The sequence below is a fragment of the Candidatus Poriferisodalis sp. genome (genome assembly GCF_965215815.1).
In the GTDB taxonomy this organism is placed as follows: Bacteria; Actinomycetota; Acidimicrobiia; order Acidimicrobiales; family Poriferisodalaceae; genus Poriferisodalis.
In genome coordinates this window covers 633,832-688,314 of sequence record NZ_CBDCEO010000013.1, presented here as the reverse complement: position 1 = coordinate 688,314, position 54,483 = coordinate 633,832, and the positions used below count along the sequence as shown (strand labels likewise).

Sequence of the window (54,483 nt, the reverse complement as noted above, 5' to 3'; positions counted from 1 at the left end):
CCGCATCACGATCCGTCGTAGCTCTCTTTCGGCTGTTCGACGCGAAACGCCCACGGGGCCACGACGATGAACAGGATCCCGAAGCCGACCTGCATCCCCACGGCCCCTGGCCGAACCCCGGCTCGCCGACGAGCACGCTGCGGTAGGCGTCGATCGTCCAGTACGCGGGGCCGGCTCGAAATCAAACGTCAGCGATCTCCGCCAATCTCGGTTCTAGCCTCGGCGCTGCGACGCGGACTCGGAGGAGCGCATGGCTGGCCGTGATCTCAAGGAGCTCTTCCGCGCGTTCCGCAACGCCGACGAACTTGCGTTTCGTCGGGCAGCGAACACGATCATCGAAGAAGAAGAGGCGCGACATCATGTGGCGCTCGCGCGTGATCTTCGGAAGCTTCTCGCCAGCGGCGAGTCCATCGACATCGGTCAGGGCGATGTGCGGCTCGTGCCTCCGCCGACCGACCCCGATCAGGGCTGGGACCTTGCGACAGTGCGACGCCCGGAGCGCTACCTCGCCAACCTCGTCCTCAGGCCTGCGGTTGTGACGGCGCTGACCGATCTCGCCAAGGAAGTCCCCGATTGGAACCGGCTCGAGGCGCTCGGTGTGCCTCGGCGTAACCGGGTCATCTTCTATGGCCCGCCTGGGTGTGGGAAGACGTCCGCGGCTGAGGCTCTCGCGGCCGAGCTTGGCGTGCCGCTTGTCGTCGTTCGCCTTGACGCGATCGTGTCGTCGTACCTCGGCCAGACCGCAGGCAACCTCAGACGGATCTTCGACTACACAAGCTCTGCGCAGTGGGTTGTGCTCTTTGACGAGTTCGACGCGCTCGGTCGTGAACGAAATGACCCAAGCGAACACGGCGAGATCAAGCGAGTGGTCAATTCGTTCCTACAGCTGCTCGATGGCTACACGGGTCCCGCCATGCTGATCGCCGCAACAAACCACGAAGAGATCCTCGACCGAGCGCTTTGGCGGCGCTTCGACGAGGTCGTCGAGTTCCCCCTTCCGACCGTGAGGGAAATCCGGATGCTCCTGGGACGCGGGCTGAAGCACGTGAAGTCGGGACCGCTGCCCATCGACGAGATGGGGACGCAGCTCCGTGGCCTGCCCCATGCGGCCGTCGAAGCAACTGCGTGGACAGCGATTCGAATCGCAATGAGAGACAACCGAACTGCAGTGTCAGTCGATGATCTCACCGAGGCCGTCGCGGCGACGAAACGGCGCCGCTGGTAGTGCGTTTGAGGTCAGTTGGCGGCGATGAGGTGCTTGAAGGGAGCCATCATCGACTCGATCGAGTCAGAGCTGTGATAGCCGTCATAGAAGTAGCGAGGGTGGGTGACGCGGATGGCGTCCTCGGAGGCTGCGCCCAACAGCACCACCTCGACCCTGGGCTGGTCGAGGTAGCTGTCCTCGATCTCGTCGTAGCGGCGGATGGCCTCGTGCGGGTCGTCGATGGCGTTGAGCGAGATGCGTCGGCCGGTGTCGTTGTCGAATACGACGAGGAAATATGTGGTGTGGGGCTTGGGTGACATGTCGGTCCTAGCTGCGACTGGGACGGGCGGAGCGTGCCTCTGGGCCGGTTGGTTTCGGCTGGGTCCTGAAGAAGTACCGGCGCAGAGCACGACCGGCCTTGTTGATCTGGTTGTTGCTGAGCTGCTGCTTGTTGCAGAGCTGCGGCGAATCAGCCGACACGGCACCCAGACTATGAGGCCGCCGACGCCGTGTGCCCTCCGGCCAGCACGGCGGCATCGGACTCGAACGGCGGGCGCAGCGGCTGGGCCGGTTCGCAGGCGAGCTCGACTGGCCGTCGAACCTGTGGATAGGCGTGAGCGTCGAGACTCGCCGGTACGCCTTCCGCATCGATCACCTGCGCAAGGTGCCCGCAGCGGTGAGGTTCGGGGGAGGCAGGACGCCCAAGGCCGGCGGCCGGGAACTCGAGCGCGAGTTGTGGGACGAGCTGCCGGTTGAGGCGGCTCGGTCGAGCGGCCGACGTGAGGAGCTGCTGACGAGCGTCTAGGGCAAGCATTCGCTGGCCCTCCCGGAATTGGCCCTGAACGGCGCGTCATTCCGGATCAACCTCGGAAATTCGAGAGTTTGTATCAGGTGAGCTAATATAAGTTCGGCTGATGCAAACCTGGAACGTCGAGTACACCGACCAGTTTCATCAGTGGTTCCAAACACTCGACGAGCTGAGAGACGAAGGACTCCTCTGATGCCCAGCACGAAGAATTTCAGAGAACTGCGGGATGAGGCACGGCTCGATCCTGAGCGTGCTCGACGAATCGACGAGGCCAAGCTGCGCGCAGTTTCCGAGATCACGACGTACGCGCTGGGCGATCTCCGTCATGCGCTCGGAGTGACGCAGGCCGAGCTAGCGGCGATGATCGGCAAATCGCAATCGGCGATTTCCCAGATTGAGAGCGGTGAGATCGGCCTGTCGCTCGGACTGCTCAAGTCGATTGTCGGAGAGCTGGGCGGCGAACTGGAGATTGCTGCTGTGTTCAAGGATGGTCGCGTTCTGATCGACGCCTGAGTCGGGTTTCTCGGGGCCTCAGGGTTTGTACGCCCGGGTGCCATGGTCGAAATGGGCTCGTGCGGGGTTCAGGGAGCGCAGGCGCGCGACGGATTCCAGGCCGACGGAATGCCAGGCGGGGTTGTGCATGTCGTCGGCGATTGTGGCACCGCGATTCGGCACGGCTGACGTCAAGTTGCTGGACTCCACATTTCCCTTTAACGTATAGTTCTATACATTTTATGAAAGTTCCGGCACCATCGCTCGCACCGATTCTGCGCTCGGATGCGCAGGGGCGGATCTTGGCGCGCGTGCTTGTCGACCCGGAAGCGAGCTACAGCCTCACCGATCTGGTCGCATGGTCGGGAACGAGCATGCCGACGGTCACCCGGGAGATCCGGCGAGCCGAGCAAGCCGGGATCGTGACCACCACGAAGCTGGGCCCTGTCAGGTTGGTTCGTGCCAGGGTGGACCATCCTCTCCACGACGCGGTGAGGCACATCGTCCTCGCCACCTTTGGCGTGCCGGTGGTGGTAGCGGATGAGTTCGGTGACGTAGGCGGTGCTGACGCGGTGCTGCTCTTCGGTTCGTGGGCTGCGCGCTATCTCGGTGAGGATGGCCGGGCGCCCAACGACATCGACGTACTCGTGATCGGCAACGCAGACCGGGATCGGGCGGATGATGCCGCTGAGCGAGTCGAGCGGCGGATCGGCATGCCGGTCAATGCGACGGTCCGCTCCCGCTCGCAATGGGAATCTGCGGCCGAGAGCTTCATCGAAGAAGTCAAGTCGCGGCCGTTGCTGGTGGTGCTTAATAGTGACGATGAGCAGCTTGCGGTCGAGCTCGCAGAACTCACCGCAGACCGAGGCATCCGGGGATGACCTGGGAACGGGGTCGCTCGACAGTTGAGCGCTTGCTTGTCGGCGGCGAGCTCCAACATGTAACGCCTTCGTCCAATATGGCGGACCGTCTGCTGGCTGATGCCACGGCGCATATCGGACTCGCAAGCAAGGGCGTCACTGAAGATCCTGCGGGCGCACTTCAGCTCTCCTACGACGCTGTCCGGAAGGCAGCTGCCGCGCTGCTGATCGTGCAAGGGCTGCGGGCCACGACTCGGGGTGGACACATCGCCGTGATCGATGCCGTTCGGGCACAGTTCAATGACAGCGGCGGGATGGAAATCTTCAGCCGCCTGAACGCGTTGCGAAGACGTCGCAACCGGACCGAGTATCCGAACGCAGATTCGCCTGGCGTCAACCCCGGCGACGCCCAACAGGCCCTCGAGACCGCCGAAGGTGTTCTCGATGCTGCGCGCCGCCTGCTGACGAGCGATCGCTTGGAAGTGTTTGAGTAGCGCTCCGAATCGATAGTGACCGAATCTGACAACCGTCAGCGGTAGTCATGGGGCGAGAGCGATCAGTCGGGGGTCGAATTCGTTCATGTCAGGACGTGAGGCCCTCCGCGAGCGCGAGCAGCAGATCGATCACGCGTTGGTACTCACCAGCGGACGACGAGCCGGGGCCAGCGCACATGCCCCTGGAGAACCACCGGGTCACCGGGCTTCTTGACCCCTGTCAGCACCGCCTGTCAGGGAACTGCCCGGTGTTCGTGGCTCGTCATCGGATTCGTCAACTGGTTCCTCACCCTTGGCCTGCGATGGCGGCACCGGGGCCAGATAACCAACGATCAGCAGCAGGAATCCGACGCCGATGAACGAAGCGGCTTTCGGCAGCGTTGCCAGGTTCGCCAGATCGATCAAGAACAGCTTGACCACCACGACGCCCATCCACGACGCGCCGACGATCCAGATGCGCCGGTCGGCGGTTCTCATACCGACGACCATCGCAGCCAACGCGGTCGCAGCCCAAAGGATCGACACCGCAACCTGCAGCTCAGTGGAGTACACGAGCGATCTCAGCTCGAACGGCACGTCCGCCCAATGATGGACAGACCGTGCGGCGGTCATCGTGAGAGCAGCCACGCCCGTTGCGCTCAGCGCCGGCAGCCATGGTGCCGCAGCCACGCGCAGCAAACTCTCCACTGCCGGCGTCAGGCCGTCCGAATCGGCGGACAGCTCCGCGACCATCTCTCGTTTCCACCGCAGCATCACGAGCACCGCAGCTGCCGCAAAGATGTCGATCGGGTTCAGAATTGGCACGAACGGCAGCGGGTCGACGCTTCCGTGGTGGAGCGCCACAGCAATGCCAGCGCCTGCAGCAGCAGTCCACGCAACCGGCGTGATGCCATACAGCAGGCAGCAACGCCAGCCGTCACCCACGAACCATGACGCGTGCGGGCGCGCACGCAAGGAGGCGCTCAGCCACAGCAGGACCGCGGCCGCAGCCCCGTACAGCGGCCATTCCCCATCGGCGACCTGTGCCAATTGGCCGTAGACCTCAGCGGCCAAGAACACGCTCACGACGCAGTACAAGCCGCCGTAGAGGCCGGCGGCCTTGAGTTTGTCCCCACCGGTGCGCAGGAACACTGCGTACGCCAAGATCATGAACGGCCATGCTGTCCAGCCCCAATCAGCAGACGGATAGTCCTTGCTGATCACAGCGATCGCCAAGGCCACCACGAGAGTCGGCAGCATCAGCACTCCGGCCCACTCGAGCTCAGCCCACTTCAGCGCCCGACCAGCGACCACCACCGCTGAGGTCGTGCCGATCACCAGCAGCGAAAGCGCCCACAGCCGGTAGTCGTCGGTCAACACCCACAGCTGCGCCGCAGCGGCGAACAGCCACCAGCCGACGCCCCAGAGCAACGACAGCCACATCATCGGGACTCGGGCATTTTCGAGCGCTGACGCTGACCTGTAGATGATCACGGCACTCGCGATGCCGCACGCGGCCAGCAGAACAGCTACGCCGAAGTACTGGTTCGCAAACGGGGTCGAATCTGCCCAGAACTCGAACGAGCCAGGGGACAGGTTGGCAGCATCGTCGGCCATCTTGAGTGCTGCCGCGATGGAAGCTGCGACCTGCATGGCGATGCCGGCAACAGCAACCGGCATCGAACGGCGCTTCGACGCCACCCACATCAGCGCAGCACCCTGCACTGCCCACAACCCGACAGCGGGCATCAGCCCAAGTCGCAGCCAGACAGCGGCAGTCTCGGCGAACAGGAACCAGCCGGCGCCCCACACCAACGCCATGTTCTGCGGCCATGGGTGCCAATCTTCGAGATGCGACGAGCGGCGCAGAAACTCCGCGCTGGCGAGCCCGGAGGCAGCGAGCATGAACGCACCGAGCGAGTACGGGTTGAGGACAGGCGTGGCCTCGGCCCAGAACCCGAAGACCGCGGGAGAGTCCCAGTCGGTCGAAGCGGCCGCAATTCGCACCACATACGCGACAGCAGCGGCCGCCTGCAGGACAGCGCCGCCCACCAGCGCCAGCCGTGAGCCCCATCGTGCGCTGGCCCACACGAGCATCGCGCCCTGCACAGCCCAGATGGCTGACGTGGCGGACGCGCCCAAGAACAGCGGAACAGCGGTAGCGCTGAACGCCACGGCGAGTGCGGTATAGGCGACCACGAGTTGCTTGTCTGCGGGTCTCAGATTGCGGGCCAGCTCGCGCAATGCAACGTGCGCCAAGGCGAGCACGGCACTGCTGATTGCCACGCCGTAGCGCAAATGGCCGACCAGCAGCGCTTGCATTGCCAGCCCTGCGAACGGCGTGCAGAACACCAGCGGCGCGTTCCATGCGTCCTTGAAGCCGATGGGTTCGGGGCGTGAGGACGCAACCGGCGGCCAGACCAACGGGACGAGTGCGTACAACAGCACGAAGAACGCGACGAATGGCTGCAGTTGCACCCAGTCGCTGTGGTCCTGTCTCGCAAGCAGCCACAGCCCGGCCACGACGAACGTGAAGGCGTAACCCGACAGCACCAGTGTCGGCCACGCCTTCAGCCTGCTCACGGCGACCACGGCCACGCCGAGAACCGCGTAGAAGCCGAACACCTCGAAGTGGTCTTGGGGCCACGCAAAGGCCAGCAGAGGAGCGGAGAAGCCGCCGATGAGTCCCAGCATCGCCAGTGTCAGCGAGTTCTGGACCATGGCGAGCGCGCCGGCAGCAACGGTGATCAGCACGACAGCAGCGAGAGCCACCGGCGCGCCCAGCAGGTCGTACAAGGCGTACGAGGCGAGCGTCACCAAGTACAGGACAGCGATCCCGCCGCCCTGCAGGCTGAGGCCGTAGATGGGACGTTTCGTTCGTTGGTGCCAGCCGAATGCCAGCAAGGCGAACCCGAACACGGCTGCCGCTGCGAGGCGCATCTCGATGGTGAGGTCCACCCAGCCTCGGACTGCTGCTTCCCGCAGCAGGAATCCCAGCCCGATCAGCGAGAGAATGATCCCGATCTTCACGGGGGAGTTGCCGGTCAGCAGCCAAGTGCGTGCACGGGCAACAGCAACGGTGACCCAGCTGGGCTCTGGCGGCTTCGCCGGTCGACGAGGCGCCTGCGGTGGCCTTGGTGTGGGCACCGCAGGCCGGGGCACGGTGGCGGGCGATGGAGCGGGCCGTGAAGCAGGTCGCGGAGCGGGGCTTGGCGCCGGCCGATGCGTGGGGCGTGGAGCAGGTCTTGGCTTCGGTGGTTCTGGTTCGGGCTCGGGCAGTGCCGGATCGGGCTGGGACACGCCGGGCGGCGGTTCCGGCTCATCCGTGGTCTTTGGAGGAGCAGGAGAGTGACGCAGGACCTCGACAGTCCGCTCGAGCGATTCGATGCGAGAGCGCAGCCCACGAGACTGAACATCTCGTCCGATCAGATAGCCGATGGCGGCTCCTATCGGGAGGCCTGCTGGACCAGCAGCAAGGCCGAGCAGAGCGCCAACGAGTGCAAGTACAGCAGGAACCATGGGGTGAGCCTTTACGGATTCGAGAGATTGAGGGTTCCCGAGACGTAACTGGAGAAATCACGCTCAGCTCTGTTTTCGATGCCGCTGCGGGAGTCGCATGAGTCGTCGACATCAACCCAACGGACAGCCATCAATCAACCCTAGATGCCGCCTGCGTTGGCATTCATGACGGCGCAACGAGTTCGTCGACGGATGGAGTGAGCAACGCTACGAGCGGCGGCACCGCCAGTTGCCGTCTTCGCATTCACTCGCCGAGGTAGCTCTCCTTTGCCTTCTCGGCTCGGAACATCCACAGGGTGACGGCGGTGAACAGGACGCCGAACCCGATCAGCATTGCGATGGCGCGGCCGAAGCCCTGCTCGCCGGTGAGGACGCTGCGGTGGGCGTCGATCACCCAGTACACGGGGCTGGCTGGGGCGATGGCCTGCACCCAGCCCGGTAGCGCCGCCAGCTGTGCGATGGCTCCGCCGGCGCCCGCGACCGCCATGGTGCCCAGCATCGAGGCGGCGTTGAGCTGGGACATGGTGCGGCACAGCGACGTCAACGCGATCGCCAGGGTCACGTACATCACCGAGCAGGCCAGTGCGGCTGCGACGACCTGGGCTGGGCCGCCTGGCACGTCGAGGTTGAACACGGCAATACCGATGGCGACCAGGATGAGCTGCTGGCATACGGTCACCGCCAGCATCGGGATGGCCTTGCCTCCCACGATGTGGATCGAGCGGATCGGGGCGATGCGCAGCCGGTCCCAGGTGCCCCACCCGTGCTCGCGGAAGAACGAGAACCCCATCGACGCGGTCCCCATGAGCGCGAACAGCGACGCCAGAGCGGGGACTGAGTGAGCCGGCCCGCCGATGCTGAGATGGATGACCGTTGCCGTGTCACCGTTGGCCGCGAGCAAGTCTTCAAGCGGGCCGGCCGCGACCTGCCGGCCGTGGTCGAGGATCACGAGCGTGTCGCACGCTTCGGATGCTTCCTCCAGGTAATGGGTGCTGAAGATGACAGCGGTGCCTTGGGCTGCGAGTCTGCGGATGCTGTCGATGACTGGCCGGCGGGCCGACACGTCCAGACCCGCCGTCGGCTCGTCGACCAGCAACAGCGGGGGTTCATGGATCACGGCCGTTGCGAGGTGGACCAGCTTCGCCTGGCCGACGCTCAAGTCCTTGACGGCGCGGCGCAACAGCGGGTCGAGATCGAACAGGTCGACGATCTTCGCCACCGCCTCTGCCAGCGACCTGCCCCGCAGGCCGTAGAGGCCGCCGAAGAAGGCCAGGTTCTCCGACACCCGAAGCGACAGGTACAGCGCCGTCCGCTGGGCCGCGCGGTATCTCGGCGAGCCGGGCCGGGCACCCGAGACGTCAAGTCGCGTCCCACGCTGGTCGTGCTCGCAAACGAGGAACAGCTCATCGCGTCCGAACTTGGAGGTCTTCGGACGTCTGCACGCTTTGCGCAGACGTCGAAACCGCACCGAGTACCCCGACGCTGACTTCTCCGTGCGGTCGTGGCCGCGGCAACCAACGCGCTGGGGATGTGTGCAGTTGGCAGGATGGCCCGGTGACAGAAACGGCCCGCAATCGATTCGAGACGTCATCGCTCTGTGAGCAGGATGTCAGTGACGCGATCGCTCGCATCGCGGCGCGTGATCCCGAAGTGGCTCGCGAGGCCGGCGATGTGTACGAGTCGTTGACCTGGGGCGAGGGGCCCGGCGTGTTGAGTCAGGCCGGGTTGCAGCATTGGCTGTGGTACGTCGTGCCCACGAAGTACATCACCGATGAGGTCGGCTACATGGGCCAGTTGGCGGGGGCGGCCGCGGCGTTGCTCGACGAATTGGGGCTGCACGCATATGCGGCGATCTGCCGGTCGCCGGAGACCGCAGCCGTCCATGCCGCCTTCGACCGCAGCGACAGCGAGGGAATTTCGGCGCTGCGTAAGGCGATGCAGCGCTCGGGGATCGATCCGCCCGACCTGGCCGATTTTGAGTGGAGCTCGGTGATGGGGCCCGAGGAAGCCTCTGCACGCTCGGCGGCGCAGGATGCGCTCGAACGGGCTATTGCGGCCGGGGAATTCGCCGTGGGCGGCCGCGGCTGGCGGTCAGCCCAAGGCGCCGTCGCTACGGCAGCCCTGGACGGCGACCACCCGATCCTGCCGGGCCAGTCCTGGCGAACAGCGGTGATCACCGAACGGCTCGAGCGGTGGATCGCCGCCGTGGAGGGGCGCAGCGAGCAGTTGTCCGCGGCGCGGGCGAGGGTGGCGAATCGACTGCTGCATCGGGTCGAGCCGCCGGCGGGTGCACAGGAATCGCTTGGCCCGGTGCTGTGGCTGCTCGAACGGTTCGGTGACGAGCAGACCTTGACTCAGGCTGGCTATCTCAAGCGGGCGTTCGTGCAGTCCGTGCAGCGCGACCGGCCTTGGACGTACCGCTACGAGCTCGACCGGCCGCCTCGCACAGAGACCGACGACGTGGTGCTGTATCACCTTCGACGGTGGCTGCAGCGTGCCGGTGCGTTGCAGAAGCGCAAGACGTTGCTGCGACGGACCGCTGCCGGAACCGAGATGACCGCGGACTGGCACAAGGCGTGGGACAGGCTCACCCGGCATCTCGCGCCGTCGGGCTGGGATGGCTTCGTCGCTGAGACGGCGGTACTGCACTTGATCGACCGCGGCCGCGAGTTGTCTCACGATGAGCTGACCACCTCGGTGGCCGCGGTGGCGGTGGACATGAGTTGGGCATCCACCGTCGGCGGAGTGCAAGAGATGCCGTCGGCGATGGAGGTGTCGTGGGCGTTGAGCGAGTCGCTCAGCGCGTGGACGGCGTGTGACCTGGTCGTCGAGAGCGGAGATTGGCAGGACCGGCGCCTTGCGCTGACCGAGGTAGGCGTCGCCGCGGCGCTGACCTACCTGCGCCATGTCGGGGCGGGCCCGCGCGACACGCCGTGGTAGGCGGAGCAGGCGGAGCCGCTCAGCAGTCGGCCATGGCGGTCAGTGTGGCGCACATCTCAGATCGTCCCGGACGGCGTTCCTGTTCGCTCTCGGCCCATCAGATGTCGCATTGGGATGGCGTCACCACGTCTCCCCGGGCCCCTCGGCGATCATGAAGAGCGCAAGCGCCATCGTCCGCGATCGCCTTGACGACCGCCTCTCGCGCCTCAGGCTGCTGGCTGAAGTGGCGCGGCCTCGAGCGCAATGAGCGCCTGGATATTCCCCACGCGACTTAGGGTGCCTCAGGCGCAGGGGAGGGGACGCGGTGGCCGGTGACGACACCGTCTATGACGACTTCTATGACGACGACTTCTGCCTGACGAATGGTTTGGTCGGCGAGGCGCTGGCGATCCCGTCGGCGAGTCCCAAGAGCTTCTTTCAGGCGATATCCGACACCGCGGCGATGCCCCGCCAGAACCTGTGGGGGAAGCTCTTTCTGCCTGACGGGGCCGGTCGGTCCGTTGGGGCCGATCAGCGGGGTCAGCCCGGTCAGCCCGGTCAGCCCGACGAGCCCGGTCCATACCCGGTCGTGATCATTGCCCCGGGCAGCCTCGGGCTCCAAGAGCACCACCTGTCATACGCAGCCGAGCTCACCGACGCCGCAATCGCAGCGTGCGCCATCGACCCCTTCGGCAACCGCGGCGTCGTCAGCACCGTCGAGAATCAGGCTCAGTATTCGTTTGCGGCCAGCGCCTGGGACGTGCTTGCGGCGGCTGAGCTGCTGACGGCCCGGCCCGAAATCGACGCTGCCCGCATCGGCGCGCAAGGCCACAGCCGGGGCGGCTCGGCGGTGCTGAACGCCGCTTCGGTGCACCTTGCGGCAGCGTCCGATGCTCCGAAGCTCGCTGGGGTCTACGCCGCCTATCCCTGGTCGGGACACCAGTTTGTCGATCCCGCTGTCGGCGGCACTCGGGTGCGGGCGATCATCGGGGATCTCGACGACTGGTGCTCGCCGACCCAGGTCCAAGCCCACGTCCACGCCATGCGGGTCGGGGGCGGCGATGCGACGGTGCGGATCGTGGGTGGTGCCCGCCACAGCTTCGACCGCACGACGCCTCTTGAGCACATTCCCGACGCGGCCGTGGCACCCGCGGCGCCCACGCTTTACATCAGTGATGACGGCGCCTTCATCCTTCCGACCTCCGACGAGCCGGATCCGGAACTGGTCGATCTCGACGGGTTCCTGTATGCGTTCGAGGCGGGATACGCCGTGCGTGGCGCCCACATCGGCGGGAGCCCCGAGCTGGCGCCGTTGTTCGTCGAGGACATGATGACGTTCTGGACCGATGTGATGGGAGCGGGCTGGCGCTGAACGACCAGCAATGTGCCGACGAAGGTGCGAGCGGGCTGAACGTGCTCGAGGACCGGCGCCGGGTGATTGACATCGGTAGAGAGGGGCGCCACCGCCAAGACCGCCACCACCATCGACGGGCCTCGGCTGAGCAGCTGGGGGACGCTTGCTGGGGAGGTCCAGTGATGCTCCTATTGATGTCACACCTCCCTTCTACGGTGACAGCCATGGCCTCAAGCACCCACGAGATCATTGGCGGCAGCCAGCGACCGTCGCGCCGGCCGGTCGAGAGCGTGTGCCTGCCGGAGCTGCGTGGTCGGTTGGCGCAGCGGTGCGGGGCGGGCGAGGTGCGTGACGCGGTTGGCGCAGTGGTGGGGCCGTTATTGCAGGGTCCGCTGGTCGGCGGCGAAGCGGTGCGCGCTGCGGGCGACGGAGATCTGGTGTGGTCCACGCAGCAGGTCCAGCGTGCGCTCAATGCGCTCGAAGGCGCCCGCATCGCCCTCGCGGCCGAGGCAGCACGGCGCGAGTTGCACGTGCGCCGAGGGGACGCATCAGTGGCCGAGACGCTGGCCAGCGCGACGGCGTTGAGCGGCGCAGCGGCGCGCCGTGTCGAACGCGACGCTGTGTCGCTGCAAAACCGACCGCAGGTGGCTGATGCATTGGCGTCCGGGGCGATCAACGCTGATCAGGCCGCCGTGGTCGCCACAGCCGAGGTGCCCGACGAAGTGCGCAGCGAGCTGTGCACCGGCGCCAAGTCCCAGACAGCAGACCAGACACGTCGCGCTGTGCGCGCTGCGGAGGCCGCCTGGCGCAGCGAATCAGAGACTCAGCGGCGGGTTCGGCTGCGGGCCGCCCGGTACGCGTCGATGTGGATCGATCCCCGAGACGGCATGTGGCACCTGCGGGCCAAGTTCGAACCGCTCACCGGCGATCGGATCAATCGCCGCTTGATGCAGCTGATCCAGCGGAACTGGCGCAGTGACAAACACCTGCCCGAGTCCCAGCGACGCAGCGTCGCCCATCGAGCTGCCGACGCGCTCGCCCAACTGCTCACCGCAGAAGGGCCACAAGGTGCAGGCTCCCAATTGGGCGATGATTTGACAGACGCAGATCCAATAGGCACAGCCGCCCCAGGCGAAGGCTCGAGAAACGGATCAGTGACCGGCAGCGACGGCGACGCCGCTTCCAGCGACGGTTCGATGGGCGGATCGGCGACTGGCAGCGACGGCGACGCCGCCTTCAGCGACGGTTCGATGGGCGGATCGGCGATCGGCGGCGCGACTGCTGACACAGGCATAGCCGACGGGCCCAAGACGAACCCGAACGCCGACATCGAGAGCTGGGTTGTGCCCAGTTCGACGCAGATGATCGTGCTTACCAGCCTCGACAATCTCCGAAACAACACACCCAGTGCAGTGCCGCCGCTGCTGGCAGCACCTGGTGTCTGCGCGGTCACCGAGACCGGTACGGAGTTGAGCAGCGCCGAGCTGCGCAAGCTGGCGTGCGACGCCCGGGTCGTGCCCGTGGTCATGGGCGGCGCTAGCGAAGTGCTCGACGTCGGTCGAGCCACGCGCACCATTCCACCGGCGATTCGGCGGGCGCTGATTGCACGCGATCAAGGCTGCGTGTGGCCCGGCTGCGAGCGAGCCCCTATCCATTGCGATGGCCACCACATCCAGCACTGGATCGACGACGGGCCCACCTGCCCGACCAACCTCGCGCTGCTCTGCCACAGCCACCACCACCGACTCCACGAGCACAATCTGGTGTTGCACCCGCCGACCGGACCAGTGCCGCCCGGCACTGGGTGGACAGTCACACCAGCGCCACCCCCCACACCCGCCCGCCCCAGCACGAAACAGATCTGCTGAACCCAGTGGTCGGGATACCGTCAGGCACTTGTCGAACGGTCACGAAGCTGGGCCGCAAGGCGGGGAAGCGCTAGCGGGGAAGCATCAGCGGGAAGCAAGACTCGGAATCCGAGCGGGCAAACGGAGCAGGCAAGAGGGAGCGGGCAAGTAATGGACAATCGAGTCACCGACACCACAGCACTGCGGGAGATCTATCGCCAGCCGAGCAAGCTGGTGGCCAGCAAGAACGTCCCCGCTATCGATGCCGAATCGGCTCGCTTTCTGGCGAGGTCGCCGCTGTGCGTGCTGGCGACACACGGTCCGGGCGGGACCGACGCATCGCCCCGAGGCGGGCCGGCTGGGTTCGCCCGGGTGCTCGATGACGGGGCACGCCTGGCCTTCGGCGACCTCAGCGGCAACAACCGTCTCGACTCCTACACCAACTTCCTGGACGACCCCCAGATCGGCCTGATCTTCTTCGTGCCCGGGAGCGACCACACCGTCAGGGTGAACGGCACTGCATCGCTCACGACTGATCCCGACATCTGCGCGGCGGCAACAGTGGGGGATCGGGTGCCCAAGACGGCCGTGGTAGTCGACGTCGACGAGTGCTTTCTCCACTGTGGGAAGGCATTGCTGCGGGCCAACATCTGGGACACCTCGACGTGGCCGGAGGGAGAAGTTCCCACGGCGGGCGAGATCCTCGCCGCCCAGCACGAGCTGCAGGCCGAACCCGAGGACATCGACCGGAACCTAGAAGCCGGCTACTCAGCCACGCTGTGGGCCGACGCGGGCTCATAGCCGCCCGCATGAGCTGCAGGCTGAGCCTGAAGACATCGACCCGGACCTCGTAGCTGCCGACTCGGCGACGCTGTCGGTCGACGCAGGCTCCTAGCGGGGGCTCATAGCCGCCCGCGGGACCAGGCTGGTGGCGCCGTGTCTGTGCCGAGGACCGTCTTGCTGACGACCGTCTTGCTGACGACCGTCTTGCTGACGACCGCGTTGCTGACGGCTTCGTCGAGGCGTGAGCACGCCACCCGCGCTGGGCAACAAGGACGCTGTGGCGACTCCCGGTCAGACGGTGCGCAGGGTTTCGGTGTTGCCGTCCACGCTGAGGACTTGGCCGCTGACATAGCGGGCGGCATCCGAGAGCAGCCAGGCGCAGGCTTCGCCAATGTCGGTGCCGGTGACGAGCGTGTGCATCGACACCTGGGCGGTGTAGCCGGCCTTGATCGCTTCGGGGGTGGCGCCGGTGGCGGCTGCTTCCCGTTCGATTACGCCTTCCATGCGTGGGCCCTCGACCGTGCCGGGGCAGACCGCGTTGACCCGGATGTGGCGCTCGCCGAGCTCCATCGCCCAGGTCTTGGTCAGGCCGACCACCGCCCACTTCGATGCGGCATAGGGGCTGCGAAGCGGGTAGCCGAAGATGCCGGCCGTCGAGACGATGTTGACGATCGAGCCCCCGTCGCCCAGCAGCGGGACTGCGGCGGCAGTGCATCGGAAGGTGCTGCCCACGTTGACGCGCACGCAGTGATCGAACTCCGCCGGGTCGAGATCTTCCACCTGGCCCGTCGGGCCAGCGATACCGACGTTGTTGACCAGACCGTCGATGCCACCCATCTGCTCAGCGGCAGCCTCGAACAGCCGGGCCACGTCGGCCTCGTCAGCGACGTCGTAGTGCCCATCGACGGAAGTGTCGGGGTCGATGTCGGCGCCGAACACAACGGCGCCGTATCGGCGGGCAGTGGCTGCAATGGCTGCGCCGATGCCTGCGCCGGCCCCGGTCACCACGATTCGCTTGCCTTCCAGCATGAGCGGCACGCTACGAGCCAGCGGGGACCCACCTCGACGGCCGGAGCTAACAAAGGCGAGGCATCTACAGCCTCACCGCGTCATAGGGTGGCCGCGTGCGGTTCCGCTTCTTCGCCCCGCTGGTCGGAGCCGCACTGCTGGCCGCAGCGTGTGCTAGCAGCGGCACGGACACGCCGACATCGGCCGTGACTCCGACATCGGTGGCTGAGGCGGCCGAGGATCCCGCACAGCAGATCGCCCCGTCCGCGGATTCGGCTGGCACCTCGGCGTCGGTGGCTGGATCGGAGTCGGACGCCGTGCTGCTGGACCCAAGAGAGAGCGGGGCGCTGCGGAACCACCTCGGGTACGAGTTCCCGCCCGCACCTGAGGTGCCGACGGGCCCGATCCCACAGACCGCAGTTGACGACCTCGAGTTCCTTTGGACCGGTTTCCAGACCGAAGTCAATTTCAGCGGCCTTACCGTCGCCAGGCTCGCCCAGTCGGGTGATCCGAGACTGGCCTGGATTCTCTCGGACCTGCTCAGGTTTTCCCTCGTGGCGACATCGCGGACGGGGCCGTCTCGGCCTTCCAGTCGCTGACGGGCGCGAGGCTGGCCGAAGACCCCGTGGCCCTCAGGAGCTCGTGGCAGTCCGTGACCGATCACCTGCTCGCATGGGATCTGCCCGCCTTCGATGGCTACGACGAATACAAGGAGCGGCTGTTCACGCTGGTCGAGCCGGGCTGGCAGCCGTTCTTCGATGACGCCGATGCCGACATCGATTGGCGCATCGTGAGCTGGGGCGGGGTGCTGATCGACAACCGCCAGCTCGGCGACGCCCGCCCGTGCCCGCGAGGCTGCATCCCGGCGCTAGACGACCCTGCGGTCACCGACACCTCCGCAGGCTCGTGGTACCCCGACGACGGCATCGTGTTCGCCGTCGTCATCGGCGATGAGGCCCGGGCATACCCGCGCCACATCATGGAAATCCACGAGATGATCAACGACACGCTCGGCGGGCGCCGCATCGGCATGCCGTATTGCACGCTGTGCGGTTCGGCTCAGGCGTACTTGACCGATGCTGTTCCCGACGGGGTGGCGGTACCGGTTCTGCGGACCTCAGGGTTGCTGTCACGGTCGAACAAGGTGATGTACGACCTCGTCACCAAGTCGGTGTTCAACACCTTCACCGGCCGGGCAATTTCGGGACCCCTCCGTGAGCAAGGCATCGTGCTGCCCCAGGCAACCGTGGTCACCACCACCTGGGGCGAGTGGAAGGCCGCCCATCCCGACACGACGATCGTGGCCCAGGATGGGGGGATCGGCCGCCCGTACCCGTTCGACCCGCTGGGCGGCCGCGACGACCGCGGGCCCATCTTCCCGGTCGGCGACGTCGACGGTCGCCTCAGCGTCCACGACCAGGTCTTCGGCGTGGTGCTTGAAGACGGCACCCCTGTTGCATTTCCCGTCAACGCAGCGGTGGCTGCTCTCGAAGGCGGCGGGACGGTGGAACTCGGCGGTGTCACGCTGCACCTCGACGGGGGCGGGCTGCGGGCCGTCGACGCGGCCGGTGCGGAGATTGAAGGTCACCAGTCGTTCTGGTTCGCCTGGAGCCAGTTCATGGCCGACACGCTCCTGTGGGAGCCCTAGGCCGCTCGTTGGGACCCAGAGCTGATGGCCCTCTACGCCTTCGGATGTCGTGAGTTGTCGAGGCGTGCTGATTCGTCTGGGGTTGCCGGCGGCGAGGTCTGCAGTGCGCGGCGAAATCGTTGGTCTCACCGGCCTCCGGCGTCCGGCGTCCGGCGTTCAGTGCATGAGCAGGGTGTCGAGCGCAGCCATTGCGGCGGTGCTCGTCGCTTCGGGGTCGCGCCAGGCGACGTGGCCGTCGGGTCGGATCAGCACGGCGCCTCGTTTGCCGATGCCGTGGGCGTCAGCGAGCTGGCCGCCAGGGTCCTTGAGGTCGACGCCGAGCTGCAGCACATGCAGTATCGGATGGGCGCTGTCTTGGGCGCCGTCAACGTCCGCAGCGCACAGCAGCACGAAGTGGGTGTCGTAGAGATCCAGGGTCGATGTTGCCCCGTCGAGGTTGATCGGGAGGTGGGGAGCACGGTGTCCCGGCCGGGCGGTGGGGGCGTAGTCGGTCACCGGGTCGTCCACCTGGGGCGGCGCAGTGCCGTCGCTGATGACGCAGCCCTGCTCGTAGTGGAGCCCGAGGTCCATGCCGAGCCATCTCCCGTACCGAGCCGACGCCTGGAGGGCCTGGCGCACCTGCTCGGCGGTTGCGTCGCCCGATTCGAACACGCCTCGGATCCTCCCGACGCTTCGGGCGTTCTCGAGCGAGCGCGCAGCGTTGTAGGCCGCAACGGGGGGCCGCTCGGCCTGGTAGGTGTCGAGAAGGCGGTCGCCGGCATGGCCCCCAGCGACCAGCGCGAACTTCCACGCCAGATTGTGGGCGTCCTGGATGGCGGTGTTCATGCCGAAACCGCCCGTGGGCGGGAGCTGATGGGCCGCATCGCCGATCAGGAACACGCGCCCGTCGGTGAACCTCTCGGCGACGGTCGATGACATGACCCACCCGATGACATCGGTGACGTTGACGTCAAGGTCGGCGACCCCGACCGAACGGCGGATCCACTGCGCCGCCATCTGAGGGGTGAAGTCCTCGGGCCGGAGCGTCTTGGGGTCGTAGGCGATCTGGCACAGCCAGCGGTTGTTCGTGTCGATCTTCTGGAAGACGTTGCGGGCGGGATGGGTCGTCCAATACAGGGCGGCTGGACGATGGTCGGTCCACGTTGCGAGGTCGGCGTAGAACTGGCAGTTGATCAAGGTGCCGAAGCCGGCGCGGCCGGTCATCTCGATGCCGAGGCTGCGGCGGACTGCCGATCCGGCGCCGTCGGCCCCGACGAGCCATCGGGCAGTGATGTCGCGGGTGCCCGATGGGGTGCGAACCGTGGCGACGGCGTGATCGGCGGTCTGGGTGACATCGGCGAGCTCGGTGTTCCAGTAGATCTGGTTTCCGGGATCGTTTTCGAGATGGCGGACCAGGATCTCTTCGATTCGATCCTGCGACGTCAGCAGCCACGGTGCCGGCGAGACCTCGACGCCGTCCACGACGGGTTGGATCGACGTGGTGATGCGGCCGATTTCGGGGCCCGCCAACGTCTCGCAGTACACAAACTGCTCGGTCCAGGGGAGGGGCAGGCTGACGGCTTCGATCTCGTCGAGCAGACCCCACTGGCGCATCAGCTCGGCGGTTCGGACGTTGACCGATCGAGCCCGAGGATGGGGGTTCACGCCGCTGCGACGCTCTACGACGATCGTGTCGAGCCCCATGCGCCCGAGCAGGATCGCCATAGCGAGACCGGCAGGTCCTGCGCCGACGATGAGCACGGTTGGGTCAGGCACGGTTCACCGTACCCACGATCCGAGTGCTCAGTCCGGGCCGCCGGTGCTCGTCGACGGCAAGTACGTCTCAGCGCCATCGGCCGACTGATCGTGGACGCCGGACAACGTGGCGAGGGCGTCTCGCAATTGAGCGTCGAGGTCAGGATCGGAGAGTGTCCCCGCCGCCGTGTCGAAGTTCTGGTCGAACCTGGGAATCGACAGGCTGGCCAGTACCTCGTTGCCGAAGTACTGGGCGAGGTGGGCTGCGGACCGCAGCACGAAACCGCCTCCACCGCCGCCGGGCGACGTCGACAGCATCACGATCGGTTTGTCGTGGTACACGCGCATGTTGATCCGGGACGCCCAGTCGAAAACGTTCTTGTAGGCGACCGTGTAGGAGCCGTTGTGCTCCGCGAAGGAGATCAGCAGCGCGTCGGCGGCGCCGATCGTGTCGTAGAAGTCGTGGGCCGGCTGGGGGATCCCATCAGCGTTCTGGCGGTCGATGCTGTAGATCGGCATCTCGTAGTCGTTCAGGTCGATCGTGCGGACCTCCACCTCACCGGCCGGGACGCCCTCGACCAGCCCATCGCCGAGCAGGCGGATGGCGTAGTCGACGAGCTGCCGGTTGATCGACTGGCTGCTATTGGAGGCCGCGAAGGCCAGGAGGTTCATGTCAGGAACTTCATGTCGTCATGTCCCGGTTCAGGTCGATCTCACCGACGTGGGCTGGCGTGAGCAGTGTGGCTGATGATGGCGTCGATGATGATCGGCCATTGCGGCTTGGGCAGGTCGTGGCCCATGTCGCCGACCAGCAGCAGGTTGGCGCCCGGCACAAGCTCGGCGGTGCGCTCACCGCCATTGGGCATGATCAACGGATCCTCACGTCCGTGGATCACCAACGTTGGCACCGCCAGATTGCGAAGCCCCTCGGCCCGGTGCCCCGATCCCCGGACGGCCGCCATCTGCCGGTCGAGGCCCTCGGGATAGAACATGCGGTCGTAGGAGTCGGCCAGCAACTTGGCGGAAAGATCCGGGTCGAAGTAGCGACGGCTGGCGCTGATCTTGCGGGAGGCGACCCCGGCGGCGATGAACCCCTCGCGATCAGTCGGCCATGGCGCCGTGAGCGCTGCCATCGCCTCCGGCGTCGCCTCGAAGTACCCACGCTCACCCGTGGTCGACATGATCGAGGTCATCGACAGCACCCGTTCGGGATGGTCGATGGCCATCTGCTGGACGATCATCCCGCCCATCGACACACCGGCAATGTGCGCCGCGGGAATCCCCAGGTGGTCGAGCAGGCCCACCGCGTCGTCGCCGAATGTCGACATCGTGTACGGCACGGGCGGCATGGCCGTGCCCGCAGCGAATGCCTTGGTCACCGCGGCCAGGTCCACTTCGACGCCGTCGAGATGCGTCGACAGGCCGACATCCCGATTGTCAAAACTGACGACGAATCGCCCCCGCTCTGCGAGCTGCTCCCGGAACCCCTCGAACCACCCGAGGATCTGCGACGAGAACCCGTTCACCAGCAGCAGAGCCGGGTCGGCTGGGTCGCCGTGGGTCTCGTAGTACAGCCTGACTTCGTTCGATCCGAAAAGGTTGGCGGGGGCATAGGGCATGGGCGGTCTCCTGGCGGCGGGTGCTGCCGGCTGAGTGGCACCGGCTGGCGTTGAGTCTGTCGCACGGGCGATCGGCGGCAAGTCCTGAGCGCACGTCCGCGCGCGGGCGGCAGTCGAATGGGCCAGCGAATTGGCTGGCGAGCCGACAGTCGAGTTAGCCGGCATATCGGCAAGCGAATCGGCCCCGGCGAGTGACCTATCGTGCGGGCCATGCGGCGCATGCACATCGGGCTGCAGGTCGATGACCTCGACGAGTCGATCAAGTTCTACACGCGGCTGTTCGGCGTCGAACCCACCCTGCGGCGAACCGACTACGCCAAATGGATGCTGGACGACCCGCGCATCAACTTCTCGCTCGATGTCCACGGCGGCGGACCGCCTGGCTCCGCCCACTACGGCATCCAGGTGGAATCGCACGAAGAACTCGAGGAGATGCGGGGCCACATCGACGCCGCCGACTTGTCCCGTGCCGACCAGGACGACCTCGTGTGCGGCTACCAGCTCCAGCACAAGTCGTGGGTCACCGACCCCAATGGCCTGTGGTGGGAGGCGTTCTTCACCGAAGGAGTGGTCGACGAGGGCTACGGCACCCCTGAGATGCCCGACCCCGCCAGCCGGTCCGCCGCTAGTTGCAGAGGCCTTGGGCGCCGACGCCCCGATCGATGTAGCACATCACGGTGCCCTCGACGTTGCGGAGCGTGAACGTTCCGTCACTATTGGGGGTCGCGAACACCTTCAGCCGGAAGCCGCGGACCGAATCGTCAGGCTGACCGACGACATCCATCGTGATCTCGCCGACGTCGCCGACGGTGGGCGCACCCGAGATCCTCACACGCGATTCGGGCTCCTCCGATGCCATTGCTCCCGCAACGGTCCGACCCAACGCCGTCATGTTTGCGGCGCTGGGCGTCTCGCCCAGGCGCGCCACTATCTCGGTCGTTCCGTCGACGGTCGCACCCAGCGGCGCCACATAGCCGCCGCTGACCCAACCGACAACTCCAGCTGCGTGCACTTCGTACCAGATCGCCCCGGACACCTCCCGAGTGGTGCCGGTGGGAACTAGTCCAACAGCGTCCGAGTCGAGCCTGCCGACGACCTGGCCTCCCGGCGTCTCGCGCACGTTCAGAGTGCTGTCGTAGCCGATGCCCACGACGGCCAGCACTAGGCGATCGTCGGGCATCTCGTCGGCCATCCCGTCCGACTCAGCAGCCGTCGTGGCTGTCACGACCAAGGACGAGGCAGCTGTCGTAGGCGTCGGGGCCAGTGTCTGAACGGTGCGTACCGTGGTGGTGGTCTGGAATGCTTGAGTCGTCGCTGACGCTGACGCTGGCGCAGACACCGTGACGCTTGTCTCGGACTCGTCGACGGCGTCGTCGCTGTCGGAGTCGCTGACGGCGACTACCAACGCTGCGATCGCTACAGCGAGTGCCAGAAGCGAGACGCCGATCGGGAGCCGGTCCTTGGGTTCCATAAACGAGTTCTAGTCGTTCCGCGGCGCCGCGCCCGGGACATCCCCGGGTCCGAAGGGCTCAGGCGAAGGGCTCAGGCGAAGGGCTCGTCGTCGTCGTCGGAGAAGCTCTCAGCGTCCAGCGGGGGACCGGAGCGTCCAGCACCGCTTTGTCCGTCCTGTCCGCTCGGCCCGCGGGGCCCACCGGGCCCACTCGGTCCGCCAGACCACCCGGCAACCGAGATGCGCTTGGAGTAGCGACGCACGAGCACCGAGCGCATGGCGATCCGGGTGGGCGGGAACAGCAGCAGCAAGCCCAATGCGTCGGTCAGGAAGCCGGGCGTCAGCATGAACGCCCCGGCCAGCAAGATCAGCAGTCCGTCCACCAGTTCATTGCCGGGAAGCTCGCCCTGGGCCAGTCGGGTGCGGATCTGGTTCAGCACACCAAGCCCGGATCGGCGCACCATCCAGGCGCCCACAACCGACACGACGAGCAACAGCACGATCGTCTGGCCAGCGCCCAGCCCGCCGGCGACCTGCACGATCACGTACAGCTCCAGCAGCGGAACCGATATGAGCAAGAGAATCAGCACCGCCAGCACGCCGCCCAGCGTACGAGAGCCTCCAGGCGTCGCTTCGTCGCTGACCTCGTTCATCAACCCATCGATCCAGAATCGCCTTGAGTTCGGCTCACACCGTCGACGACACTGCACGGTCGAGTGCAGGTATCCCTCGCCGGAATCGGCGAGTTCGCACTCGACGATCTGGTGGCTCGAACCGTCGCCATATGCGGCTCAGCACATCGGCGCACGCCGGGCGGCTGCACCGCCGTTACGGCGCGCTCAGAGGTCGAGGCCGATGGCGGCGATCGGTGTGGTCATCTGCATTTGGGGCGGTGACGCCATGAGCGGCATGAACGCAGCCATCGCCTGTTGCATGGCTTCGGACTGGCCGTGGTGCTGCATCGACTCGGCATCGGTCATGAGGGCAAAGAACCAGAACGTGTTCCCCTCGCCGCGGTGGTACGAGTAGATCTCCACGCCGGGCTCTTCGGAGGCGGCTTCGACCATCGAGGCCAGCACGGCCGCCATCTCGTCGCCCTCGCCGTCCTGGCATTCGAAGCTGCCGATCACCGTTGCCTTGCCCATGAGTGCGCCTCCTTGGCGTGCGGTTCGAGTCGATGCGAGCACGATCGCGCGGGCATCTCTACCACGAACCGTGCCGATGAACGCAGGGTGGGGCGTGACTCGACCGCGCCTGAATCGACGGTGCCCCATTCGACAGCGCCTGACTTGAGAGGGCTGACGGTCAGGCGCGCCACTCGGCTGGGTCGACGTCGTCGTCGAGGGTCAGGAACACCATCTTGGCCCCATCGGGGACGAAGCGGGACTTGTGGCCCCCGCCGGTGACGTCGTCGGCGAGCAGGGCGTCGCCGGTTGCGATCCGGCGAGTCGAGCCGTCGCCTGCCTCGACCACCAGCTCGCCACCGAGCGGGATCACAAACTGGCGCCGCGGCGCGTTGTGGAAGTCCATGTCCAGCGCCGGCTGCTCGGACCGAAAGAATGCGCCGCTCACCGGCACCACGGCGGTTTCGACACCGCGCTCGCGCTGAGTGCTCGCGATCTCGAGATCCTCGAACGTCGTCTGGCCGTCGGCGCCCGTGCGCATCCATGTGATCTTCATCGAGCGATCTCCGTGTCCGGTTTCGGCTGGGTCTGCTTCGGCGCTGTTTGCTTCGGTTGTGTCTGCTTCGGCTCTGTCTCGCTGGGATCAGCGATCGGTTGCAGCCTCAGTCGCCGGTCCGGCCCACAGCGGCGGGTGCGGCATCGGGCCACGCGCCGCCTCGTACGCGGCCGCGAGTGTGAGCGACAGTGTCTCGTCGCCGCCGCGGCAGACGACCTGCATCGACGTCGGCAATCCGCCCGGCGACACACCGGTCGGCACAGTCGTGCCACACAGCGCGAGAAAATTTGCCGCTCGGGTGAACAGCGCCGGGGTGTTCGTCTCGTCGGCTTCGTCTACTGGCAGCGGCAGCATCGGCGTGGTCGGCGTCACCATCGCATCGAAACCTTCGAACGCTGCCGCAAATTCGGCAAGGTCGATGCGCCGCTGGAGCGTCGCCGCGATGTAGTCGGAGGCCGAGATGTTGGTCCCCGCCAGGACTCTCGCTCGCACCCGCTCATCCACCTTCGAGTTCGGGTCCTCCATGAGCGCGCCGTAGTAGTGGTACGACTCCGCCGTCACGATCAAGAACCTCGTGTTCTTCAGCTCCTCGAACGATGTCGGCAGCTCGAAGGGCACCACGTCGGAACCCAGCCCGGACAGCACCTCGAGCGCGGCGTCATACGCGGCGAGTTGGGCGGCATCCACGCCCACACGCTCGTCGTCGCTCAAGCAGCCGATGCGGCGGCCCTGCATTCCGGCTTGTAGTGCCCCATAGCGACCGGTGCCCGCCAGCCAGTCCCGCTCGGCGGCGGCGGGCGGCGTGCCCAACATGGCGTCGAACATCAGCGCCGCATCGAGCACCGAACGAGAGAGCGGCCCCGGCGTGTCCAGCGTGTGCGACAGCGGAACGATCCCGTCGATCGGCAGCAGACCCTCAGTGGTCTTCAGCCCGACGATCCCGCACAGCGCCGCCGGCAGCCGAACCGACCCACCTGTGTCGGTGCCCACTGCGCACGGCGCCATGCCAGACGACACCGCAACTCCCGAGCCCGAAGACGAACCGCCCGGCGTGCGGGCAACCTCCGGATCCCACGGATTCCACGGCGTGCCCATGTGCTGGTTGGTGCCCCAGCCGCCCATCGCAAATTCGACGGTCTTGGTCTTGCCCAGCAGGATCCCGCCGGCCTCCAGCAGCCGCCGAGCAACTGTGCCTGTCGCCGGCGAGATCCGATCGGCCCACTCCGCGCAGCCCGCGGTCGTGACCCGGCCTTCCACGTCCACGATGTCCTTCAGAGCGAACGGCACACCCCAGAACGGCCCCAACGGCTCACCCGCCGCCAGCGCCAGCGCCGTATCGGCAGCCTCCGCGGCCGCCCGCGCCTCGTCCGCATACACCGCCTGCCAGGCGCCAACCCGCTCGTCCAGAGCCGCAATAGCGGCCAGGCACTCCTCCGTGGCCTCGACCGGACTGCGAGACCCGTCCCGGTAGCCCACCGCCAGCTCAGCAATCGTCGCCGTCACAAGTCCCCCGCTCGCCATTCCTTGGCCAGCCGGCAGTCTCGCGCCCAGCGGCGTCGCTGTCCGCAGAACTGCGTTGAGCTCAGTCGGCTTCGGGGTCTTGGTCCTTGGCGTTGGGAAGCTGCTGCCAGGTTTCGGGGAGGTTGCCGATGGCGGGCAGGCCGTCGTTGTCGCGCAGCATCTTGGCCGTGTGCATCAGGTTCCAGGACATGAACGTGGTGTTGCGGTTGGTGAAGTCGTTGTCGTAGCCCTCGTGGCCGCCATCAGCACGGGGGTCGCCATAGCTGGGGCCGGGCCCGGCCTCGCCCAGCCAGGCACAGTCGGCCTGCGGGGGGACGGTGTAGCCGATGTGCGACATGGCATAGAGCAGATCCATGGCACACGCCTTGGCCCCGTCCTCGTTGCCGGTGATGATGCAGCCTGCCGTCTTGCCGTAGTACAGGTACTGGCCCTTGGGGTTGCGGTCGCCGCTGTAGGCATACATGCGCTCCACCACCAGCGTGGCCACGCTCGACTTCACACCCAGCCAGATCGGCGTGCCGATCACGAAGATGTCGGCCTCCATGATCTTGGCGTGGATCTGGGGCCAGTCGTCTGCCATGCCGTTGACCGTCTGGTCCTTCTCCATGCCGAAGGCGATGGTGTGGGAGAGCGCATGGACGATCTCGACGTCGACGCCGCGGTCACGCATCACCCCGACGGCCCGGTTGATGAGCCGTCGAGTGTGCGACTGGGCGGGGTCGTGCTTGATCGAGCAGTTGATGAACAGTGCCCGCAGGCCGCTGAAGTCGGGAAGGTCGCCTGATTCGTCCATGGTGCTCAACCTTGCTGCTTGCGCTCGCCCGACGTGCCAGGGCATCTGTCGTTGTTTGCCGTCCTGTGAGCGTCAATGTAGGTCTAGGCCGCTGGCCCTGAGTCGCGCGTGCGGCCCGGACCCATCCGCGCCCGCCGGCGAAGCAGACCGCTCCGCGCCCGACGAGTAGGTTCGCAACGGTCGGCGGTTCAACCAGGGGGAGGCCCCGATGACACTTCCAGCAGACGAAGACGACCAATTCTCGCCAGCGGGAACCACTGTCGTATGGGCATTCCTGCTCGTGTTGGGCATGGTCGCACTGTTCGGGCTCACCCAATGGGGTCTCCTCGACGACGTGGCGCAGTCGGAGAACGTTGCTGGTATCGCCATCGGGACGCACAACGCCATCGGGATCGTCGCCATCGGCGGCTGGAACGCGATCGGAGTGGTCGCCATTGGCGGCGCGAACTCCATCGGGGCGATCACTATCGGCGGATTCAACAGCGTCGGCCTGATCGCCATCGGCGGCGTGAATGCGACCGGCTATATCACGCTGGGCGGGCTCAACGCATTTGGAGCGAAGGGGGCGTCGATCTTCCGGTGGTCTCCAAGGTCGCTTCGAAACGGCTCGAGGTTCGGCTGCTAGCGAGGCGGAGATGACTACCGGCCCCGGACCGCTCGAAGGCATCCGCGTCGTCGAGATCGCCACATTCATTGCCGCACCGGGCGGCACGCACCTGCTGGCGTCCCAGGGCGCCGAGGTCATCAAGGTGGAGGACACCGTGGTCGGCGACCCGCTGCGGATGTTCGGGTCGAGCCGCAACGGCATGTCGGGCTGGTTTGCCAATCTCAACGCTGGCAAGCGGTCGCTGTGTATGGACATTGCCTCCGAAGCGGGCCGCGAGGTCATGGCCGATCTGCTGGCTACCGCCGACGTGTTCGTGCAGGCGTACCGCCCCGGCGTCGCCGAACGGCTGGGCATCGGCGAAGCCGACGTGCGCCAGCGCAACCCGAACATCATCTACGTGTCGATCAGCGGCTTCGGCCGCGACGGGCCGTATTCGAAACGGCCGGCGTACGACGCCGTCATCCAGGCCTGGTCCGGCATCGCCGCCGTGCAAGGCGGCGACGACGAGCCACAGTTCGTGCGCAGCTTCATCCCCGACAAGGTCACCTCGCTCACGTGGACCCAGGCCGCGTGTGCAGCGCTGTTCGCCCGAGAACGAACCGGTAGGGGCGAGCACGTGGAGCTGTCCCTGCTGGACTCCGCAGTCAGCTTCATGTGGCCCGACGCGATGATGGAGCACGTCGTGCTGGCCGACGACGCCGACCATCGTCCCAACCTGCTGGCCGACTACCGGCTGTTGGGATGCCGGGACGGCTATGTGGCTGTCATGCCGCTCACCGACGGACACTGGAAAGGCTTGGCCGATGCGTTCGACCGGCCCGACCTGCTGAGCGACCCCCGCTTCGCCGAAGCCGGGCCGAGGGCTGCCCACTTCGGCGAGATGATCGACACGCTCGGCGAAGTTGTGGCCGATGTGGCCCGTGATGACGTGGTCGAGCGGCTCATCGCAGCAGACGTGCCGGTAGCGCCGGCGCTGCGTCCCGACGAGGTCGCCAACGACGCCCAGGTACAGCACTCGGGAGTGATCCGGGAGGTCGATCACCCGATCGTCGGCCGGATCCGTCAGAACCGCCCCGCCGCGCTCATCGCAGGCGGCGTGCCCGAGCTGCGCCCCGCCGTCGAGCGGGGCACCGACACGGACGCGATCCTGACCGAGCTGGGCAGGTCAACCGACGCCATCGCCGAGCTGCGCGCCGCAGGAATCGTGAAGTAAGCGCAGCGAACTCGCAGACGTGAAGACCGAAGTGCAGTAGGAATAGTGAGATGAGCGCAACCGAAGTGCCTGATTCGGCTGGCTCGAACGGCTCAGGCCCGGACCTGCGCATCGACGAGGGCACCGGCGCCGTGCTGACCGAACATGCCGCCTGGAACGAGGAGCACCGCCGGCTGGCCGAGGGCTCGATGACAGCGCTGCGCGACGCGGGCGCCCTGCGCCTGCTGGTGCCCGAACGCGCGGGAGGTGACGAGCGGGAGTTCGCCGACATGGTCGCCAACGTGCGCGAGGCCGCCCTGTACGACGGCGCTGCCGCCTGGGTGCTGATGGTGCTGGTCGGGCACAGCTGGATGCTCGGCTCGATGACCGAGGAATTGCAGGACGAGGTGTACGGGGCCGATCCCGACGCGATCGTGCCCGGCTCGCTGGCGCCGGTCGGCTCGGCCGCCGAGTGCGACGGCGGGTGGCTCATCGACGGCCGCTGGCCGTTCACCAGCGGGGCGATCTGGGGCGAGTGGTTCTTGCTGGGCTCCCAAGTGTTGGCCGAAGGGGAGCGGCCGCGCCTGCTCCACGTGGTCATCCCGCGGAACGACATCGAGATCGACGACAACTGGTATGCGATCGGGCTGCGCGGTACCGGCTCGTGCGACGTGGTCGCGGACCAGGCGTACGTGCCGACGCACCGAACGATCGACTCCGGCGATCTGCTGGGCGGACGCTCGCCGTGGTCGAACCGTCACCGCACCAGCGTGTACCGCACACCGGTCCTGCCCGGGCTGGCGGTGCACGTGGCCGCCGCTGCGCTCGGTCTCGCCCGCGCCGGGCTCGACGATGCCGCCGACCGTTTCGGCGTGCAGGAGGACCGCTACATGGGTTCGCCGAAGTCCAGACGACCGGGTCTGCACATGCGCCTCGCCGAGGCAAACACCGAAGTGCGCTCGGCGGAGCTGCTCATCGAAGACACGATCGGGCTGTTGCGCCACGCTGCCGACGGGGCCGATTCCAAGCAGCTGCGAGCCCACGCCAAGTACCAGGGCAGCTACGCCATCGAGCTGTGCCGCCGTGCACTCGACCGGGTCACCACAGCGGCCGGGGGACGGGCCGTGTTCGACGGCAGCCGCCTGCAGCAGGCATTCCGCGACGCGACGATGGCGAGCCAGCACCAAGTCGCCGACCTCGACACCGTCGGCGAGGCTTACGGCCGCACGCGTCTGGGCATGGACCCCGGCGCCCATCCGCTGTAGCTGAGCTGCTCACGGCCGATTTTCAAAAGCCAGCAACGCGAAATATGTGACCGTTCGCGGACATGAACTACTGAGATACTGGCCAAAGAGCCGGAGCGTGTCCGCGGCGCCGAACACCTTGTTTCGCCGTTCCGGCAAGGAGTTGATGACTGTGAAAGCTCGCTGGGCGAGATTTGCCGCGGCCCTCGCGGCGCTGACACTCGTTGCCGCGGCGTGCGGTGGTGGCGCCGACGACGACGGTGGGGGAGACGTCGCGACGCAGGCGACGACTCCGCAGACCTCTGCGCCGGCAACCACCGCTGCGCCTGTGACAACTGCGCCGGCAACGACTGCGGCTGCACTTCCCACGGATCCGCTGGAGCTGCTCACTCATGCGTTCGAGTCGAGCGCGGGGCGCTCGGTGCGCGGCGAGATGCAATCTGACTTCGGAGGAATGGCAGCGATTGCGCTGTCGTTCGAGGTCGACCCCGACGCCAATATGGCGATGACGATGAGCGTCGACGATCCGGTCGGGGGTGGTATCGCCTTCGAGATCGTGATGGTCGACGGTGCCACCTACGTCCGCTTTGCCGTTCCCAAAGAGTTGCAGGGCCAGGCCCTTGGGCAACCGCCCGAGGGCTGGTTCACTCTCGACGCCACCGCAGCAGCGGGCATGGGCATCTTGTGCCCATCGCCGCTGCCCGGTGAGGCCCCCCGCGCCGGCGTCTGCCCTGCGCCGAACGACAACGCCCATCTGATCGAATTCCTGACCGATGTCGAGACCATTGGGTCTGAGGACATCGACGGCGAACCGATGACCGTCCTCCGCTACACCCTCGATGCTGTGGCCTTGGCCGAATCGCAAGGGACCGCATCACAGGGGACTGGGGCCGATGGCAGCGGCGGGTCGGCCCCGTTCCCCGCGGAAATGTTCGGCGATGGCTTGGCCACCGACATCTGGATCGACGGCGAGGGCCTCACGAGGCGCATCAGTCTGGATCTGGGGTCGATGTTCGGGGACCTCGCGGAGGGATTCGGCGCCGACGCCGAGGACATCCCAGAATTCGCCATCGTGATCGACTTCTACGACTACGACGCCGACATCACGATCGAGGCGCCGCCCGCCGATGAGATCGTGGGCGATTTCGGCGACCTGATGGGCCTCGGCTTTGACGAGGGTTCCGGCGCCGCGCCCGACTACGGCGGCTGATAAGGCTGCTGCTGTGGCCGGCCCGAGCCGGTCACCCATGTCGCCTGGGCTGAGCGGAGGCGCGGCATGTCAAACTGCCAGCGTGAACGTTGGACTTGACCCGGGAGCGCGGCGATGACGGCAGACGCAGCGACGGCATTCGAGACGGTGCGGGTGGACGGCGACGGACCGGTACGCCACCTGGTTTTGAACCGGCCTGAAGTGCACAATGCCGTTAATGCCCAGCTGGTGGCTGATGTGCATGCGGCATGTCTCGCGCTTGACGCCGACCCCGGCGTGCGGGTCGTGATCGTGCGTGGCGAGGGCAAGAGCCTCTCGTCGGGCGCTGACCTCAAGCAACAGCGCGGCAGCAGCCTGGACTCAATGCTGGGCTCGAAGCACGGCGCCCGCATGTACGACACGCTGATGCACCTCAACCCGATCACCATCGCCCTGTGCCACGGCTACATGATCGGCGGGGGAGGCGTGCTGCCCGCTGCGTGCGATTTCCGCATCGGCAGCCCGTCGATCAGCCTCACGCTCAACGAGGTCAGCATCGGCTTCAACCTGACGTGGCACTCGGTCCCCGCGCTGGTCAACCTGGTCGGTCCGCACCGTGCCAAGGAGATGCTGATCCTCGGGCGCACCTACGGGATGGAAGAGCTGGACAAGTTCGGCTTCTTTACCGAGACGGTGTCGAGCGACGACGAGCTGGTGCCCGCCGCCGAGCGGCTGGCCGCAGCAGTCGTGAACCAGCCACCGGTGCCGGTGACAGCGTCGAAGGCGTCCATCAACGCACAGGCGATGCCGTTGGGCCGAGCGATCAACCACCTCGACCACGTCGCCGTGGGGTACATGGGCAAGAGCGACAGCTCCCGCACCGCCCGTCAGACCTACTTCGACCAGAACGAGCGCAACTGGTCCGACGATTGACATGCGCCGTCGAGATGTCGGCTGGCCCAACCAGCGGACTCTGCTGCTGTACCTGCTGGGCGGATTGCTGATTGCAGCGATCCCTGTCGTCGTCTCGCGCTTTGTCGACCAGCCCGATCCGGAGACTCACACGATCGACATCCCGCCTGGCACAGCGGAGCGCCTGGCTGCCGGCGAGGACGTGGAAGTCATTCCCGACGAGCTGGACTTCAAGCTGCGCGATGTGTTGATCATCGTGAATCGTGACTCGGTGGCACACACCATCGGCCCCTTCGAGGTTGGGCCAGGCGAAAGTTCCGAGCACAGCTTCGGTGAGGCGGCGGCCTTCAGCAGCTACTGCTCGCTGCACCCCTCCGGAAGCATCCGCATCTCCATCGGAGACGGCTGAGGCACCACCGGGCGAGCGCCAAACGCCGTCATGCCTCGGCGCAGGCCGGCAGGGCCTCTTCGGCGAACTGCGCGATGGCGTCTTCGGGGCGTCCCATGCGCAGCGCAGCGGTGTTGACCAACAGTCGCTGCACGCCGTGGTCGCGGTACACCTCGAGGCTTTCGAGCCCCTCGCGGTGGTAGTTCCAGTATGCGGTCAACGCCAGCTCGGCGGGGTCGCGGCCTTGGCGGTCGCACTCGGCGTGCATCTCGCCGATCAGGCGCTTGAAGTCGTCGAGGTCTTTGTGGATGACGTACCAGCCGTCGCCGCGGGCCACCAAGCGGCGGATGGCTGGCGGCGTCGTGCCGCCAATGAGCAGCGGCATACGGGGTCGCTGCGCCGGCGTCGGCAGCATCGAGAACCCGGTCCAATTCAGGAACTCGCCGCGAAAATCCACGTCCTCGCCGCTCCAGGCGGCCGTCATCGCGTCGATGTACTCGTCGGCACGCGCACCCCGGCGGCCGAACGGCACACCGATGGCGTCGAACTCCTCTTCCAGCCAGCCCACGCCGATGCCTAGCTCCAGCCGTCCGCCGGACAGATGGTCGAGCGATGACGCCTGTTTGGCGAAGTACAGCGCGTTGGCCTGGGTGACGATGTTGACGCCGGTACCCAGGCGCAGGCGCTGCGTGGCCCCCGCGACGTACGTCAGCGCGATGAACGGGTCGGTGAAGCCCACGTCCGTCGGGAGGCCCAGCTTGCCGCTGGGGTGGTACGGGTACCGGCTCTCGTAGTCGTGGGGCACGATCACGTGCTCGAACGTCCACACCGACTCGTAGCCGAGCTCTTCGAGCTGCTGTGCGAACGATCGCAGGTATCCGGGGTCGAGGTAGGCGGCTGAGTTGATGGGAGTGATGCCGACGTGCATTTGCGGGACCTTACGCGGACCGATCGGGATGCCGCCGTGGCGCCGGGACGGTGCACCGTGCGACGCGCCTGCACATGCGCCATGCTGTAGCGATGTCGGAGGGCTCGGTGTTTGCGGTGCATCGAGCGTCCGCGTACTCGAGTTCGGACCAGGCGCGCATTCAAAAGCGCACCGTTGTCGTGCTGATCGCCAGCCAGGCCGCGGGTGGCTTCGGCCTCGTGGCGACGTACATCGTGAGTGCTCTGCTCGCAAAGGACATCACGGGCAGCGCGACACTTGCCACGATCGCGGCCAGTTGCTTGTCGATCGGTGCAGCAGCGGTTGCCGTGCCGATGTCGAAGTTGATGAACCGCCACGGGCGGCGCGTCGGGCTGCGTTTCGGGTACCTCGTAGGGGCCGGGGGTTCGACGCTCGCGGTGCTCGGCGCAATCCTGCTGAGCTATCCGCTGCTGTGTCTGGGCGTGTTCGGCGCGGGAGCCGGCAGCGCGGCCAACTTGGCGACTCGCTACGCAGCGTCCGATCTCGCACCCGAGCACCGGCGCGCCAGCACGATCAGCATGATCGTGTGGGCCACGACGTTCGGCTCGACCGCCGGCTCGGTGGTGTCGGGCTTTGCGAGCGACGTCGGCCGCACAATCGGACTGCCCGACAAGACCGGCTCGTACGTATTCGCTGCTTTCATGTTCCTGGTTGCCGCCGCAATCGTGGAGCTGTTCCTGCGGCCCGACCCGCTGGTGGTCGCGAACGAAGTCAGCGAATCACTCAATGGCGCCCGCGGCCGATCGGCAGCGTTGCCGACGCCAACGGCGCGCGACGCGCTGGCACTGATCTGGCAGAAACCACAGGCTCGTCTGGCCGTGCTGGCGATGGTCGTCAGCCAGGTGACCATGGTGGGCGTCATGGCGCTGACGCCATTGCACATGGATGCGGGCGGCCAGTCCCAGAACGCCATCGGGTTCATGATGGGGTTCCACATTCTGGGCATGTACCTGTTCTCGCCGGTCATCGGGCAGCTCACCGACCGCATCGGCAACTATCCGATGCTGTACATCGCGGGCGGTCTGTGCACCTGGGGAGCGTGGTGGGCGGCAGTCACGCCGCCCACGGGCGCGGTGGGTGTGTTCATGGGGAACTTCCTCATCGGCTTGGGCTGGTGCTTCGGGGTGATCGCAGCGTCGAGCCTGCTGGTGACGCTGTATCCCATCCACCAACGAGTCGCAGTGCAAGGCGTCGGTGACTTCGCCATGATCGGCTCGGGCGCATTGGCCGGGCTGACCTCGGGTGCGCTGTACGCGACATTCGAATACCGGGGCGTGAACTACGCCAATGCGCTCTTCGGCGTGGCGCTGATTGTGGCCACCTTCTTGACGTTCACCGGGGTGAGGCGTGTGACACGGCGACCGCAACCCGCCGCAACCGTCGGTGGCGGCTGATCTACGGCGCCAGCTCGGGCGGCGGCTCCACCATCACCAGGGTCATGTCGACGCGGCGCGGGTTGCCGCGGGTGATGACGTCGTAGGAGGTGTCGTTGGTGAACGCCATGCGGCCGTCCGACTCGGTGATCACCGCCGAGACTGAATACGTGTTGCGGTCGTCAATTTCGTCGCTGGGGTAACGCACGTCGAAGTCGATGGGCACCTGGCCCGGGCTGGCGATGATCTGCTCGGCGATGAGCACTGCGGCGGCATCTGCGTAGGTCGTGTCGCGCAGCTGCACGGTGACGACGGCATCGGGCGTGAGTGCGATGCGCTCGCGGTAGGTGATGGTGCCTCTCACAGAAGCATCGGCGCCGGGGGGCGCTGGATTGATCACTTCGGTCGAATCGTCGTAGTAGCCGCACGCGCCGGCAACGAGCGCGAGCCCGACCGCCGCGCCGGCCAGCCGAAGTGATCTACGGAATACGTGCACGGTTCGCCCCAACCTCCACGGTCTCACCGGCGATGAGATTGTCGAACCGAGCTGGCTCGATGAGCACGACGGGGCAGTCGACCGCGTACAGCTCGGCCGCAACCATCGCCCCGACGACGACGTTGATGTCGGGCTCAGTGACCAGGATGGCTGCAGGCCCTGTGCCTCGGCGGAGCATCTCGCAGAGCGCAGCCGGCGTGGCGCACGACCCGCGCGATCCCGCGAGCGCAACGATCTTCCCGGCGATCGAGGTGCCCGCTTGGGGGTGGGCCTGATCGATGATCGTTCCGGACATGTCGATGCCGCCCCAGAAGCTGATCGTGTCGTTCAGCTTGGCCACCTCACCGCTCGCCGAGCCTCCGTGCAGCGAGTGGCCGTCGATCCTCACAGCACGACCTCGCCGCCAATCGCCGACTCGACGCAGGCGCGGAGGCTGCCGAACGCAACCTCGACACCCAGCGTTCCGGGCGCGTAGTAGGCCCACTTCGCCGAATTCGTCATGACGAACCCGCTGACGCCGGTGGGTGTCGGCGGGTAATACGTGCAGGTGTCGCAGATCACACGCACGCCTGCATCGGCGAGCTGAGGTCTCCAGCCGAGGGCATCGATTTCGGCGAGGACGGCTCGGCTCGTCGTGACGAGCATCTGCACTCGGGTGCTGCGGCCGTCGAGCAATCGCAGTAGCTCGCCGAATTCTTCCGTCGAGAAATGCGGCGTCCCCAAGCACACTGCACTGAGCCAACCCGACGAGCGAGTCGACAACGCGGCGCGGGTTTCGGCGAGCATTCCGGTGTCGATGACGGTTTGACGTGCGGGCGTGCGACCTCCGGTGGCCGCTTCGAGCGTGGCCGCTTCGGGCGTCACGCCGACGACGTGGAACATCGCCACAGAGCCGGAGGATGCTGCCGCGGCGGCGACAGCCTTGAGTTGGTCTTCGCCGAGCGGGCCCATGCCGTCGATCACCGGGACACGGGTGCCCGTCAGCCGACCGACGATGATCCCGACGAGATGCGCCAACGATGCGTCTTCGTGCTCAGCGTCGGACGCTGAGTCGGGCAGCTGGAGACGGAACAGGTGTGTCGCCCCTCGGCCGTCATCGGTGTGCAAACCCGAGAGCGGCACCGCCCCGACGACCGCAGCGCTGACGTCGAGGAAGTCGCCGTACTTGTTGGTGCGGGCGCCGAGGACCGAGTTGAAGAACGAGACAGCGTTCGACTCCGCAGCCGCCACGTGCTGGCCGAAGCCGGGCCGTCCGTCCGGCTGCTGGTACGGCGCACACGTCCACATCGGCGTTGCACCGAGCTGCTCGTAAATCTCCATGAGCCGTCGGGCGCCAGCCACCGACTCGGGATCGTTCGACTCGGGCCGCAGGGTCGGCGTGGCGCAGGCGATGAGGCTGGCATTGGTGTGCGTGGGCACGGTGAAGCGGGCGCCGTTGCGAAGCAGGAACTCGGCGAAATCGAGTGAGGCGCGGCCCGAGTAGTGGCAGGCGCTGATGTGCGCCATCTCGATGGGCACCAGCTCAGTTGCACCGCTGAGTTCCGCAGCGCTGAGGACCAGGCGTGTTGCCAGCTGTCGTGCGCGGTCCCCCTGTCCGAGTCGCTCGCGCAGTTCGTTCAGCTGCATGGGGGTTCGGGATTCTGCAGCGACGCGAGCAGCGAGCCGTGGCGCCCGAGTGGGGCGACGCCCAACGAACCGAAGATGCGCCAGTAGAGGCTGATGTCCGACCCGATTATCGGGACCCCGATCGCCGCTTCGATGTCGGCTGCAAGGCTGACGAAGCGCCGCGGCAGACCGTCCGCGCCGCGGTAGTTGGACATGCCGTTCACCAGTACTGCGTCCACGTCGGGGGCCTGGTCGAGCGCGTACTTCGTCGACTTCAATGCGAGGTCGCCGGGGAAGATCCAAGTGTGGTCGTTCACCTCTTCCTGGGTGGCGTACCAGCCTTGGTCGATGAAGTTCCCTGCCCACACCACGTCGATGCCCGCACTGCGCAGGAACCTCACGACCCCGTCGCGCCAGTCGGGCCAGAAGTACACGGCATTGAGCGCGATCCGCTCGTATCCGTGCGCCTCGCAGGCTTCCACCAGCGTCAGGCCGGCCATGTGGAACGGTGTCTCGTACTTGTCGGACATCTCGGCGACGAAACGCCGGATGTCGGAAGCGTCGGTGCCGCTGGCATGCACCCAGTTCGTGCCGACCTGGCCGACGACGTCGGCGCCGCTGTTGCTGAGACAGTGCACGGTCTCTTCCAGCAAGGGGAAGAGACCGGCCCGGTCGCTGAGCCGGTGCGCATAGTCGGGGGCGTGCAGCAGGCGCCCGTGCACGCCGACGGTGTCCGGGCACATACGCAGGAAATCGCTGGGCGCGGCGTCGAAATCCATGGGCGGCGCGGTGAATCCCACCTGGTGGGGGAACAGCTTCTTGTCCGGATCGGACCATTTCTCGGGTTTGGTCACTGGGCTGCGTTTCCGTTGTTCGTTGCCGGCGTTTGGTGCCGATGCTCGATGCTGTCTGCCGGTGTGGTTGTCATTGTTCGTGGGGCCGTGGAGCCGTGGGGCCGTGGGGCCGTGCAGCTAGGCACTCCAGCCGCCGTCGACGTGGATGGTCTGGCCGGTGATGTAGCTGGCACCGGCGCACAGGAACAGGCACGCGTCCGCGTACTCCGCGGCGGTGCCGGGGCGACCCAGCGGCAGCGACTTGGAGTCCTCGAAGACGGTCTCCCAGCGGATCGGGAAGTTGGTGGAGTCGGGGTGCACGTAGCTGGGGGAGATGGCATTCACCCGCACCTCGGGGGCGAGGCCGCGTGCCAGCTCCTTGGTGAGCGTGATGAGCCCGCCTTTCGCGACGCTGTAGGGCGAGCTGGAGCCGCCGCCTCGCCACCCTGACATGGATGCCGTGTTCACGATGGCACCGCCGGATGCCTTCAGGTACGGCGCGGCCGCTTTGGCAGTGCGGAAGGCCGACAGCAGGTTGATCGACAGCGCTTCGGCCCACAGCTCCTCTGTCTGCGAGTCGAGGTCGCTGGCGGGGATGGGTTTGAGCGTGACCGGGTGTCCGGCGATGTTGAGCAGGTAGTCGACGCCGCCCATCCGGTCAGCAGCGGCTTCCACCATGGCAACCACGGAGTCGTTGTCGCGCAGGTCACAGGGAGCCCCAAACACGTCGAGACCTTCGGATTGCAGCGTTCGCACGGTGTCGGCGAGTCGGTCGGCGTTCAGATCGGCAATGGCGACCATGCTGCGGTTCGCGGCGAACGTGCGGGTCACGCCGAGGCCGATGCCGCTGGCCCCGCCGGTGACGATGGTCCGCTTGCCGGTGAGATCGGCGCTGATCATGAGGCGCTCCTCATGGGGCAGTCTCCGTGTCGGTTCGCAGTAGAGGCATGTGTCGGCGGGTGCTGAGACGTCGGTTGGCGGGGTGGGCCGAGCCGGACCGGGACACGCTCACGAACCCTGCGGCAAGTATTGGTCGTGGGACCACGGGTCAAGTAGCAGGCCGAGCTCCCGCAGCCGGCCGTGGAACTCGTCGCGGGGAACGTGGCACAGCCGGATGTGACGGCCGCTGGCCGGATCAAACGCAGTGCGCCCGTGCATGACTCGATGGTTGTCGATGAGCACGCCCTGGCCGGGCTCGACCCGGATCGTGGCGGTGAACTCAGGGCTCCCCATCCGGTCGCTGAAGGCGCGGATGGCGTCGTAGAGCCGGTCGATGTCGTCAGGTGGCACGTCGAGCGGGCCGAGGGCCCGGTCGAAGTAGCGAATGCCGCTTGGGCGGCCGAACTCGTCGAGCCGGATGAGCGGGCTTCGGCTGCGCATGTTGATCTCGCCAGGGTGACGCCGCACGTGGGTGACCGGCAGTGTGGTGAGCGCTTCGAACGCAGCGGGTTCTTCGGCCTGCAGTGACTCGGCGATGGCAAAGCCGTCCACGTAGGTGCTCATGCCGCCGACATCGGTGTTGGACAGGCAGTGAAAGATGTCGATGCCGGGCGGGGAGTAGTAGAAGGCGTCGTCGATGTGAGGCGCCTGAGCCATGCCGGTCTTGGCGCCCAGCTTCGCTACCGGCTCGGCCCGCACGTCGTAGATGCGGCCATAGACGGTGGTCTCGTGGATCGGGCCGACGAGGTTGGCGAGCTGCTCGGTTTGCTCGGGCTCGGTGCCGAGGTTCGCGATGCGCACGATGCCGTAGTCGCGCAGCAACCGGTACGCGCGCAGCTGGCCGGGGCCGCCGTCGCTGGCGTCGTCCCACTCGACGGTGGGGAAGCGGTCCGACAGCTCTGCTCGCCACGTGATCGGCTGCCACGCGGCTCGCCGTTGGCGGGCCTCTTTGTCGTAGGCGTTGGCGGCGAGCCAGTCGCTGCCGTAGGTCGAACGATGGCCGTCGGGCCACGTGAGCTCCAGATCACCGTCGACGGCTTCGGACCGGGTTGGCGCGATGTCTGATGGGAAGCTCGTCACGGTCGTGAAGCGAATGCCGTCGGCGGGGTTGCCGCACTCGGGACACCAGCAGCAGTGCCGCAGCCACTGGCCGGCGAATGCGCGGCTTTGGCCATTCGAGAACTGGACATGCACCCGCCGCTCGTCGATGATTGCGCTCGTCACCACGGGTGCTTCGGCGATGCCGAGTCGGTTGCCGAGGTGCGGGTTGTGGGTGGTGATGTCGCCAACGGCGCCATGTGTCGTCGACGCTGCAGTCGACGGTTCGTTCACCGCTCAGTCGCTCCCGCCGCTGGCGGCGTCCAGCGTGTGCGCCGCCACCAGCTCGTCATTCAGCTCCACGCCAAGCCCGGGCCCGGTGGGCAGCGCCGCGTACCCGTCGACGATCTCGGGCTCGGGCGGGTGCACCAGCTCGGTGCGCAGTCGAGAGGGGCCGAGGCGCGACGACCGGAACTCGACCATCGGAATCGTCAGGGCTGCCGCCTGGAGATGGAAGTTGGCGACGTCGGTGATGCCGGTGGCGAAGCTGTGCGGGATGAGCTGGGCGCCGTGCAGCTCGCACAGCTCGGCGATGCGCATCAGCTCGGTGAAGCCGCCCGCTCGGCTGACGCCGGGCTGGACTAAGGACACGCCGCCGGTGGTCAGCCATTCACGTACCTCCCAGCGGCCCGCTGCGAACTCGGCGCCGCCGATCCGCAGGGGCGACACCGCTGCGAGGCGGGCGTGACCGGCCAGGTCGTCGTGGCGCAACGGCGCCTCGGCAAAGGCGATGTCGAAATCTTCAATGCGCCGCAGCGTCCAAGCGGCGTCGTGCCAGTCCCACCAGCGGTAGCCGAAGTCGAGGGCGATCGTCAGGTCATCCCCGAGCGAGGTGCGGCAGGTGCGGACGAACTCGACGATGCCCCGGTCAGGCACTTCAGCGCCGAACAGCACCGGCACCTTCACCGCTGTGAGGCCCTGGTCAACGGCAATGGCGGCCTGACGAGTGATCTCGTCGAGCACTGCGCTCATCGGCCCGTCGTAGATGTCGCCCGGGTAGCAGGTGGCATACGGCCGGATGCGCTCGGTCCGGGCCCCGCCAAGCAGCTTGTACACCGGCAGGCCGAGCTGGCGGCCGGCCAGGTCGTAGAGCGCGATGTCCACCGCTGAGTAGGCCTGGATGTAGGTGCCGCGGCGCCCGTGGTAGAAGCTGCCGTGGTACGCCCGGTCATAGAGAGCGGCCGCCTCGATCGGGTCGGCACCAACCACCACGTCCTTGATGCCCTGGCTCCAGAAGTGGATGGTGCGCTGGTCGATCATCGCTTTGACGACCGCTGGCGTGCAGACCGATTCGCCGATTCCGACACGTCCGTCTTCGTCGATGACCTTGACCAGCAGGGTCTCCTCGGAGCCTTCGGCGAAGGCGTTGCCCATCGCGGGCACCGAGACGATCAACGCTTCGACCGCGGCAACGGGGCACGGCTGGCGGACGGGTATCACCGACGTGCTACCCGACATGTCAGCTCTTGGTCCCGTCCGAGCCCCCGGCCCTGTATGGCGCTTGGCGCCACGTGATCACACGTCTCGGCCGCTCGAACGTCATCCGATGGGGCTCTGTGCAGTGAGGCCACCGTCCACAGTAAACACGCTGCCTGAGATGAAGCGGGCCGCTGGCCCCGCCAGCCAGGCGACGACCTCGGCGACGTCGTCGGGAGTGCCGAGCCGGCCAACAGGATGGCGGCCGATGGCGGCTTGACGGGCCGCGTCAGGGTCCGCTTCGAGGTCGAACACGGCGTCAGCAAGAGCAGTTGCGATCCAGCCGGGACTAACTGCAACGCAGCGGATGCCCTGGTGCCCGTGGTCGACCGCGACGGCTCGGGTGAGGGCTTCGACGGCACCCTTCGAGGCGTTGTAGACGGCCATGCCGGCGTCGGCATGAGTTGCCGCCACCGAGCCGATGTTGATGATCACGCCGCCGTCGGGTTGGCCGGCCATCTGGCGCACGCCAGCACGGCACATGTTGAACACGCCCCGCACGTTGACGTCGATGACGTGATCGAACTCCTCGTCGGTGGTGTCGGCAACGGTCTTCTCGACCTGCACGCCGGCGTTGTTGACCACCACGTCCAGCGACCCGAACTGCTCGACGGCTGCGGCCACTAGCGCGTCGGCCCCCGCAGGGTCCGCGACATCGGTGCGCAGCCACTCGGCACCGTCGAGATCGGGCGCGCTCCGGCTCCCCGTCAGCACCGACCAGCCGTCAGCCACGAACCGCCGGGCGATCGCCTCGCCGATCCCCGAGCTCGCCCCCGTCACCACCACACTGCTCACGGTGCCTCCTCAGCGTTCCCATAGGGCAGGCTTGCAGCATGTCTCATGGGTGTGACGCCGGCGGCCCGCCCGTCCCTGACCAGAGAGCCGCCGGGTGAAGATCGTCGCCATCGACCACGTGCAGCTCGCAATGCCCGCTGGCGAGGAGACTGCCGCCCAAGCGTTCTACGAGGGCCTGCTCGGCCTACCGCGGGTTCCCAAGCCGCCTCACCTCGAAGCCCGAGGTGGCTGCTGGTTCGAGAGTGACACCGTCAAGATCCACCTTGGCGTCGAGCAGCCAACCGATGGCCCGTTCCACCCCGCCTGCAAAGCCCACCCTGCCCTGCTGGTCAGCGACCTGCCTGCACTCGTCGAGCGCCTTCGAGCCGCCGGCGTGCCCGTCCGCGACGACGACCCCCTCGAGGGCTACGACCGCGTCTACGTCGACGACCCCTTCGGCAACCGCATCGAGTTGATGGAGCCCCTCGGCGCTTAGCGGACCCACAAGCCCGCAAGGCCGCGGTTCAGCACCACTGCAGGTCGTCGGTCGTCTCGCGGGCGAGGTCCGCCAAGTAATCGGACAATCCAGCGTCTGCTTGATGGGCCAGAACCTCGCGGATGAAGCGTTCGCGGCTCATCCATCGCGGTCGCAGATCAACGGCAGCCGGTTCGGTTGGTGATTCCCCTTGTGTCGCACTCACGTCGTCAACCGTAGGGAAAGCGCCCGGTCAACGCGGCATCGTTTTCCGACGGCGTGAATGACGCGAGCTTGAGTACCGGGTCGGTCCAACCTTCGTCGGCGAACAGCGTCCCCGCCAGTCGCCCGATCTCATCGGCCGACTTCGCCGCCGAACCGCAACCGCCGATTGCGACCGCGACGCGATCATCGATCCAGTCGATCCACGGGAGACCGTGCGGGGTGTCCGTGACCACGCAGGGCTTCATGTCTCGGGAGCGGATCGTCCGGTCGGGCAGGAGCGCTCTCAGCCGGTCCTCGAGTCCATCGGCCTCGGTGGGGCTCCCGCCGCTGCGAAACCAGGCCACGACATCGGCGGGGTTGGTGGCGTACCCGACGGAGCGGTCGTAGCCGCCGATCTTCAACATGGTTCGCCCGTCCGGGAATCGAACCGGCGGAACCCAGTAGACGTCACGGTCGGAATCGGTCTCGGCCCGAGAGATGAGGCTCGGAAGCGTCGGGCCGTCGTCGAGCTCGGTGAGCAGGATCGTTCGGAGTGTGCGCTCAAGCGGCAAGTCGACCGCGACGAGCTCAGCCGCCCAGGCCCCAGTGCACATGAGCACACGGTCCGCGAGCAACGTGTCGTTCCCGACGGTTAGCTGCACGCCGTTGGGTGTCGGTGCTGCCGCCGAGACAGGCGCGTCCACGATCACGCCGCCCGCTGCACTCGCCAACCGGTTCTGAGCGACGATCATGCGCCGCGGGTTGATGTGGCCGGCCGGTGCGGACTCGAGAATGATCGTCTCCGCGCCCGACATGGCGATCCCGAAGCGCTCAGCGACCTCCGTCGCCGTGACCTCACGCGCGTCGACGTCGAGTTCCAGCGCGAGAGCGAGATCCGCTCGCGGCTCAGCCGAGGCGTAGACGAGTCCGGCACCGGTATGAAACGGCACACCCGAGCGTTCCTCGATGTCCGCGTACCTGGCGATCGATCGGATCGCAAGCTGGGACCAGGTGGGATCAGGATCAATCATCCGCGTAATGCGGCCCTCGTCGTAGTGGCTCGCGAACGGACCCTCCGAGGTTGCGTAGTCCGCCGGTTCACCAGGTCCGATCAGCGCTACGGAGCGCCCGGCCTCTGCAAGATGTCTCGCAGCAGCGCTGCCGATCAGACCTCTTCCGACAACCGCTACCTCGACGTTCGACATGGGTGCAACGTAGATGCTCTCTTGCCGGACGTCCGGTACACGTTCCGCACTACCACGAGACTGCCAACTCACGTAGTCCGGACAGGTCGAGTGTGCGGTCGTGGCACCACCACCAGGCGTAGCTGCGGCACGCAGCACTCGTCATGTCGCAGATGTCGGTGACTTGGCGAAGGTCGTAAACCGACAGGTACGCCTCGGCATACGCGTACGCGATGACACCCGGGTCCCATCGTTGCGGGTCAGAGCTGGTCCATTCCCAGGCTTGGGCGTAGGTGGCGGTAGCCAGACGCCGTGCGACCGGCAGGACCTTCTCGTCCCACTCCCGCAACGAAGCGTTCACCTGGTCGATCTCGGCTTGAATGGGATCTGGCGAGTCCGGATCGTCGCGTGCGCTCAAGCAGGAGAAGAGCATCTCAGTGTGCTCCTGCTGGCTGGTCGTGGTCTGGGTGAGGGTCTTGCGGAGTTCTTGTCGGGTCGTCCTCACCGCCTGAGAATCCTCCGGCGGAGGCCACACCACCGGGCCAGGCGCGGTGTGCGCGAGGGCGAGCCCATTCGAGCTGGCGGCACCGACGAGATGCGCGAAATTGCTCACTTCGAGGCAAGCGACATCGAGGCCGGCAGGCCACGGCCCCTCCGACGCCTTGATTGAGGCGAGAGGCACCTCGTGGTCATACAGGACCGGATCAGGTGTCCCGGGCTCGCCAGTGTCGGCGGCATAGTCGTCGAGCGCGGCGTCCCACCAGCCCGGAAACGCGGCTCGGCAGAGTTCGTCGACCACCGAGCACGAGGCGACCCGGGTCACGAGCGTCCCTAGGAGTTCCGCCGCCATGCAGATGCGACGGTCGCCGTCCGGTGACCGGGCAGCGCGCTTCACCGGGCGCGACTGCCGGCCGCCTGGCCGAGCAGTGACGCGGGATCCCGTGCAGCGCGCCAGCATCTCGTCACACGCCCGAGCTACCAGATCCGGCCACTCGAGTGGCTCGCCTTGGGCGAGGCAGGCATGCACCGCATCGTCTGCGCCGTTGACCAACCGAGCCGGACGCTTGTCGGAGCCATAGCGGGGAATGATCGGAATGAGTTGAGGTGTGGTTGTAGTCATGTGACGCAACGTATGAAGGGGGTGTCACAGCCATGATGGTTGCGGGCAGAATTCGGGCCCGGACGAGCAGAGCCGGGTCGTCTACGACTGCAGCGTCGAGACATGGACGATGGTGCTGCCCGTGACCCGGTCGGCCACGGTGCGGTGTTGGTCGCTCAACACCAGGAGTATGAGGTCGATGACGACGCCGAGCCCAAGGGTGACGGCCCAGTAGATCTCCTTGAAGACCTCGCGGACGAACATCCGGCCCCAGCCGAACCGCGTCCCGTCGGATTTCACGGCGACCAGTCCGAAGATCTGCTTGCCCGGTGTCTGCCCTCGTGCCAGCGCGATGAGCCACCAGATGAAGTAGACGATCACGATGTACCAGAACAGGTAGGACAGAGACAGAATCGCTGATTCCACGAAACGGGCGCCAATGCGCCGAATCGGCCTGGCGGCTTCCTCGTTGAGACGCGCACCTCCGTGCGGCCACCTAGGTCCATCTGTCACGAACGGGATTCTTGCAGCCAGGCCGTCACCGGGCGCGGCGATCCCCTGTGTCCGATGGCCCTAGATCAGCTCGATGCTGCAGTCGATGCCGGGGGCGCCGGCGAGCTTCGCATCGGCAGTGACGAGCGGCGCGTCCAACGCTTCGGCGAGTGCGACATAGACGGCGTCGTACATGGTCACGTTCGCCCGCAATTCCCAGCAGCGCTCCATGAGGCTGCGATGCGAGATGCGTTCGATCGGGAGGTCCCGCAGATCTCGACGGGCCAGCTCAGCGCGTCTCGCATCGATTCGGCCGGCGGCTTCGTGCTTGCGCCATGCCGACACCACTTCCACGTCGAGCAATTCGGGCACGACAATGCGTTCGCCGCTGAGCCGCTGCCGGGCTGCGTCGCCGTCAGATCCGTCATCGCCGAGCGCAAGTACCACTGTGCTGGCATCGGCCACGATCATCGCGAGTCGCGATCGGCACGCACAGCCTCGACCGCCTCAGCTTGCCCGATGTTGCCGCCGGCTCGTCCGCCAGCACGCTCGAGCACTTCGGCGAGCGTCGGAGTGCGCGCTTGCTCGCAGAGCAGCTGCAGCAAGTACTCCTGCAGCGACTGGCCTGCCCCCACCGCACGTTGCCGCAGCGTCTGGTGCACGTCACTCGGCACGCTCTTCACCTGGATGCTCGCCATGGCGACAACGTAGCGCCACCGTGGCGGTCCAACATGCGAAATAGCGCCATTCAGGAAGCCGGCGTCGAGAATCACAAGCCACAGCGCTGGGCCACGGCGGAGATCTCCTCGTTGCTGAGGGGGCCGTCCTCGTCGTCCCACGCTTTCAGGAAGGCGTCGAAGGCCACCCTGCGGTCGTGTTCGGCCGCAAGTCGCTGCAGCGCCTCGCGCACGGTCGCCGTCTTGCCACCGAATTCCGGAGCGAGCCGTTCGAGGAGTTGACGGTCTTCGTCGGTGAGCCGCACGGTCGCCTTCGCCATGCCATCGACTGTATTGGACACCTACGGGTTCGTCGCCGGGATTTCTTGGACCTTGCGCGAAGCGAATCGAGGACGCGTTCGGCGCGGTCCACGCTGGCTCGAGCTTCGCTTTCGATAGGTACGCAACGTGTGTCGTAGCCCGCACGAAGTCCGCCTTGCTGGAGTTGGAGGCACTCGAAAGCTCTCTTACGATCGTCGGCGTGCGGTTTGTCGTTGTCGATCTGGAGGCCACCTGTTGGGCCAGCGAGCGGCCGCGCCCGCGCAGCCAGATGGAGATCATCGAGATCGGCGCTGTTCGGCTTGACGAATCGCTGGAAGTGGCGGATGAGTTCGGGTCGTTCGTCCGCCCGATGGTGCATCCGGAGCTGAGCGAGTTCTGCATCGGTCTGACATCGATCACCCAGACCGATGTGGACGGAGCGGACCGCTTCAGTGAGGTCTTCGCACGCTTCTTGGAGTGGATTGGCAACGGGCCGCACAGCCTCTGCTCGTGGGGCCTGTTCGATGTCAGCCAATTTCAGCTCGACTGTCGTCGCAGCGGGCTGCTGTTTCCCGAGTGGTTTGAGACCAAGCACATCAACGTGAAGGGCGAGTTCGCCGCGTGGCGTGGTGTCAAGCGCTGCGGCATGGCAGAGGCGCTCGACCACCTCGGCATGCCGCTGGTGGGCACGCACCACCGCGGTATCGACGACGCCCGCAACATCGCCCGCATCGTCCAGCAGATGCTTCCCGACCTCGCCGACAGCGCAGCCGAACAGTGACGGGCACATCGCGGCGCCCGCCATCGACACGAAGTCGAACCCGCCATCTGTGCCGGAGGGTTCGCGTAGGGTGCTGTCGCTGATCGACAAGTGCGAGCGGAGGCACAACGGCTGATGGCCACGCACCATATTGAGATCGTGACCGACGGGGCGGACTTGCTGGAGTGGGAGACGCTCGAAGCTCTCTATGAGGCTGGGTGCAACGACGCAACCATCGGCCACAACACCGTCGAGTTTGACCGCGAGGCACCGTCGCTTGATGACGCGCTGCGCTCAGCGAGGCAGGCCGTTGAGTCGGTTCCGGGCCTACGGGTGTGCAGCATCCGGCTCGAGCCTGCGTTGACGTAGCCAGGTGCTGCGGCCACGTTCAGCAGCCGCCACCGTCGGCGTCTACGTCGCGGCCGGGTGGGGTACCGGTTCGCCTTCGCGCTGGATCGGATCATTCAGATCTTCGGCTGTCCTGAAGCAACATCTGGAGGTCATTGCGCTGCAGTTCAAGAACGCGTTCCCGGTCAACGGTGCGAACTGTTCGCGACAGGCCAGAGATCGCCGGACTCGGACAGCGACGACGCGAAACGGTCAGGTCGTTACCATCGAATGTGTCGGCCGACGTGCGTTTTGCACGATGCGCTTCACCAGTGTGGGCAGGAAGAACATGTCAAGCGATCGAGACACCTACAAGTATCAATTCGTCGGCCCGGACCGCCGGATCAAGCACAGTGGCATCACGAACGACCTGAACCGCCGCGAGAACGAGTTGCGCAGCGAATACGGCGAGGGCACCATCCGCCAAGTCGGGCACAGGACCACCCGCGAGGCTGCCCGCGAATGGGAGGCGAGTCGGCCGACCGCGGGCCGGTCGGGTCCCTGACGAGCAAGTCCCCGGTCGGTTTCCAATCGTCGTCGGCCAGCCGAGCGACGCTCCCCGAGCCTGAAGACAGCGAAGACTGGCACGTCTGGGAAGTTCGGCTCGCGGCTCCCGATGGTGAGGATCATGCTTGGCTGGTTGTCTCAGGCATGATCGAGCGGGATCAGATCAACCGGCATCTGCTGGCAACCGACCCGGACTTCAGGGAGATCGGCAGGACACGCGTCGGCGGAGGCGTAGAGCCCTTCATTGAATTCAACCGCTACCCGTTTGATCAGCCGTATCAGTCCCAGCGATTCAGTGACCATGAGGTCGCCCACGCAGTGGCCTTTTTATCCTGCCGCCGAACTTGGGCGCGAGCCGCTCAAGGAGCTGGCAGTCCTCGTCGTAGAGCCGTTCCACAGCGGCGAGTGACTATTGCTCAATAGTGGCTCAGTTGTTCACGGCGAAATCTGAAATTCAATTAATGTTCAGTAAATGGTAATACTTCAACGTGACAGTGAAATATAATGATGCTATGAAGTATTCGGACGAGGACATCAAACTGACGGCCGAGGCAGCATCGGGAGGCGGCGAACGTGCCGCCCGGGCGCTTATCGACGTACTGCCTCGAAGCGCCCAACCGCAGATCACCCCCCAGCGGACAGGCCTGGTCGTCAAGCTTGGAGAGAGACAGCTCGAAGTGTCCTGGGTCGGAGAAGGACGGTTGCGCAACATCCACGAACTGCTGTCTCGCAAGCCGCTACCCGACATCGTTGTGGGCCGTCGCCTGTCACCCGGCGCCAAGAGTGTGTTGTCCGACGCGGGCATCGGTTGGGCGGACGAGACCGGTGCCGCAGAGATCGCCGTCGGCTCGATCATCGTGTCCCGCCCCGGCCGACCCTCGCAACCCAAGCGGGTGAATCGATGGTCGCCGTCGGCGTTCTGCGTCGCCGAAGTACTGCTGTGCGGAACTGACGCAACTGTCGCAGCGACCCACGCCGCCACTGGTCTCTCGTTGGGCAGCTGCGCTCATGCCCTGCGGTTCATGGCCGATCTTGGCCTGCTCGAAGCCGACGCTGCCCGAGGCCGCAGTTCCGGGCGCCGCGTCACCGACCGGGACCGACTGCTTGATGCCTACGCGCAAGCGGCGGACGAGGCAGTACAGCGCCAGATCAGCGTCACGGTCGGCGTCGCATGGCAGGACGTCATTGCGGGGGTCGTCGAGGCTGGCCGTGCCTGGGAGGCGGCTGGCATCTCGTGGGCCGCGACCGGCACCGCAGCCGCTGCAGTGATGGCTCCTGTGCTGACCGACGTGGGCAGAGCCGAGGTCTATGTCGACGCCAAGACGACTGTGGGCTTGGAAGCAGCGGCCGCCGTTTCGGAGTTACGAGCCATGCCCGCCGGTCGGCTCACGCTTCGCCCGTTTCCGTCGAAGTGCACCAACACGCTCGCTTACATGCACGACGGATTGCGGACTGCGCCATGGCCACGCGTCTACGCCGATTTGCGACGCGTCGGGGTGCGCGGCGAGGAAGCGGCCGAGCACCTGAGGAGCAGCCTGGATGAATCCTGAGCCAGATCGAAGCCGCGCAGCCCGTCAAGCTGCGGAGAGCGCACTGGTACGGGTTGTGCACGAGTACGGCCGACGACCGGAGTTCGTCGTGCTCGGCGGGCTCGTTCCCGAGTTGTTGTGCAGCGCCAGCGATATGCGCCATGCGGGCACAACTGACATCGACGTCCAGGTCAATCTCGAAATCGCCAGCGGTTTGGTGAACGCTGCAAGTCTCGAGCAGGCGCTTGTGGCCGCAGGGTTCTCGCCGTCGGAGAAACAAGTGTGGAGGTGGGTGACGACCGCAGAGGGACTCCGAACCGAGGTGAAGTTCGAGATGCTCGCCGACCTCGATGACAAGCCATCCGGCGCAATGGTCACCTTCGACGACTGCGATCAGCTCGGCGCCGCCAATCTGCGAGGCACCCGATTCGCTGCCGCCGACTTCGTTTCGCGAGAGATGACCGCGGCTGTGGGGGACGCAGAGATCTCAGTGGAGGTGTATGTCACCGGTCTGGCCGGCTTTCTGCTCGCCAAGGCCGCTGCAGCGCGAGATAGAAGGGCCACCAAGGACTGGTACGACATCGCGTTTGTGCTGTTGCACAACGACGAGGGTGGCCTACAAGGGGCAGTGGGCGCGGTTCGACGTCAGTTCGCAGACGAGCTCGCAGGAATGCGGACTGAGCTGGATGAGCTCGCGGCGAACTTCGTTGACCGAAGCGCCCAGGGCGCGCGGGCGTACGCCGACCAGATCGTCCTCAACAACGCCAGCATCGACTACGAAGAGGCTGTCACCGAAGGCATCGTCGCCGTGGAAGCGTTCTGCCTCGGTTTGTCTCGCGGCCCGAATTGATGGGTTGCGGGCGGCAGAGACCGCTTCGATCCAATGTGCCTATCGATGCGCGCTGCCGAGCCCGCCTTAGCCAAATGATCGGTCATCAGGGGGAGACACCAGCGATCGAAGTTTCGATTGCGAAACGGGGCGCAAGCAGAGGTAGTTACGATGATTGCAACTCTATGGACAATTGCGTAACACATTCGGCTGGAGGAGGACGATGAGGTGAGCCTGCTCCACGAGGTTCTCACTCGCTCTCGCAGACGAGCGCGGTACTCCCAAGACGATGTGGGAGCCGCTTTGGGTGTCAGCCGTGCGATGGTGTCGTATTGGGAAACTGGCACGCGCGTGCCCAACGACCGCCAGCTGAGCGCACTGGCGCGGCTCTATGGCACCGAACCCGTTGATCTCCTGGAGGGTCGCGACGTCGAACCGGCGACTGACGGCTTGGTCGGCATGCTGTTGCGCGCCGATGAGGCGGTCGATCCTGTCGCTGTTCTGGGTGTCGGCGAGTTCGTCCAATTTCTGGACCGATTCGCTGAGTTGGCTGGAATTCTGAACGTACCCATCCGGAGCCTCACCCAGAGCCCGTTCGTACAACGGCAGAAGTACACCCAGAAGGACGACATCCGCCGCAAGTCGGCGGAGGTTCGCGCCCACCTCGGCCTGGGCTCTGCCCCGATCCTGGATCTTGACCCGATATGCGGGTCGCTGGGCATCGCGATATACCGTGCGCCACTCGGTGCCGATCTGCGTCGAGCACCGTCAGGGGCGTTCCTCAAGCACCCCGAGATGGGATCTGGAATCTTGGTGAATCTCGACATGACGCCGGGTCGGCAGCGATTCGCGATCGCCCACGAGCTAGCGCATGCGCTGTTCCACAGCGACGAGACCAACCTGGTCCTATGCCATGGCGCCGGTCCGCGCGAGAGCTTCGCTGATGGGTTCGCCGGCGAGTTCCTGATGCCCAGCGCGGGTGTTCGACGGTTCGTGGAAGAGCTCGGTTTGCCACCACGCATCGTCGACCCCGTCGACATCATCCACATCCAGCGGTACTTCAAGGTGTCATGGCCCACAGCGCTGGTGCGGCTTCGCCAGATGAATGCGATCACGCACGACACGTACGCCGAACTCAGGAACTCTGTGCGCCCGAGGTCGTTGGCGCAATCGCTCGGCTACGAAATCGATCGCGGCGACGTCCAAGGCGTCGAGCCGTCGGGGATCGAACGATTCCCTAGATCGTTCCTGCGGATGCTGCGACAGGCAGTCGTCACCGAAGTGATGTCGCCCCCGACCGCAGCCGCGTTCGCCGGGCTAGCGCTTCCCGAAATCGTGCAGATTCTCGGCCAGCCGCTCGGTGATGTCGAGCAAGAGTCGCCTCGCCTTGCGATGGAGTTCGACGAATTCGAAGTCACCGGCGTTGTTTCCGGACATTGAGGGCGCCGAACGCCAAAGCACCGCCTCCCCCTCCAGCGCCTTCATAAGAGGCTCCCGAGCCACCAAGCGAAGAGGTCATGCATGCAGCACCGGCAGTGCCGGCGACCGCGGTATTCCTCACACGGGCGACCCCGGCTCGGAGAGGGCTCAGGGCCAGCGGTGCACCTTGGGCGCCATCACGCCAGACCTGCGCGAGAACTGGGTGTGTGGTGTGCAACGAGGGATCAAGCCTGCGCGTCGCGAGAAGGGTCTGTGCCGAATCCTCGCCCCGAACCACTGAGATCAAGAAGCCGGCGTCGAGGATCACAGTCCGTAGCGCTCGGCCATCGCTGCGACTGCTTCCTCATCAGGCGGTCCGCTCTCTTGGGCCCACTCCGCAAGAAAGGCGCTGAGCGCCTCCTTGCGATCTTGATCAGCGGCAAGTCGACGCAGCGCCTCGCGAACCGTGGCGGTCGTGCCGCCGAATGCCGGAGCGAGCCGTTCGAGGATCTGTCGGCCTTCGTCGTCCAGTCGCACCGTTCTCCTGGCCATGCCGTCGACTGTATTGGGCCTGTGTCGCCCCGTTGCCTGGGTTTCTTGAGCTCAGAGTTGGTCGGCCGCGAACAGTTTGGCTGCCAACAGGGAGTTACTTGGTCAGCGTGAACCAGGAAACATGTGCGCGGGATTTATCAGCCGCGGAATGCCTGTCTTGACTCTCAAGGTGATCGGCACTGTGCGGATCTTCGCTCGGGAACAAGCCCTCTGCGATCTCCTCGTACTGATCAGCCAAGATGCCGAACGCTTGATCAATGTGACTGCTGGTCAGCGCCGATCCTGCACGACTCGCGTCGTCGGACGACGCCGCGACTGGATCGGCGGAAGCCAGAGGTACGTCTGCGTCTTGCTGCTCCGATTCCGTTGGCCAATCGGCATCACCGCCGTCGTGGTGCTCGGTGCCGAGATCCGGGTCCGATGCGAAGAGTCTGTCGCTCAGAACCGGGTAGGCGGCGGCGAACTCGGCGAACGCTTGATCGATGGCTTCTTCATCCAGGTCCCCGATGTCTTCACTGCCTTCGTCAAGCGCGGTTGTGACGATGTCGCGCAGGATCTCATCGGATGGACGCTGAGCCGCTCGAGCGCGCTGTCTCAAGGTTCGCGCCTGGGCGTCTGAGAGCAGCACCGTGATGTGCGGCATAGGCCGAGCGTATCCCCGCCTGTCACCGGGGGCGGCCGCGGCGGGTGGCGTGGAGCGGTCGGGCGACGCCTTCGCCAGCGATCAAGCCACGCGCACTCCGGTTGCCTGGCTCTACCGAGATCAGGACACCGGCGTCAAGGATCACAGGCCGCAACGCTTGGCCATGGCGGAGATTTCCTGATCGCTGAGTGGGCCGTCCTCTTCCTCCCAGGCCTTCATGAACGCATCGAAGGCCACCTTACGATCGTGGTCCGCGGCGAGCCGCTCCAGCGCTTCGTGGATGGTGGCCGTCTTGCCGCCGAACTTGGGCGCGAGCCGTTCGAGAATCTTTCGGCCTTCGTCGTCCAGTCGCACCGTTCTCCTGGCCATGCCATCGACTGTATTGGGCCAGTGTCGCCCCGTTGCCTGGGTTTCTTGAGCTCAGAGTTGGCCGGCCGCGAACAGCGAAGCAGCCGGGTGGTGGACCCGCTTCGGCGGGCCCTTGCGTTCTTGCCGAGCCCGTGGCTTGCGGAATTCCCCTTCGCTGTCCCTGAGCACGGATGGCAAGTGTCTTCTTCGGCGTGCAAGACCGTGGCAAAGCGCAGTCCTGTCGGCTTTGGGGATGCCTCGGGAACCCTGACCGCGCCCACTTTCGAGGTGCCTGAAGTGGACTTGGATGGGCGGCAGAGTGCGGGCATCCGCAATCGACTTCGCCGACGTAGCCGCCGTTCGTTAGGTTGGGTCCAGAACAGGGGTGTCTGACATGTCCCGAGGCAATGGCGGTCGCAGAGAAGAGCATCGCTTCGGTCATATGCGCGTGCCGGGTGTCGAATCGCCTCCACCAGCTGATCGAGTCCCGGAGCCGAAGCCTGCATCTCAGGACTCCTCGCAGGCTGCTGCTTCGAAGGATCAGTAACTTTGGGTCAGGGCGCAGCGGGAATCGTCCTTGTCGCGCTCGTCGTTTCCCCAGGGCTTGCGTATCGCGTAGCAAGAGAGCGTGTTAGGCCGAGCCGAAAAGGGCAGCGAATCGGCGCGCGTTGGAGAATGTCCCGGCAGATGTCATGCGTTGGGCTCGTGAGGCCGCAGCGGCCGAGACGCGTATCGGCGCCTGACGGGCTGGCTAGGACTTCAGCGCTGAGACGTGGACGATGGTGCTGCCGGTGACCCGCCTTGCTCGGAAATCCGGCGCGAAATGCGAGCACTGATTCTTTGATGTCCGCAGTCATGAGATCGACAACGACCTGATACCGGCCCGCCGCTGGCAGCTCTACGCCCCGAAAATCGATGGCGAACGGGAGCATCAGCACCTCCCCAGGGTCATTTCCTTCTGATGGAAGGTCGACTTGGAAGCCCCCCGACGACTCGGCAAGACGTTTGCCGTCGCTGTCTTCGACCCGAATTCGAATTTCGCGAGGCAAAGCGGCTTCCGCCGGTGCGACTTCGATGACGAGGGCCAGCATGAGCCCCATAGGGGCCGGGTACTGAGGTCTCCACACCCGCGTGATGCCTGCCGAAGCGACGGTCAGCAGACTCTCCCGAACCTGCGCGAAATCACACAGTGCAGCGACGCAAATCTTCATCCGCTACGCGAGGGCCGCCGCAGGTTGAAAGCCGACTCGAATTGCGTCCACGCCGAATGTGTTTGGACGCGACGTTTCGGAGAGGTGGACCGGGTCAGGGACAGCTATCGCTGGCCGGGGAGCCACCGCGGGCACTGGACCCACGGCTACAACTGTCGTCGGCACGACTCGATTAGCTGTGAATGACACGGCTCGGAGATCGAGCGATGCTTGCGACGCAAAGTGCTTGGACCTGTTCGGGCACGCGGCGCCGAGCATCCCGCAACGCATCAAGGGCGCTTTCGGCGCGGTCCAGGTTCGCTCGAGCTTCGCTTTCGATCAGCACTTGACTGGTGTCGTAGTCAGCTCGAAGACGGTCTTGCTGGAGTTGGATGAACGCAAGGGCGAAGCTTCGCAACGCAGAATCGCACACCACTGAACCCGTCAGCCACGGCACCGTTGAGTGGGGACGAGCGAGACGCCGGCACGCGTCGACGGCGACGCCGTGTTCCGCGAGGCGGTGGGCGGCGGCGTGAACTCGTGACTGAAACGGGGCCGCGACCTCCGCGTTGAGCGCCCAGAAGAGCGCGTAGTACGAGGTGGACATCGATCGACGAACGGCCGCCTCGGAAGGATTGCCGCCAGGCGGCTCGAGCATGTTCCTGGCGACTGCGACAAGTTCCGTCGGATCGATCATTGTCGAGACGTACCGCTCGCCATCTCGGTGGGCACTGGTACCGGCTCCCCTTCGCGCTGGATCGGATCCTTCAGGTCTTCGGCCGTCATGAATCGGCAGCTGACCGGCATCAACTCGCCGAGTGAGTATTCGACGGCTGTGTACAGCGGCTCGAGGATTTCCTGGGACCAGACAAGAGCGGGGCGATATGGGGGCATTTCGATGACGACGTCGAGCAGACGCTCGTCGGTCGCTGGATGAGCAGGGAGCAGCCTCAGGTAGCGGATGACCGCATTGTCCCCGCGTTCGGCGAACAGCTTGTTCAGCTCGCACGCTCGCTCCAGCAGCGGCCCGAGTTCGCTCATGTCACGACCGTAGCCACATGATTTGTCGTGTCAAGCGAATTC

At 66.2% G+C, this 54,483-nt stretch carries 63 protein-coding genes; 27 read left to right on the top strand and 36 right to left on the bottom strand.

Annotation, left to right across the window (positions count from 1 at the left end; all coding sequences use genetic code 11):
- Window positions 1-250 precede the first annotated feature (250 nt).
- A complete protein-coding gene (locus ACOOHB_RS12990) occupies window positions 251-1,225 on the top strand; it encodes an AAA family ATPase (protein ID WP_420445267.1) in 975 nt (324 codons plus the stop codon).
- Between the two features lie 11 nt (window positions 1,226-1,236).
- Here the strand turns inward: ACOOHB_RS12990 and ACOOHB_RS12985 are convergent, their stop codons facing one another.
- A complete protein-coding gene (locus ACOOHB_RS12985; protein WP_420445266.1) occupies window positions 1,237-1,524 on the bottom strand; it encodes a hypothetical protein in 288 nt (95 codons plus the stop codon).
- Window positions 1,525-1,715: 191 nt separating this feature from the next.
- Between ACOOHB_RS12985 and ACOOHB_RS12980 the strand changes: the two genes are divergently transcribed.
- From ACOOHB_RS12980 to ACOOHB_RS12965, 4 genes are all read left to right on the top strand, one after another.
- On the top strand, window positions 1,716-2,009 hold the full coding sequence (locus ACOOHB_RS12980) for a DUF5131 family protein (protein ID WP_420445265.1): 294 nt from the start codon (window positions 1,716-1,718) through the stop codon (window positions 2,007-2,009).
- Window positions 2,010-2,204: 195 nt separating this feature from the next.
- The gene (locus ACOOHB_RS12975; RefSeq protein ID WP_420445264.1) at window positions 2,205-2,525 is read left to right on the top strand and encodes a helix-turn-helix domain-containing protein; all 321 of its coding nucleotides are present in this window, start codon (window positions 2,205-2,207) and stop codon (window positions 2,523-2,525) included.
- A 221-nt stretch (window positions 2,526-2,746) separates the two neighbouring features.
- Window positions 2,747-3,385: an ArsR family transcriptional regulator gene (locus ACOOHB_RS12970; RefSeq protein ID WP_420445263.1), complete on the top strand. Its 639-nt coding sequence runs from the start codon at window positions 2,747-2,749 to the stop codon at window positions 3,383-3,385.
- Window positions 3,382-3,858: a HEPN domain-containing protein gene (locus ACOOHB_RS12965; RefSeq protein ID WP_420445262.1), complete on the top strand. Its 477-nt coding sequence runs from the start codon at window positions 3,382-3,384 to the stop codon at window positions 3,856-3,858. The genes ACOOHB_RS12970 and ACOOHB_RS12965 overlap by 4 nt, the downstream gene beginning before the upstream one ends.
- Before the next feature lie 198 nt (window positions 3,859-4,056).
- On the opposite strand, the gene ACOOHB_RS12960 is transcribed toward ACOOHB_RS12965, so the two are convergent.
- The gene (locus ACOOHB_RS12960) at window positions 4,057-6,984 is read right to left on the bottom strand and encodes a DUF2339 domain-containing protein (protein ID WP_420445261.1); all 2,928 of its coding nucleotides are present in this window, start codon (window positions 6,982-6,984) and stop codon (window positions 4,057-4,059) included.
- A 201-nt stretch (window positions 6,985-7,185) separates the two neighbouring features.
- Between ACOOHB_RS12960 and ACOOHB_RS12955 the strand changes: the two genes are divergently transcribed.
- Window positions 7,186-7,404, top strand: coding sequence for a hypothetical protein (locus ACOOHB_RS12955; RefSeq protein ID WP_420445260.1), 219 nt, complete (start codon window positions 7,186-7,188; stop codon window positions 7,402-7,404).
- A 196-nt stretch (window positions 7,405-7,600) separates the two neighbouring features.
- Here the strand turns inward: ACOOHB_RS12955 and ACOOHB_RS12950 are convergent, their stop codons facing one another.
- Window positions 7,601-8,824, bottom strand: coding sequence for an ABC transporter permease (locus ACOOHB_RS12950; RefSeq protein ID WP_420445259.1), 1,224 nt, complete (start codon window positions 8,822-8,824; stop codon window positions 7,601-7,603).
- A gap of 86 nt (window positions 8,825-8,910) precedes the next feature.
- On the opposite strand from ACOOHB_RS12950, the gene ACOOHB_RS12945 reads away from it, so the two are divergent.
- The 4 genes from ACOOHB_RS12945 to ACOOHB_RS12930 all read left to right on the top strand — a co-directional run bounded on the left by ACOOHB_RS12945 (window position 8,911) and on the right by ACOOHB_RS12930 (window position 14,277).
- Window positions 8,911-10,296, top strand: a complete 1,386-nt coding sequence (locus tag ACOOHB_RS12945) for a hypothetical protein (RefSeq protein ID WP_420445258.1) — start codon at window positions 8,911-8,913, stop codon at window positions 10,294-10,296.
- 304 nt (window positions 10,297-10,600) lie between these two features.
- Complete coding sequence (locus ACOOHB_RS12940; RefSeq protein WP_420445257.1) at window positions 10,601-11,647, top strand: dienelactone hydrolase family protein; 1,047 nt, start codon at window positions 10,601-10,603, stop codon at window positions 11,645-11,647.
- A gap of 206 nt (window positions 11,648-11,853) precedes the next feature.
- Window positions 11,854-13,497, top strand: coding sequence for a DUF222 domain-containing protein (locus ACOOHB_RS12935; protein ID WP_420445256.1), 1,644 nt, complete (start codon window positions 11,854-11,856; stop codon window positions 13,495-13,497).
- Between the two features lie 150 nt (window positions 13,498-13,647).
- Window positions 13,648-14,277, top strand: coding sequence for an MSMEG_1061 family FMN-dependent PPOX-type flavoprotein (locus tag ACOOHB_RS12930; protein WP_420445255.1), 630 nt, complete (start codon window positions 13,648-13,650; stop codon window positions 14,275-14,277).
- 273 nt (window positions 14,278-14,550) lie between these two features.
- Here ACOOHB_RS12930 and ACOOHB_RS12925 read toward each other — a convergent pair whose 3' ends face one another.
- A complete protein-coding gene (locus ACOOHB_RS12925) occupies window positions 14,551-15,288 on the bottom strand; it encodes an SDR family oxidoreductase (RefSeq protein ID WP_420445254.1) in 738 nt (245 codons plus the stop codon).
- A 95-nt stretch (window positions 15,289-15,383) separates the two neighbouring features.
- Here ACOOHB_RS12925 and ACOOHB_RS12920 point away from each other — a divergent pair, with 95 nt between their 5' ends.
- Window positions 15,384-15,866 (top strand): hypothetical protein, encoded by a 483-nt coding sequence (locus tag ACOOHB_RS12920; RefSeq protein WP_420445253.1) that lies wholly within the window; start codon window positions 15,384-15,386, stop codon window positions 15,864-15,866.
- A gap of 53 nt (window positions 15,867-15,919) precedes the next feature.
- Window positions 15,920-16,915 (top strand): DUF3179 domain-containing (seleno)protein, encoded by a 996-nt coding sequence (locus ACOOHB_RS12915; protein ID WP_420445252.1) that lies wholly within the window; start codon window positions 15,920-15,922, stop codon window positions 16,913-16,915.
- Window positions 16,916-17,071: 156 nt separating this feature from the next.
- On the opposite strand, the gene ACOOHB_RS12910 is transcribed toward ACOOHB_RS12915, so the two are convergent.
- The 3 genes from ACOOHB_RS12910 to ACOOHB_RS12900 are packed head-to-tail and all read right to left on the bottom strand — an operon-like array spanning window position 17,072 to window position 20,268.
- Entirely contained in the window at window positions 17,072-18,670 is a 1,599-nt protein-coding gene (locus ACOOHB_RS12910) for an FAD-dependent monooxygenase (protein ID WP_420445251.1), read from the bottom strand.
- Between the two features lie 27 nt (window positions 18,671-18,697).
- Complete coding sequence (locus ACOOHB_RS12905) at window positions 18,698-19,321, bottom strand: NADPH-dependent FMN reductase (RefSeq protein WP_420445250.1); 624 nt, start codon at window positions 19,319-19,321, stop codon at window positions 18,698-18,700.
- A gap of 41 nt (window positions 19,322-19,362) precedes the next feature.
- Window positions 19,363-20,268 (bottom strand): alpha/beta fold hydrolase, encoded by a 906-nt coding sequence (locus tag ACOOHB_RS12900; RefSeq protein ID WP_420445249.1) that lies wholly within the window; start codon window positions 20,266-20,268, stop codon window positions 19,363-19,365.
- Window positions 20,269-20,478: 210 nt separating this feature from the next.
- On the opposite strand from ACOOHB_RS12900, the gene ACOOHB_RS12895 reads away from it, so the two are divergent.
- Window positions 20,479-20,970 (top strand): VOC family protein, encoded by a 492-nt coding sequence (locus ACOOHB_RS12895; protein ID WP_420445248.1) that lies wholly within the window; start codon window positions 20,479-20,481, stop codon window positions 20,968-20,970.
- Here ACOOHB_RS12895 and ACOOHB_RS12890 read toward each other — a convergent pair.
- From ACOOHB_RS12890 to ACOOHB_RS12865, 6 genes are all read right to left on the bottom strand, one after another.
- On the bottom strand, window positions 20,894-21,739 hold the full coding sequence (locus ACOOHB_RS12890) for an SH3 domain-containing protein (protein ID WP_420445247.1): 846 nt from the start codon (window positions 21,737-21,739) through the stop codon (window positions 20,894-20,896). The two genes, ACOOHB_RS12895 and ACOOHB_RS12890, sit on opposite strands and share 77 nt — an antisense overlap.
- Before the next feature lie 71 nt (window positions 21,740-21,810).
- Window positions 21,811-22,371 carry an FxsA family protein gene (locus ACOOHB_RS12885; RefSeq protein ID WP_420445246.1) on the bottom strand — a complete coding sequence of 187 codons (561 nt, stop codon included), beginning with the start codon at window positions 22,369-22,371 and terminating at the stop codon, window positions 21,811-21,813.
- A gap of 186 nt (window positions 22,372-22,557) precedes the next feature.
- Window positions 22,558-22,863 carry a putative quinol monooxygenase gene (locus ACOOHB_RS12880; protein WP_420445245.1) on the bottom strand — a complete coding sequence of 102 codons (306 nt, stop codon included), beginning with the start codon at window positions 22,861-22,863 and terminating at the stop codon, window positions 22,558-22,560.
- 160 nt (window positions 22,864-23,023) lie between these two features.
- Window positions 23,024-23,398: a hypothetical protein gene (locus ACOOHB_RS12875; protein ID WP_420445244.1), complete on the bottom strand. Its 375-nt coding sequence runs from the start codon at window positions 23,396-23,398 to the stop codon at window positions 23,024-23,026.
- An 87-nt stretch (window positions 23,399-23,485) separates the two neighbouring features.
- Window positions 23,486-24,901, bottom strand: coding sequence for an amidase (locus ACOOHB_RS12870; protein ID WP_420445243.1), 1,416 nt, complete (start codon window positions 24,899-24,901; stop codon window positions 23,486-23,488).
- A 79-nt stretch (window positions 24,902-24,980) separates the two neighbouring features.
- Entirely contained in the window at window positions 24,981-25,712 is a 732-nt protein-coding gene (locus ACOOHB_RS12865) for a flavodoxin family protein (protein WP_420445242.1), read from the bottom strand.
- Window positions 25,713-25,920: 208 nt separating this feature from the next.
- Here ACOOHB_RS12865 and ACOOHB_RS12860 point away from each other — a divergent pair, with 208 nt between their 5' ends.
- From ACOOHB_RS12860 to ACOOHB_RS12835, 6 genes are all read left to right on the top strand, one after another.
- Window positions 25,921-26,337, top strand: a complete 417-nt coding sequence (locus ACOOHB_RS12860) for a hypothetical protein (protein ID WP_420445241.1) — start codon at window positions 25,921-25,923, stop codon at window positions 26,335-26,337.
- 10 nt (window positions 26,338-26,347) lie between these two features.
- Window positions 26,348-27,532: a CaiB/BaiF CoA transferase family protein gene (locus ACOOHB_RS12855; RefSeq protein WP_420445240.1), complete on the top strand. Its 1,185-nt coding sequence runs from the start codon at window positions 26,348-26,350 to the stop codon at window positions 27,530-27,532.
- A gap of 50 nt (window positions 27,533-27,582) precedes the next feature.
- Window positions 27,583-28,776: an acyl-CoA dehydrogenase family protein gene (locus ACOOHB_RS12850; RefSeq protein WP_420445239.1), complete on the top strand. Its 1,194-nt coding sequence runs from the start codon at window positions 27,583-27,585 to the stop codon at window positions 28,774-28,776.
- Between the two features lie 145 nt (window positions 28,777-28,921).
- Window positions 28,922-29,965 carry a hypothetical protein gene (locus ACOOHB_RS12845; protein WP_420445238.1) on the top strand — a complete coding sequence of 348 codons (1,044 nt, stop codon included), beginning with the start codon at window positions 28,922-28,924 and terminating at the stop codon, window positions 29,963-29,965.
- A gap of 114 nt (window positions 29,966-30,079) precedes the next feature.
- The gene (locus ACOOHB_RS12840) at window positions 30,080-30,877 is read left to right on the top strand and encodes an enoyl-CoA hydratase/isomerase family protein (RefSeq protein WP_420445237.1); all 798 of its coding nucleotides are present in this window, start codon (window positions 30,080-30,082) and stop codon (window positions 30,875-30,877) included.
- 1 nt (window position 30,878) lies between these two features.
- Entirely contained in the window at window positions 30,879-31,265 is a 387-nt protein-coding gene (locus ACOOHB_RS12835) for a hypothetical protein (RefSeq protein ID WP_420445236.1), read from the top strand.
- Between the two features lie 28 nt (window positions 31,266-31,293).
- Here ACOOHB_RS12835 and ACOOHB_RS12830 read toward each other — a convergent pair whose 3' ends face one another.
- A complete protein-coding gene (locus tag ACOOHB_RS12830) occupies window positions 31,294-32,172 on the bottom strand; it encodes an LLM class F420-dependent oxidoreductase (RefSeq protein WP_420445235.1) in 879 nt (292 codons plus the stop codon).
- 92 nt (window positions 32,173-32,264) lie between these two features.
- On the opposite strand from ACOOHB_RS12830, the gene ACOOHB_RS12825 reads away from it, so the two are divergent.
- Window positions 32,265-33,605, top strand: a complete 1,341-nt coding sequence (locus tag ACOOHB_RS12825; protein WP_420445234.1) for an MFS transporter — start codon at window positions 32,265-32,267, stop codon at window positions 33,603-33,605.
- Between the two features lies 1 nt (window position 33,606).
- On the opposite strand, the gene ACOOHB_RS12820 is transcribed toward ACOOHB_RS12825, so the two are convergent.
- From ACOOHB_RS12820 to ACOOHB_RS12785, 8 genes are all read right to left on the bottom strand, one after another.
- Window positions 33,607-34,080, bottom strand: coding sequence for a YbaY family lipoprotein (locus tag ACOOHB_RS12820; protein WP_420445233.1), 474 nt, complete (start codon window positions 34,078-34,080; stop codon window positions 33,607-33,609).
- Window positions 34,064-34,468, bottom strand: a complete 405-nt coding sequence (locus ACOOHB_RS12815; RefSeq protein ID WP_420445232.1) for an aconitase X swivel domain-containing protein — start codon at window positions 34,466-34,468, stop codon at window positions 34,064-34,066. The genes ACOOHB_RS12820 and ACOOHB_RS12815 overlap by 17 nt, the downstream gene beginning before the upstream one ends.
- Window positions 34,465-35,706, bottom strand: a complete 1,242-nt coding sequence (locus ACOOHB_RS12810) for an aconitase X (RefSeq protein ID WP_420445231.1) — start codon at window positions 35,704-35,706, stop codon at window positions 34,465-34,467. The genes ACOOHB_RS12815 and ACOOHB_RS12810 overlap by 4 nt, the downstream gene beginning before the upstream one ends.
- Entirely contained in the window at window positions 35,697-36,539 is an 843-nt protein-coding gene (locus ACOOHB_RS12805; protein ID WP_420445230.1) for a hypothetical protein, read from the bottom strand. The genes ACOOHB_RS12810 and ACOOHB_RS12805 overlap by 10 nt, the downstream gene beginning before the upstream one ends.
- A gap of 117 nt (window positions 36,540-36,656) precedes the next feature.
- The gene (locus ACOOHB_RS12800) at window positions 36,657-37,418 is read right to left on the bottom strand and encodes an SDR family NAD(P)-dependent oxidoreductase (protein WP_420445229.1); all 762 of its coding nucleotides are present in this window, start codon (window positions 37,416-37,418) and stop codon (window positions 36,657-36,659) included.
- Between the two features lie 108 nt (window positions 37,419-37,526).
- A complete protein-coding gene (locus tag ACOOHB_RS12795) occupies window positions 37,527-38,789 on the bottom strand; it encodes a TauD/TfdA family dioxygenase (RefSeq protein WP_420445228.1) in 1,263 nt (420 codons plus the stop codon).
- Window positions 38,790-38,792: 3 nt separating this feature from the next.
- A complete protein-coding gene (locus ACOOHB_RS12790) occupies window positions 38,793-40,013 on the bottom strand; it encodes a mandelate racemase/muconate lactonizing enzyme family protein (RefSeq protein ID WP_420445227.1) in 1,221 nt (406 codons plus the stop codon).
- 81 nt (window positions 40,014-40,094) lie between these two features.
- Window positions 40,095-40,826, bottom strand: a complete 732-nt coding sequence (locus ACOOHB_RS12785; RefSeq protein ID WP_420445226.1) for an SDR family NAD(P)-dependent oxidoreductase — start codon at window positions 40,824-40,826, stop codon at window positions 40,095-40,097.
- Window positions 40,827-40,920: 94 nt separating this feature from the next.
- On the opposite strand from ACOOHB_RS12785, the gene ACOOHB_RS12780 reads away from it, so the two are divergent.
- Complete coding sequence (locus tag ACOOHB_RS12780) at window positions 40,921-41,301, top strand: VOC family protein (protein ID WP_420445225.1); 381 nt, start codon at window positions 40,921-40,923, stop codon at window positions 41,299-41,301.
- Window positions 41,302-41,329: 28 nt separating this feature from the next.
- Here the strand turns inward: ACOOHB_RS12780 and ACOOHB_RS12775 are convergent, their stop codons facing one another.
- The 7 genes from ACOOHB_RS12775 to ACOOHB_RS12745 all read right to left on the bottom strand — a co-directional run bounded on the left by ACOOHB_RS12775 (window position 41,330) and on the right by ACOOHB_RS12745 (window position 45,256).
- On the bottom strand, window positions 41,330-41,506 hold the full coding sequence (locus tag ACOOHB_RS12775; RefSeq protein ID WP_420445224.1) for a hypothetical protein: 177 nt from the start codon (window positions 41,504-41,506) through the stop codon (window positions 41,330-41,332).
- A 4-nt stretch (window positions 41,507-41,510) separates the two neighbouring features.
- Window positions 41,511-42,689 carry an NAD(P)/FAD-dependent oxidoreductase gene (locus ACOOHB_RS12770; RefSeq protein WP_420445223.1) on the bottom strand — a complete coding sequence of 393 codons (1,179 nt, stop codon included), beginning with the start codon at window positions 42,687-42,689 and terminating at the stop codon, window positions 41,511-41,513.
- A 49-nt stretch (window positions 42,690-42,738) separates the two neighbouring features.
- A complete protein-coding gene (locus ACOOHB_RS12765; protein WP_420445222.1) occupies window positions 42,739-43,788 on the bottom strand; it encodes a hypothetical protein in 1,050 nt (349 codons plus the stop codon).
- A gap of 81 nt (window positions 43,789-43,869) precedes the next feature.
- Window positions 43,870-44,280 (bottom strand): RDD family protein, encoded by a 411-nt coding sequence (locus tag ACOOHB_RS12760; RefSeq protein WP_420445221.1) that lies wholly within the window; start codon window positions 44,278-44,280, stop codon window positions 43,870-43,872.
- Window positions 44,281-44,340: 60 nt separating this feature from the next.
- Window positions 44,341-44,730, bottom strand: a complete 390-nt coding sequence (locus ACOOHB_RS12755; RefSeq protein ID WP_420445220.1) for a type II toxin-antitoxin system VapC family toxin — start codon at window positions 44,728-44,730, stop codon at window positions 44,341-44,343.
- The gene (locus ACOOHB_RS12750; RefSeq protein ID WP_420445219.1) at window positions 44,727-44,957 is read right to left on the bottom strand and encodes a FitA-like ribbon-helix-helix domain-containing protein; all 231 of its coding nucleotides are present in this window, start codon (window positions 44,955-44,957) and stop codon (window positions 44,727-44,729) included. The genes ACOOHB_RS12755 and ACOOHB_RS12750 overlap by 4 nt, the downstream gene beginning before the upstream one ends.
- A 71-nt stretch (window positions 44,958-45,028) precedes the next feature.
- Window positions 45,029-45,256 (bottom strand): hypothetical protein, encoded by a 228-nt coding sequence (locus ACOOHB_RS12745; protein ID WP_420445218.1) that lies wholly within the window; start codon window positions 45,254-45,256, stop codon window positions 45,029-45,031.
- Window positions 45,257-45,456: 200 nt separating this feature from the next.
- On the opposite strand from ACOOHB_RS12745, the gene ACOOHB_RS12740 reads away from it, so the two are divergent.
- The 3 genes from ACOOHB_RS12740 to ACOOHB_RS12730 all read left to right on the top strand — a co-directional run bounded on the left by ACOOHB_RS12740 (window position 45,457) and on the right by ACOOHB_RS12730 (window position 46,888).
- Entirely contained in the window at window positions 45,457-46,017 is a 561-nt protein-coding gene (locus ACOOHB_RS12740) for an exonuclease domain-containing protein (protein WP_420445217.1), read from the top strand.
- 114 nt (window positions 46,018-46,131) lie between these two features.
- Window positions 46,132-46,365 carry a hypothetical protein gene (locus ACOOHB_RS12735; protein WP_420445216.1) on the top strand — a complete coding sequence of 78 codons (234 nt, stop codon included), beginning with the start codon at window positions 46,132-46,134 and terminating at the stop codon, window positions 46,363-46,365.
- A gap of 307 nt (window positions 46,366-46,672) precedes the next feature.
- Window positions 46,673-46,888, top strand: coding sequence for a hypothetical protein (locus ACOOHB_RS12730; RefSeq protein ID WP_420445215.1), 216 nt, complete (start codon window positions 46,673-46,675; stop codon window positions 46,886-46,888).
- Between the two features lie 140 nt (window positions 46,889-47,028).
- Here ACOOHB_RS12730 and ACOOHB_RS12725 read toward each other — a convergent pair whose 3' ends face one another.
- Entirely contained in the window at window positions 47,029-47,205 is a 177-nt protein-coding gene (locus ACOOHB_RS12725; protein WP_420445214.1) for a hypothetical protein, read from the bottom strand.
- 197 nt (window positions 47,206-47,402) lie between these two features.
- Between ACOOHB_RS12725 and ACOOHB_RS12720 the strand changes: the two genes are divergently transcribed.
- The 3 genes from ACOOHB_RS12720 (at window position 47,403) to ACOOHB_RS12710 (ending at window position 50,688) form a co-directional block, all read left to right on the top strand.
- Window positions 47,403-48,440 carry a hypothetical protein gene (locus tag ACOOHB_RS12720; RefSeq protein WP_420445213.1) on the top strand — a complete coding sequence of 346 codons (1,038 nt, stop codon included), beginning with the start codon at window positions 47,403-47,405 and terminating at the stop codon, window positions 48,438-48,440.
- Entirely contained in the window at window positions 48,430-49,269 is an 840-nt protein-coding gene (locus ACOOHB_RS12715; RefSeq protein ID WP_420445212.1) for a hypothetical protein, read from the top strand. The genes ACOOHB_RS12720 and ACOOHB_RS12715 overlap by 11 nt, the downstream gene beginning before the upstream one ends.
- Window positions 49,270-49,476: 207 nt before the next feature.
- Window positions 49,477-50,688: a helix-turn-helix domain-containing protein gene (locus ACOOHB_RS12710; RefSeq protein WP_420445211.1), complete on the top strand. Its 1,212-nt coding sequence runs from the start codon at window positions 49,477-49,479 to the stop codon at window positions 50,686-50,688.
- 303 nt (window positions 50,689-50,991) lie between these two features.
- Here ACOOHB_RS12710 and ACOOHB_RS12705 read toward each other — a convergent pair whose 3' ends face one another.
- From ACOOHB_RS12705 to ACOOHB_RS12680, 6 genes are all read right to left on the bottom strand, one after another.
- Window positions 50,992-51,219 carry a hypothetical protein gene (locus ACOOHB_RS12705; protein ID WP_420445210.1) on the bottom strand — a complete coding sequence of 76 codons (228 nt, stop codon included), beginning with the start codon at window positions 51,217-51,219 and terminating at the stop codon, window positions 50,992-50,994.
- A gap of 94 nt (window positions 51,220-51,313) precedes the next feature.
- Window positions 51,314-51,862: a hypothetical protein gene (locus ACOOHB_RS12700; RefSeq protein ID WP_420445209.1), complete on the bottom strand. Its 549-nt coding sequence runs from the start codon at window positions 51,860-51,862 to the stop codon at window positions 51,314-51,316.
- Between the two features lie 141 nt (window positions 51,863-52,003).
- A complete protein-coding gene (locus tag ACOOHB_RS12695) occupies window positions 52,004-52,231 on the bottom strand; it encodes a hypothetical protein (protein WP_420445208.1) in 228 nt (75 codons plus the stop codon).
- Between the two features lie 533 nt (window positions 52,232-52,764).
- A complete protein-coding gene (locus tag ACOOHB_RS12690; RefSeq protein ID WP_420445207.1) occupies window positions 52,765-53,421 on the bottom strand; it encodes a DUF6941 family protein in 657 nt (218 codons plus the stop codon).
- Window positions 53,422-53,593: 172 nt separating this feature from the next.
- On the bottom strand, window positions 53,594-54,097 hold the full coding sequence (locus ACOOHB_RS12685; protein WP_420445206.1) for a hypothetical protein: 504 nt from the start codon (window positions 54,095-54,097) through the stop codon (window positions 53,594-53,596).
- Window positions 54,094-54,441 (bottom strand): hypothetical protein, encoded by a 348-nt coding sequence (locus ACOOHB_RS12680; protein WP_420445205.1) that lies wholly within the window; start codon window positions 54,439-54,441, stop codon window positions 54,094-54,096. The genes ACOOHB_RS12685 and ACOOHB_RS12680 overlap by 4 nt, the downstream gene beginning before the upstream one ends.
- Window positions 54,442-54,483: the final 42 nt, after the last annotated feature.

Coding starts and splice junctions, on each gene's coding strand:
- ACOOHB_RS12990 (WP_420445267.1), top strand. CDS start 251: ATGGCTGGCCGTGATCTCAAGGAGCTCTTCCGCGCGTTCCGCAACGCC.
- ACOOHB_RS12985 (WP_420445266.1), bottom strand. CDS start 1,524: ATGTCACCCAAGCCCCACACCACATATTTCCTCGTCGTATTCGACAAC.
- ACOOHB_RS12975 (WP_420445264.1), top strand. CDS start 2,205: ATGCCCAGCACGAAGAATTTCAGAGAACTGCGGGATGAGGCACGGCTC.
- ACOOHB_RS12970 (WP_420445263.1), top strand. CDS start 2,747: ATGAAAGTTCCGGCACCATCGCTCGCACCGATTCTGCGCTCGGATGCG.
- ACOOHB_RS12965 (WP_420445262.1), top strand. CDS start 3,382: ATGACCTGGGAACGGGGTCGCTCGACAGTTGAGCGCTTGCTTGTCGGC.
- ACOOHB_RS12935 (WP_420445256.1), top strand. CDS start 11,854: ATGGCCTCAAGCACCCACGAGATCATTGGCGGCAGCCAGCGACCGTCG.
- ACOOHB_RS12930 (WP_420445255.1), top strand. CDS start 13,648: ATGGACAATCGAGTCACCGACACCACAGCACTGCGGGAGATCTATCGC.
- ACOOHB_RS12925 (WP_420445254.1), bottom strand. CDS start 15,288: ATGCTGGAAGGCAAGCGAATCGTGGTGACCGGGGCCGGCGCAGGCATC.
- ACOOHB_RS12905 (WP_420445250.1), bottom strand. CDS start 19,321: ATGAACCTCCTGGCCTTCGCGGCCTCCAATAGCAGCCAGTCGATCAAC.
- ACOOHB_RS12900 (WP_420445249.1), bottom strand. CDS start 20,268: ATGCCCTATGCCCCCGCCAACCTTTTCGGATCGAACGAAGTCAGGCTG.
- ACOOHB_RS12895 (WP_420445248.1), top strand. CDS start 20,479: ATGCGGCGCATGCACATCGGGCTGCAGGTCGATGACCTCGACGAGTCG.
- ACOOHB_RS12890 (WP_420445247.1), bottom strand. CDS start 21,739: ATGGAACCCAAGGACCGGCTCCCGATCGGCGTCTCGCTTCTGGCACTC.
- ACOOHB_RS12885 (WP_420445246.1), bottom strand. CDS start 22,371: ATGAACGAGGTCAGCGACGAAGCGACGCCTGGAGGCTCTCGTACGCTG.
- ACOOHB_RS12880 (WP_420445245.1), bottom strand. CDS start 22,863: ATGGGCAAGGCAACGGTGATCGGCAGCTTCGAATGCCAGGACGGCGAG.
- ACOOHB_RS12875 (WP_420445244.1), bottom strand. CDS start 23,398: ATGAAGATCACATGGATGCGCACGGGCGCCGACGGCCAGACGACGTTC.
- ACOOHB_RS12865 (WP_420445242.1), bottom strand. CDS start 25,712: ATGGACGAATCAGGCGACCTTCCCGACTTCAGCGGCCTGCGGGCACTG.
- ACOOHB_RS12860 (WP_420445241.1), top strand. CDS start 25,921: ATGACACTTCCAGCAGACGAAGACGACCAATTCTCGCCAGCGGGAACC.
- ACOOHB_RS12855 (WP_420445240.1), top strand. CDS start 26,348: ATGACTACCGGCCCCGGACCGCTCGAAGGCATCCGCGTCGTCGAGATC.
- ACOOHB_RS12850 (WP_420445239.1), top strand. CDS start 27,583: ATGAGCGCAACCGAAGTGCCTGATTCGGCTGGCTCGAACGGCTCAGGC.
- ACOOHB_RS12845 (WP_420445238.1), top strand. CDS start 28,922: ATGACTGTGAAAGCTCGCTGGGCGAGATTTGCCGCGGCCCTCGCGGCG.
- ACOOHB_RS12840 (WP_420445237.1), top strand. CDS start 30,080: ATGACGGCAGACGCAGCGACGGCATTCGAGACGGTGCGGGTGGACGGC.
- ACOOHB_RS12835 (WP_420445236.1), top strand. CDS start 30,879: ATGCGCCGTCGAGATGTCGGCTGGCCCAACCAGCGGACTCTGCTGCTG.
- ACOOHB_RS12830 (WP_420445235.1), bottom strand. CDS start 32,172: ATGCACGTCGGCATCACTCCCATCAACTCAGCCGCCTACCTCGACCCC.
- ACOOHB_RS12825 (WP_420445234.1), top strand. CDS start 32,265: ATGTCGGAGGGCTCGGTGTTTGCGGTGCATCGAGCGTCCGCGTACTCG.
- ACOOHB_RS12810 (WP_420445231.1), bottom strand. CDS start 35,706: ATGCAGCTGAACGAACTGCGCGAGCGACTCGGACAGGGGGACCGCGCA.
- ACOOHB_RS12800 (WP_420445229.1), bottom strand. CDS start 37,418: ATGATCAGCGCCGATCTCACCGGCAAGCGGACCATCGTCACCGGCGGG.
- ACOOHB_RS12790 (WP_420445227.1), bottom strand. CDS start 40,013: ATGTCGGGTAGCACGTCGGTGATACCCGTCCGCCAGCCGTGCCCCGTT.
- ACOOHB_RS12770 (WP_420445223.1), bottom strand. CDS start 42,689: ATGTCGAACGTCGAGGTAGCGGTTGTCGGAAGAGGTCTGATCGGCAGC.
- ACOOHB_RS12765 (WP_420445222.1), bottom strand. CDS start 43,788: ATGACTACAACCACACCTCAACTCATTCCGATCATTCCCCGCTATGGC.
- ACOOHB_RS12755 (WP_420445220.1), bottom strand. CDS start 44,730: ATGATCGTGGCCGATGCCAGCACAGTGGTACTTGCGCTCGGCGATGAC.
- ACOOHB_RS12750 (WP_420445219.1), bottom strand. CDS start 44,957: ATGGCGAGCATCCAGGTGAAGAGCGTGCCGAGTGACGTGCACCAGACG.
- ACOOHB_RS12745 (WP_420445218.1), bottom strand. CDS start 45,256: ATGGCGAAGGCGACCGTGCGGCTCACCGACGAAGACCGTCAACTCCTC.
- ACOOHB_RS12735 (WP_420445216.1), top strand. CDS start 46,132: ATGGCCACGCACCATATTGAGATCGTGACCGACGGGGCGGACTTGCTG.
- ACOOHB_RS12730 (WP_420445215.1), top strand. CDS start 46,673: ATGTCAAGCGATCGAGACACCTACAAGTATCAATTCGTCGGCCCGGAC.
- ACOOHB_RS12720 (WP_420445213.1), top strand. CDS start 47,403: ATGAAGTATTCGGACGAGGACATCAAACTGACGGCCGAGGCAGCATCG.
- ACOOHB_RS12715 (WP_420445212.1), top strand. CDS start 48,430: ATGAATCCTGAGCCAGATCGAAGCCGCGCAGCCCGTCAAGCTGCGGAG.
- ACOOHB_RS12705 (WP_420445210.1), bottom strand. CDS start 51,219: ATGGCCAGGAGAACGGTGCGACTGGACGACGAAGGCCGACAGATCCTC.
- ACOOHB_RS12700 (WP_420445209.1), bottom strand. CDS start 51,862: ATGCCGCACATCACGGTGCTGCTCTCAGACGCCCAGGCGCGAACCTTG.
- ACOOHB_RS12695 (WP_420445208.1), bottom strand. CDS start 52,231: ATGGCCAGGAGAACGGTGCGACTGGACGACGAAGGCCGAAAGATTCTC.
- ACOOHB_RS12690 (WP_420445207.1), bottom strand. CDS start 53,421: ATGAAGATTTGCGTCGCTGCACTGTGTGATTTCGCGCAGGTTCGGGAG.
- ACOOHB_RS12685 (WP_420445206.1), bottom strand. CDS start 54,097: ATGATCGATCCGACGGAACTTGTCGCAGTCGCCAGGAACATGCTCGAG.
- ACOOHB_RS12680 (WP_420445205.1), bottom strand. CDS start 54,441: ATGAGCGAACTCGGGCCGCTGCTGGAGCGAGCGTGCGAGCTGAACAAG.